At 43.1% G+C, this 57,671-nt stretch carries 54 protein-coding genes (2 of these 54 cut by a window edge); 39 read left to right on the forward strand and 15 right to left on the reverse strand.

Features of this window, described 5'->3' with window-relative positions; translation table 11 throughout:
- From cheY to GSF04_RS11210, 8 genes are all read left to right on the forward strand, one after another.
- On the forward strand, positions 1-336 hold the 3' portion of the coding sequence (cheY, locus tag GSF04_RS11175) for a chemotaxis response regulator CheY (RefSeq protein WP_010369104.1). It extends 48 nt beyond the left edge of the window; 336 of the gene's 384 nt are visible here — the last part of the coding sequence; its start codon lies off the left edge, out of view; the stop codon is at positions 334-336.
- Between the two features lie 19 nt (positions 337-355).
- Positions 356-1,132, forward strand: a complete 777-nt coding sequence (locus tag GSF04_RS11180; RefSeq protein ID WP_039492497.1) for a protein phosphatase CheZ — start codon at positions 356-358, stop codon at positions 1,130-1,132.
- Positions 1,133-1,145: 13 nt separating this feature from the next.
- Positions 1,146-3,377, forward strand: a complete 2,232-nt coding sequence (locus GSF04_RS11185) for a chemotaxis protein CheA (protein WP_211859552.1) — start codon at positions 1,146-1,148, stop codon at positions 3,375-3,377.
- A gap of 74 nt (positions 3,378-3,451) precedes the next feature.
- Entirely contained in the window at positions 3,452-4,597 is a 1,146-nt protein-coding gene (locus GSF04_RS11190) for a chemotaxis response regulator protein-glutamate methylesterase (protein ID WP_010369101.1), read from the forward strand.
- A 127-nt stretch (positions 4,598-4,724) separates the two neighbouring features.
- Positions 4,725-5,495: a ParA family protein gene (locus GSF04_RS11195; protein WP_211859553.1), complete on the forward strand. Its 771-nt coding sequence runs from the start codon at positions 4,725-4,727 to the stop codon at positions 5,493-5,495.
- Positions 5,496-5,503: 8 nt separating this feature from the next.
- A complete protein-coding gene (locus tag GSF04_RS11200) occupies positions 5,504-6,265 on the forward strand; it encodes a chemotaxis protein CheW (RefSeq protein ID WP_211859554.1) in 762 nt (253 codons plus the stop codon).
- Between the two features lie 24 nt (positions 6,266-6,289).
- Positions 6,290-6,787 (forward strand): chemotaxis protein CheW, encoded by a 498-nt coding sequence (locus tag GSF04_RS11205; RefSeq protein ID WP_010369098.1) that lies wholly within the window; start codon positions 6,290-6,292, stop codon positions 6,785-6,787.
- Positions 6,788-7,219 carry a DUF2802 domain-containing protein gene (locus GSF04_RS11210; RefSeq protein ID WP_010369097.1) on the forward strand — a complete coding sequence of 144 codons (432 nt, stop codon included), beginning with the start codon at positions 6,788-6,790 and terminating at the stop codon, positions 7,217-7,219. It abuts the gene before it with no gap.
- A 33-nt stretch (positions 7,220-7,252) separates the two neighbouring features.
- On the opposite strand, the gene GSF04_RS11215 is transcribed toward GSF04_RS11210, so the two are convergent.
- Together GSF04_RS11215 and GSF04_RS11220 are read right to left on the reverse strand one after the other, a co-directional pair.
- Positions 7,253-7,549: an EscU/YscU/HrcU family type III secretion system export apparatus switch protein gene (locus GSF04_RS11215; RefSeq protein WP_010369096.1), complete on the reverse strand. Its 297-nt coding sequence runs from the start codon at positions 7,547-7,549 to the stop codon at positions 7,253-7,255.
- A 5-nt stretch (positions 7,550-7,554) separates the two neighbouring features.
- Positions 7,555-10,005, reverse strand: coding sequence for a flagellar hook-length control protein FliK (locus GSF04_RS11220; RefSeq protein ID WP_211859555.1), 2,451 nt, complete (start codon positions 10,003-10,005; stop codon positions 7,555-7,557).
- Positions 10,006-10,108: 103 nt separating this feature from the next.
- On the opposite strand from GSF04_RS11220, the gene ccmA reads away from it, so the two are divergent.
- The 10 genes from ccmA to GSF04_RS11270 are packed head-to-tail and all read left to right on the forward strand — an operon-like array spanning position 10,109 to position 17,846.
- A complete protein-coding gene (gene ccmA, locus GSF04_RS11225) occupies positions 10,109-10,732 on the forward strand; it encodes a cytochrome c biogenesis heme-transporting ATPase CcmA (protein WP_081489968.1) in 624 nt (207 codons plus the stop codon).
- Positions 10,732-11,418 carry a heme exporter protein CcmB gene (ccmB, locus tag GSF04_RS11230; protein ID WP_010606377.1) on the forward strand — a complete coding sequence of 229 codons (687 nt, stop codon included), beginning with the start codon at positions 10,732-10,734 and terminating at the stop codon, positions 11,416-11,418. Before ccmA ends, ccmB begins: the two co-directional genes overlap by 1 nt.
- A gap of 1 nt (position 11,419) precedes the next feature.
- The gene (locus GSF04_RS11235) at positions 11,420-12,157 is read left to right on the forward strand and encodes a heme ABC transporter permease (protein ID WP_211859556.1); all 738 of its coding nucleotides are present in this window, start codon (positions 11,420-11,422) and stop codon (positions 12,155-12,157) included.
- A gap of 2 nt (positions 12,158-12,159) precedes the next feature.
- Complete coding sequence (gene ccmD / locus GSF04_RS11240; RefSeq protein ID WP_211859557.1) at positions 12,160-12,363, forward strand: heme exporter protein CcmD; 204 nt, start codon at positions 12,160-12,162, stop codon at positions 12,361-12,363.
- A complete protein-coding gene (gene ccmE, locus GSF04_RS11245; protein ID WP_211859558.1) occupies positions 12,360-12,839 on the forward strand; it encodes a cytochrome c maturation protein CcmE in 480 nt (159 codons plus the stop codon). The genes ccmD and ccmE overlap by 4 nt, the downstream gene beginning before the upstream one ends.
- Before the next feature lies 1 nt (position 12,840).
- Complete coding sequence (locus GSF04_RS11250) at positions 12,841-14,799, forward strand: heme lyase CcmF/NrfE family subunit (protein ID WP_130164483.1); 1,959 nt, start codon at positions 12,841-12,843, stop codon at positions 14,797-14,799.
- Between the two features lies 1 nt (position 14,800).
- Positions 14,801-15,373, forward strand: coding sequence for a redoxin family protein (locus tag GSF04_RS11255; protein WP_069018771.1), 573 nt, complete (start codon positions 14,801-14,803; stop codon positions 15,371-15,373).
- Positions 15,370-15,834, forward strand: coding sequence for a cytochrome c-type biogenesis protein (locus GSF04_RS11260; protein WP_211859559.1), 465 nt, complete (start codon positions 15,370-15,372; stop codon positions 15,832-15,834). Before GSF04_RS11255 ends, GSF04_RS11260 begins: the two co-directional genes overlap by 4 nt.
- On the forward strand, positions 15,831-17,114 hold the full coding sequence (gene ccmI / locus GSF04_RS11265) for a c-type cytochrome biogenesis protein CcmI (protein WP_211859560.1): 1,284 nt from the start codon (positions 15,831-15,833) through the stop codon (positions 17,112-17,114). Before GSF04_RS11260 ends, ccmI begins: the two co-directional genes overlap by 4 nt.
- Positions 17,115-17,846, forward strand: a complete 732-nt coding sequence (locus GSF04_RS11270; RefSeq protein WP_039492483.1) for a VacJ family lipoprotein — start codon at positions 17,115-17,117, stop codon at positions 17,844-17,846.
- Between the two features lie 46 nt (positions 17,847-17,892).
- Here GSF04_RS11270 and GSF04_RS11275 read toward each other — a convergent pair whose 3' ends face one another.
- Both GSF04_RS11275 and GSF04_RS11280 read right to left on the reverse strand, forming a co-directional pair.
- Complete coding sequence (locus tag GSF04_RS11275) at positions 17,893-19,911, reverse strand: TonB-dependent copper receptor (protein ID WP_211859561.1); 2,019 nt, start codon at positions 19,909-19,911, stop codon at positions 17,893-17,895.
- An 89-nt stretch (positions 19,912-20,000) separates the two neighbouring features.
- Positions 20,001-21,221 carry an HDOD domain-containing protein gene (locus tag GSF04_RS11280; protein ID WP_211859562.1) on the reverse strand — a complete coding sequence of 407 codons (1,221 nt, stop codon included), beginning with the start codon at positions 21,219-21,221 and terminating at the stop codon, positions 20,001-20,003.
- Positions 21,222-21,539: 318 nt separating this feature from the next.
- Here GSF04_RS11280 and putP point away from each other — a divergent pair, with 318 nt between their 5' ends.
- Entirely contained in the window at positions 21,540-23,021 is a 1,482-nt protein-coding gene (putP, locus tag GSF04_RS11285) for a sodium/proline symporter PutP (RefSeq protein ID WP_211859563.1), read from the forward strand.
- A gap of 85 nt (positions 23,022-23,106) precedes the next feature.
- Here the strand turns inward: putP and bcp are convergent, their stop codons facing one another.
- Entirely contained in the window at positions 23,107-23,580 is a 474-nt protein-coding gene (gene bcp / locus GSF04_RS11290) for a thioredoxin-dependent thiol peroxidase (protein ID WP_130126580.1), read from the reverse strand.
- A gap of 9 nt (positions 23,581-23,589) precedes the next feature.
- Complete coding sequence (locus tag GSF04_RS11295) at positions 23,590-24,123, reverse strand: ACT domain-containing protein (RefSeq protein ID WP_010369065.1); 534 nt, start codon at positions 24,121-24,123, stop codon at positions 23,590-23,592.
- Between the two features lie 332 nt (positions 24,124-24,455).
- Here GSF04_RS11295 and bamC point away from each other — a divergent pair, with 332 nt between their 5' ends.
- Complete coding sequence (gene bamC, locus GSF04_RS11300; protein ID WP_211859564.1) at positions 24,456-25,514, forward strand: outer membrane protein assembly factor BamC; 1,059 nt, start codon at positions 24,456-24,458, stop codon at positions 25,512-25,514.
- A gap of 65 nt (positions 25,515-25,579) precedes the next feature.
- Entirely contained in the window at positions 25,580-26,950 is a 1,371-nt protein-coding gene (locus GSF04_RS11305; protein ID WP_045990485.1) for a YjiH family protein, read from the forward strand.
- 1,055 nt (positions 26,951-28,005) lie between these two features.
- On the opposite strand, the gene GSF04_RS11310 is transcribed toward GSF04_RS11305, so the two are convergent.
- The 6 genes from GSF04_RS11310 to pabB all read right to left on the reverse strand — a co-directional run bounded on the left by GSF04_RS11310 (position 28,006) and on the right by pabB (position 35,223).
- Complete coding sequence (locus tag GSF04_RS11310; RefSeq protein ID WP_039492476.1) at positions 28,006-28,530, reverse strand: hypothetical protein; 525 nt, start codon at positions 28,528-28,530, stop codon at positions 28,006-28,008.
- 14 nt (positions 28,531-28,544) lie between these two features.
- Positions 28,545-30,887, reverse strand: coding sequence for a S8 family serine peptidase (locus tag GSF04_RS11315; protein ID WP_211859565.1), 2,343 nt, complete (start codon positions 30,885-30,887; stop codon positions 28,545-28,547).
- A 230-nt stretch (positions 30,888-31,117) separates the two neighbouring features.
- Positions 31,118-31,348, reverse strand: a complete 231-nt coding sequence (locus tag GSF04_RS11320) for a hypothetical protein (RefSeq protein ID WP_017218017.1) — start codon at positions 31,346-31,348, stop codon at positions 31,118-31,120.
- A 430-nt stretch (positions 31,349-31,778) separates the two neighbouring features.
- Positions 31,779-33,155, reverse strand: coding sequence for an L-serine ammonia-lyase (locus GSF04_RS11325; protein ID WP_010369030.1), 1,377 nt, complete (start codon positions 33,153-33,155; stop codon positions 31,779-31,781).
- A 168-nt stretch (positions 33,156-33,323) separates the two neighbouring features.
- Complete coding sequence (locus GSF04_RS11330) at positions 33,324-33,884, reverse strand: CoA pyrophosphatase (RefSeq protein ID WP_211859566.1); 561 nt, start codon at positions 33,882-33,884, stop codon at positions 33,324-33,326.
- Complete coding sequence (pabB, locus tag GSF04_RS11335; RefSeq protein ID WP_211859567.1) at positions 33,874-35,223, reverse strand: aminodeoxychorismate synthase component I; 1,350 nt, start codon at positions 35,221-35,223, stop codon at positions 33,874-33,876. Before pabB ends, GSF04_RS11330 begins: the two co-directional genes overlap by 11 nt.
- Positions 35,224-35,387: 164 nt before the next feature.
- On the opposite strand from pabB, the gene GSF04_RS11340 reads away from it, so the two are divergent.
- The 10 genes from GSF04_RS11340 (at position 35,388) to GSF04_RS11385 (ending at position 45,507) form a co-directional block, all read left to right on the forward strand.
- The gene (locus GSF04_RS11340; RefSeq protein WP_095727137.1) at positions 35,388-36,914 is read left to right on the forward strand and encodes a fumarate hydratase; all 1,527 of its coding nucleotides are present in this window, start codon (positions 35,388-35,390) and stop codon (positions 36,912-36,914) included.
- Positions 36,915-37,344: 430 nt separating this feature from the next.
- Positions 37,345-38,385, forward strand: a complete 1,041-nt coding sequence (locus GSF04_RS11345; protein ID WP_010369022.1) for a Glu/Leu/Phe/Val dehydrogenase — start codon at positions 37,345-37,347, stop codon at positions 38,383-38,385.
- A 49-nt stretch (positions 38,386-38,434) separates the two neighbouring features.
- A complete protein-coding gene (locus GSF04_RS11350; RefSeq protein WP_211859568.1) occupies positions 38,435-39,079 on the forward strand; it encodes a CatA-like O-acetyltransferase in 645 nt (214 codons plus the stop codon).
- A 403-nt stretch (positions 39,080-39,482) separates the two neighbouring features.
- Positions 39,483-40,253, forward strand: a complete 771-nt coding sequence (locus GSF04_RS11355) for a DUF3450 domain-containing protein (RefSeq protein ID WP_039492469.1) — start codon at positions 39,483-39,485, stop codon at positions 40,251-40,253.
- A gap of 6 nt (positions 40,254-40,259) precedes the next feature.
- Positions 40,260-41,621 (forward strand): MotA/TolQ/ExbB proton channel family protein, encoded by a 1,362-nt coding sequence (locus tag GSF04_RS11360; protein ID WP_039492663.1) that lies wholly within the window; start codon positions 40,260-40,262, stop codon positions 41,619-41,621.
- Positions 41,621-42,145, forward strand: coding sequence for a MotA/TolQ/ExbB proton channel family protein (locus GSF04_RS11365; protein ID WP_039492467.1), 525 nt, complete (start codon positions 41,621-41,623; stop codon positions 42,143-42,145). Before GSF04_RS11360 ends, GSF04_RS11365 begins: the two co-directional genes overlap by 1 nt.
- A 14-nt stretch (positions 42,146-42,159) precedes the next feature.
- Entirely contained in the window at positions 42,160-42,564 is a 405-nt protein-coding gene (locus GSF04_RS11370) for a biopolymer transporter ExbD (protein WP_045961628.1), read from the forward strand.
- Positions 42,564-43,181, forward strand: a complete 618-nt coding sequence (locus GSF04_RS11375; RefSeq protein WP_010369012.1) for an energy transducer TonB — start codon at positions 42,564-42,566, stop codon at positions 43,179-43,181. The genes GSF04_RS11370 and GSF04_RS11375 overlap by 1 nt, the downstream gene beginning before the upstream one ends.
- 10 nt (positions 43,182-43,191) lie before the next feature.
- Positions 43,192-44,451 carry a hypothetical protein gene (locus tag GSF04_RS11380; protein ID WP_017218010.1) on the forward strand — a complete coding sequence of 420 codons (1,260 nt, stop codon included), beginning with the start codon at positions 43,192-43,194 and terminating at the stop codon, positions 44,449-44,451.
- A 51-nt stretch (positions 44,452-44,502) separates the two neighbouring features.
- Complete coding sequence (locus tag GSF04_RS11385) at positions 44,503-45,507, forward strand: hypothetical protein (RefSeq protein WP_249122476.1); 1,005 nt, start codon at positions 44,503-44,505, stop codon at positions 45,505-45,507.
- Here GSF04_RS11385 and GSF04_RS11390 read toward each other — a convergent pair.
- Both GSF04_RS11390 and GSF04_RS11395 read right to left on the reverse strand, forming a co-directional pair.
- Positions 45,470-45,844: a TraR/DksA C4-type zinc finger protein gene (locus GSF04_RS11390; RefSeq protein ID WP_010369006.1), complete on the reverse strand. Its 375-nt coding sequence runs from the start codon at positions 45,842-45,844 to the stop codon at positions 45,470-45,472. The genes GSF04_RS11385 and GSF04_RS11390 overlap by 38 nt on opposite strands.
- Positions 45,845-45,881: 37 nt before the next feature.
- Entirely contained in the window at positions 45,882-46,868 is a 987-nt protein-coding gene (locus GSF04_RS11395) for a tRNA-dihydrouridine synthase (protein WP_211859569.1), read from the reverse strand.
- Between the two features lie 261 nt (positions 46,869-47,129).
- Between GSF04_RS11395 and GSF04_RS11400 the strand changes: the two genes are divergently transcribed.
- The 6 genes from GSF04_RS11400 to GSF04_RS11425 all read left to right on the forward strand — a co-directional run bounded on the left by GSF04_RS11400 (position 47,130) and on the right by GSF04_RS11425 (position 53,321).
- A complete protein-coding gene (locus tag GSF04_RS11400; protein WP_211859570.1) occupies positions 47,130-47,669 on the forward strand; it encodes a hypothetical protein in 540 nt (179 codons plus the stop codon).
- 155 nt (positions 47,670-47,824) lie between these two features.
- Positions 47,825-48,661 (forward strand): DUF692 domain-containing protein, encoded by an 837-nt coding sequence (locus GSF04_RS11405; protein WP_211859571.1) that lies wholly within the window; start codon positions 47,825-47,827, stop codon positions 48,659-48,661.
- Between the two features lie 2 nt (positions 48,662-48,663).
- Positions 48,664-49,413 carry a putative DNA-binding domain-containing protein gene (locus GSF04_RS11410; RefSeq protein WP_211859572.1) on the forward strand — a complete coding sequence of 250 codons (750 nt, stop codon included), beginning with the start codon at positions 48,664-48,666 and terminating at the stop codon, positions 49,411-49,413.
- A gap of 642 nt (positions 49,414-50,055) precedes the next feature.
- On the forward strand, positions 50,056-50,601 hold the full coding sequence (apt, locus tag GSF04_RS11415; protein WP_010368992.1) for an adenine phosphoribosyltransferase: 546 nt from the start codon (positions 50,056-50,058) through the stop codon (positions 50,599-50,601).
- A 2-nt stretch (positions 50,602-50,603) separates the two neighbouring features.
- A complete protein-coding gene (gene dnaX / locus GSF04_RS11420) occupies positions 50,604-52,931 on the forward strand; it encodes a DNA polymerase III subunit gamma/tau (protein WP_211859573.1) in 2,328 nt (775 codons plus the stop codon).
- 63 nt (positions 52,932-52,994) lie between these two features.
- Positions 52,995-53,321, forward strand: a complete 327-nt coding sequence (locus GSF04_RS11425) for a YbaB/EbfC family nucleoid-associated protein (protein ID WP_010368987.1) — start codon at positions 52,995-52,997, stop codon at positions 53,319-53,321.
- A gap of 126 nt (positions 53,322-53,447) precedes the next feature.
- Here the strand turns inward: GSF04_RS11425 and GSF04_RS11430 are convergent, their stop codons facing one another.
- Positions 53,448-55,970 carry an amidohydrolase family protein gene (locus GSF04_RS11430; protein ID WP_211859574.1) on the reverse strand — a complete coding sequence of 841 codons (2,523 nt, stop codon included), beginning with the start codon at positions 55,968-55,970 and terminating at the stop codon, positions 53,448-53,450.
- Between the two features lie 649 nt (positions 55,971-56,619).
- On the opposite strand from GSF04_RS11430, the gene GSF04_RS11435 reads away from it, so the two are divergent.
- Together GSF04_RS11435 and GSF04_RS11440 are read left to right on the forward strand one after the other, a co-directional pair.
- Complete coding sequence (locus GSF04_RS11435) at positions 56,620-57,246, forward strand: DUF3592 domain-containing protein (RefSeq protein WP_236596596.1); 627 nt, start codon at positions 56,620-56,622, stop codon at positions 57,244-57,246.
- A gap of 125 nt (positions 57,247-57,371) precedes the next feature.
- On the forward strand, positions 57,372-57,671 hold the 5' portion of the coding sequence (locus GSF04_RS11440) for a rhomboid family intramembrane serine protease (RefSeq protein WP_211859575.1). 276 nt of this gene lie beyond the right edge of the window; 300 of the gene's 576 nt are visible here — the first part of the coding sequence; its start codon is at positions 57,372-57,374; its stop codon lies beyond the right edge, outside the window.

Raw genomic sequence — 57,671 nt, forward strand, 5'->3', positions numbered from 1 at the left:
AGAAGAATAATCAAAAACCTATTAAGAGATTTAGGCTTTACCAATGTTCAAGAAGCTGATGATGGTAGTACAGCACTTCCGATGCTACAAAATCAGGAGTTTGACTTTGTAGTAACTGATTGGAATATGCCGGGCATGCAAGGTATTGATTTGCTTCGTGCAATACGCGCAGATGAAAAGCTTAAGCACATTCCAGTGTTGATGGTTACCGCAGAAGCGAAAAAAGAACAAATTGTTGCAGCAGCGCAAGCTGGGGTGAACGGATATATTGTTAAACCGTTTACTGCAGGTACGCTCAAAACTAAGCTTGAAAAAGTATTTGAGCGACTAGGCTAACAGCAAGGGGATATGGCCTATGTCTGTAAATGCTGCGCCTCAAATTACACTTGAACAAGCTAAGCAACTTGTTGAGCTTCTAGAACAAGGTGAACAAGAAAAAGCTGACCAGCTGATTTTAGAAGCTGCTAACAAAGAGCAATCGGAGTTATTTGCAGAAGTCGGAAAGCTGACTCGCCAATTACACGAGTCCTTGAAGAACTTTGAGCTGGATACTCGCCTCGCAGATCTCACGACAGAGGCTATTCCTGACGCCAAGCAGCGTCTTAATTATGTTATGGAAATGACAGAAAGCGCTGCGAACAAAACGATGGACGCGGTCGAAGAAAGCTTACCTCTTGCGCAGAACCTAGCGGATGAGTTAGCGCAAATAAAGCCCACTTGGGATCGATTGATGAGCAGAGACATTCAACTCGGTGAGTTTAAATCTCTGTGTCATGATCTCGACAGCTTTATGCAGACTTCAAAGACACGTACAGACGAATTACAAGGTTTAATGACTAATGTGCTGATGGCTCAGGACTATCAGGATTTGACTGGGCAGGTTATTCGGCGCGTCATTGAGCTTGTGAGAGAAGTAGAAGATAGTCTCATTCACCTCCTGACTGTTTTTGGTACTTCAGATGAAGCACCTTCAACTGCTGTGAAAGCGAATGAAAACGAAATAAAAACAACCGAGACTATCAGTGATGAATTGTCTGGACCTGAAGGTCCAATTATTGACGCTGAATCGCGAGATGACGTGGTTTCTGGTCAAGACGAAGTCGATGACTTGCTATCTAGTTTAGGCTTCTAGTTGGAGAGTGTGTATGAGCTTTGAAGTCGATGAAGATATCTTGCAGGACTTTCTTGTTGAAGCAGGCGAAATATTAGAACTGTTATCTGAACAGCTTGTTGAACTAGAAAATAATCCTGAAGATAAAGAACTTCTCAATGCGATTTTCCGTGGCTTCCATACCGTAAAAGGTGGGGCTGGCTTCCTAGGTATGACCGAACTGGTCGATGCCTGTCACGGTGCGGAGAACGTGTTTGATGTACTACGACAAGGGCAACGAAAAGTAACTTCCGAACTGATGGATGTTATTTTGCAATCTTTGGATACGATCAACGAAATGTTCGCTTGTATTCAAAACCGTGAGGAACCAGAAGCGGCCGACCCTGTGTTGCTTGAAACACTCCACAAACTTAGCCAGCCTGCATCTGAAGACGAAGTCAGTGAAGTGATTGACGAACCTATTTCTGAGCCAGAACCTGTGGTGCCAGATTTAAGTGCTGATGATATTTTATTCGACGCCGATGTTGGTTCAGGCGATGATAGCGGCTCCAGCATCGATGAGATAACAGAAGAAGAATTTGAAAATCTTTTAGATGAATTACACGGTTCGGGTAATGCGCCTGCTGTTGCTCCGGCAACTAAACCTGAAGCTGTATCAACCTCAGATGATGGTGATATCACCGATGACGAATTCGATAACCTCTTAGATGAACTTCATGGTGTTGGTAAATTCGGTGGAGCACCAAATGCAGAAGATGCTGTTGCCTCAGAAGCGAGTGAACCTAAGGCTAAATCAACCTCACCAGCAGCCCCAAGTGGGTCTACTGGCGACGAAGAAATTACCGACGATGAGTTTGAAGCTTTGTTGGACGAGCTTCATGGTAAAGGCAGTGCACCTAAAGCGGTCGATGAATCGCCAGTAGAGGTTTCAGAGACTAAACCTGCGCAACCAGAGCCTGTTAAAGCCGCGCCAGCGCCGAAACCTGCACCAAAGCCTGCGCCCAAAGTTGAAGCTAAGCCTGCGACTCCAGCACCAGCACCGCAAAAAGAGCCCGAGGCTGCAAAAGCTTCCACACCAGCCGCTGCGAAGAAACCTGCGGCACAAGCTGAGACCACGGTCCGAGTTGATACTAAACGTCTTGATGAAATCATGAATATGGTTGGCGAATTAGTATTGGTTCGTAACCGTTTGGTTAGCTTAGCGAATAACACCAACAGCGAAAGCATGGGTAAAGCTATTTCGAACCTTGATGTAGTCACTGCTGATTTGCAGGGCGCCGTGATGAAAACGCGGATGCAGCCAATCAAAAAGGTATTTGGTCGCTTTCCTCGAGTAGTGAGAGACCTTGCTCGCAGCTTGAAAAAAGAAATCAACCTAGTTTTACAGGGCGAAGAGACGGATTTAGATAAAAATTTGGTTGAAGCGCTTGCAGATCCATTGGTCCACTTAGTGAGAAACTCAGTAGATCATGGCATTGAAATGCCTGACGTACGCGAAGCGTCGGGCAAACCAAGAATGGGTACAGTCACATTGTCAGCATCTCAAGAGGGAGATCACATTCTTCTCACGATTCGAGATGATGGTGCCGGTATGGACCCTGAAAAGCTCAAAAAGATTGCTATAAATAAAGGCGTTATTGACTCCGATCAAGCAAGCCGACTGTCCGATACTGAAGCCTATAATTTGATCTTCGCACCAGGGTTCTCAACAAAAGAGCAAATTTCGGACATTTCTGGTCGTGGTGTTGGGATGGACGTTGTTAAAACGAAGATCACTCAATTAAATGGCTCGGTAAATATCCAATCAGAATTGGGTGTTGGTACCGTATTAGAGATTAAGGTACCGCTTACACTGGCTATTTTACCTACCTTGATGGTAGTAGTCGGAGAGCAAACGTTTGCGTTACCACTTGCCGGCGTGAACGAGATCTTCCATTTAGATTTGACAAAAACGAATGTGGTTGATGGTCAGTTGACTATCATAGTGAGAGAAAAAGCAATTCCGTTATTTTATCTTGAACATTGGTTGGTAAAAGGTGCGAACAGGGGCATGAGAAAGGCTGAAGGCCATGTTGTCATTGCGCAAATTGGCACTAAACAAGTCGGTTTTGTGGTTGATTCTCTGATAGGCCAAGAGGAAGTCGTAATCAAACCACTAGATGCGTTATTACAAGGTACACCAGGTATGGCCGGTGCTACCATCACATCTGATGGTGGTATAGCGCTAATCCTTGATGTCCCCAACTTATTAAAACACTACGCCTAATTTTATTAGGCGTAGTTCGAATTCTAGAGCGGCATTTGCTGCTCTGCTGTAGAGCAAATTAAAGAGCGTTGCCAATGGCAGTTAAAGTGTTAGTCGTAGACGATTCTAGTTTTTTTCGTCGTCGAGTCAGTGAAATTTTAGAAAAAGACAGTGAAATCAAAGTTATAGATTTCGCAGTTAATGGCAAGGAGGCGGTTGAAAAGGCCGCTTCATTGCGTCCAGACGTAATTACGATGGACGTGGAAATGCCTGTGCTTGATGGGATCAGTGCGGTGAAGCAGATCATGCAGGCCACTCCGACCCCAATCTTAATGTTTTCTTCGTTAACTCGTGAAGGCGCTAGTGCTACGTTAGATGCACTGGATGCAGGCGCTGTAGATTTTTTACCTAAAAAGTTTGAAGACATCGCTCGTAATAGCGAAGAAGCAATTAAGTCGTTACAAAATAAGGTAAAGGAAATTGGCCGCCGTCGCGTTAGCCGTTTTACTCGCCCTACTATTGCGACTCCGCCAAAGCGCGTCGAGTCTAGAGCAACTCGCGCTGATACAGGACGAGCAACAATCCCTCAACCGGATAGAAGTTTTCAGAGGCCTGTATCTGGTGGTACGTCCAGTGCTGCGGGTGCTAGAGCATCGGGTAAGAAATATGGACTGGTTGCAATTGGTACATCAACAGGTGGACCCGTTGCACTGCAAACAATACTAACTCAGTTGCCTGCAAACTTTCCTCATCCAATTTTACTTATCCAGCATATGCCGGCCGCATTTACACCTGCGTTTGCAGCAAGATTGAATAGTTTATGCCAGATTAAGGTTAAGGAAGCCGAGCAAGGTGATAGATTAATGCCTGGGGTGGCCTATTTAGCCCCTGGCGGTAAGCAAATGCTGGTTGAAAATCGCGGTGGTAGTAAGACACTAAAAGTGTTCGAAGATGATAGTCCAAGGATCACCTATAAGCCCAGCGTTGATGTGACATTTGCAAGTGTTGCAAAAGCTTATGGTGGCGACACGTTAGCGATTGTCTTAACGGGAATGGGCGCAGATGGCCGAGATGGTGCTCGTATGCTAAAACAGGTAGGGGCCACTATTTGGGCGCAAGATGAAGCGACTTGTGTTGTTTATGGTATGCCTCAAGCTGTCGCTGGCGCTGGACTTTCGTCGGATAGTATCGCCCTACAAGACTTTGCTGCGAGAATTAATAAAGAAGCGGGTAACCAATAGACTAAGTCATCACTTGGTTGCTTTGCTTGAAGCTTGTAAATATCAAACGTCTAAAAAGAATGAATAACATTGAGTTGGTATAGTATCTATTGAATGAAATCAATAGTGATAAGCGAAGGAATATAGAGTGAAAATTTGGACAGTAGCAAATCAAAAAGGTGGCGTGGGTAAAACCACGACGACGGTGAGCTTAGGAGGCATTCTTGCTGAGCAGGGTCACCGAGTTTTGCTTATTGATACTGATCCACATGCTTCACTGACATATTACTTTGGTATTGATTCTGAAGAGTTAGAAGTCAGTGTGTATGATATTTTTGCACGCGGCAGCAGCATGACGAGTGAAGAAATTTTACAGTCTCTTTGTCCATCAACCATAGAGAATCTTGATATTTTGCCTGCCACTATGGCCATTGCTACGCTTGATCGTAGTATGGGTAATAAAACGGGCATGGGGCTTATCTTAAAGAAATCGCTCGAAAAAATAGCGGATCAATATGACTATGCTATTTTAGACTGTCCACCAGTGCTTGGGGTACTGATGGTTAACGCATTAGCAGCGAGTGAGCGAATTTTAGTGCCTGTCCAAACTGAATTTTTGGCGTTGAAGGGACTAGATAGAATGATGCGCACGATGGAGCTGATGCAGTCTTCACAGCAGAAACAGTATCAATATACTATCATTCCAACTATGTATGATAAACGGACCAAAGCGTCGTTGGAGGCGTATAAAACGTTGCTAGCAACATACAAAGATGCCGTTTGGCCAGGTGTGGTTCCCGTAGATACCAAATTTAGGGATGCGAGTCTTGCACAGCAAGTCCCAGTACAATTTTGTCCTAAATCACGAGGCGTGTTCGCTTATCGTGCACTATTGGACTATTTGAAGCAGTTAAGCTAGAGAGCATAATGAGTAAGCATTTATTTGCAAATGAAAAGGTGATGAAGCAGTATCTTGGCGCCCTATTACAAGAGGAGCCAGAGATTGAGCAATGCGAATTATCACCGGTTGCAAAGCTACTTGAACAAGTAAAAGAGCCGAAGTCCGAACTTGAAGATACAGACCTTCCAGCTGTCCTTGCAACAGAGCCTCAGGAGTCGGTGAGTGAAGTTATTGAAGAACAACCGAGTAAATTAGCTCAAGATCTTGAAGTCACTGAAAATACATCTATTATCAAAGAACAGACAACGATAGAATCCGTTTCTGCAAGGGAAGCCTATCAAGAAGGTGAATTTCAGGCATTGTTTTTTGAAGTTGCAGGCTTAACACTGGCGGTTCCGCTTAAATCACTTGGGGGAATACACCAACTGGGTGAGGTCAATCAACTCTTTGGTAAACCTAAATGGTTTAAAGGCGTGATGCTAAATCGTGAAGAAAAACTTAATGTTGTTGATACTGCGCGATGGGTAATGCCTGAGAAGTTAACACCAAAATTAGAAGATGCTCTGGATTACCAGTATTTGATTACGCTTGGGGATAGTAACTGGGGACTGTTAGCAGAGAAACTAGTCAACAACTTAACACTCAAGCCTGAAGACATAAAGTGGCGCACAGCAGATGGTAAACGGCCTTGGTTGGCTGGGGTGATTAAAGAGAAAATGTGCGCGCTGATTGATGTAGAGAATTTAAACCGTTTGCTAGAACAAGGCCTCGATAGTCGAGAGCAGTAACTAGTATATTGATGGAGTGAAACCATGAGCCAAGATAGACTACTTTCTGCAGACAAAAATGCTGATAGTAATGATGAAGTATTGCAATGGGTTACTTACAAGCTTGAAGAGGAAACTTACGGTATCAATGTAATGCAAGTGCAAGAAGTATTACGTTATACCGAAATTGCACCAGTCCCAGGTGCGCCAAGCTACGTACTCGGGATCATTAATCTACGTGGTAACGTTGTAACGGTTATAGACACACGAGCTAGGTTTGGTCTGCAAAGTGCAGAAGTGACGGATAATTCGAGAATTGTAATAATCGAAGCCGAGAAGCAAGTTATTGGTATCTTAGTCGATAGCGTTGCTGAGGTGGTTTACTTACGTAGCTCGGAAATTGACAGCGCGCCAAACATCGGCACTGAAGAGAGCGCTAAGTTTATCCAAGGCGTATCAAACCGAGAAGGCGAGCTATTGATCTTAGTCGATCTTAATAAGCTATTAAGTGATGACGAATGGGATGAGCTGAGTCATATCTAGATGTCTGAAGTAGTAAACGCACAAACCGTTTTACTCGTCATATCAATAACCTCAAGCATACTTGCGTTAGTGTGCTTGAGGTTTGTTTTTGTGCTGGGTAAAAAATTACAAGATGCGCAGGGTCAAACCGCGCAACTTTCGAGCTCACTGCAAGGCTCTGAGCAACAAATAGCAATATTACGCAGCGAAGTTGCGGAGTTACGCGCCAGTATCATGAGTATTGGTAAGCGGGTGGTCGCTACCGAGCAAGAATTAAATGATGTTGCGAATCAGCAAGCAGCACAGAAATATGATGACCCCGACGCAAAAATGTATTCTCGCGCCGTGAAAATGGTGGAACTTGGCGCTGATATTGAAGAGGTGATGCGCGAGTGTGAGTTGCCAAGAGCTGAGGCAGAGCTGCTCATGTCTTTGCATAACAAATCAAAATAATCGTATAGAAAGTAGCAAGTTAGAAAATTTTGGCTATGCCTTAATATCTAGCTTGCCACGAAAACCTTCCCAGCCAGGTGGAAACTTACCACGCATAATGTAAGAAAAAGCAATGAGTTCAGCAATTACATAGTAGAGTTCCCGTGGGATCTCTTGGTGTAACTCAAGTGCACTGAGTGTTTGTGCTAATGATTCATCTTCATGGATCATGATGTTTTTCTCTTTTGCCAGCGCAATAATTTCCTCTGCCAGCTCACCATATCCTTTAAAGGTGACCTGAGGTGCGCTTCCAGCTTCATATAACAGTCCGATAGCAGATTTTTGTGTCATCTCTTTTACACCTTAATGTTGATAATTGCGTGTTCATTAAAGAATTTATCTTGAAAGCTGGCTTCTTCCCTAAGGCCTATCTCTGCGACTTGTAGCCCATGAGATGCTAACTTATGTCTGAGCGTTGCCAAATGTGGCTCTGCGAGCTGCTTGATCTGATTGGAGGTGGCTACTAATGCACATTCTAGGGCTTTATCCATCAGCTCGGCTTGGGCATGGATCTGACCTTTTTCTGCAAAATCAAAACAAAGACGAATAAACCACACAGACTTCTCTGGCATACCAGGTTTAGGCGACTTTTTATATTCACCTATTTGTAATTGTGTTTGCTGTTGCTCTTGTCCTACTTTAGTGGGGAAGAGCAGGTTTACAATCAACTGTGCTTCGCTGTCTTGTTTCGCAGAGTTGGTCGCTGTAGTTGGTGATTGTTGTGGTTGTAATTGGTTGTGCAATTGCCCCAATTCGTTTAACAGCTCTTTTGCTTGTGGTTGTTGAAGCGCGTCTGCTATTTGCTTGGGGGAGAGCAGCTTCAGCTGTGGTAGTAGCGTATCCAGCAAGGCTTGTATTTTTTGCGTTGTTTGCTCATTGCTCTGAGCTTGGTTTGCCACCTGACTACCTAATAGCGACACGATTAAACGGTCCAACATTTGTGTAAAGCTCGATTGAGCTAAACTTGTTGGTGTGTTAGCAAAGGTTGCCATGCCCAGTTGGCTCTCTAACTGGTTTTTAACGGTGAGCGCGTTGACTGAACGGTCATCAAGCAAGCGCGTAAATGCTTGGTTGACTAGTTTCTGTAATTCAGGCGTTTGTTTGAATGTATCTGCTTTTACGAGCTTTTCGATGGTTGCAGAAGCTTGGTGTAACATGTTTGGTGTGTTTTCTTTTTGTTCGGGTTTAGCCATGGGCAGAGTAAGCAGGGCTTCAATCACCCCTTTAATTTGATTGCTGGTAGGCTGCGGTACTTGAGAAGGTGTAGCGGTTATTTGCGTGCGTTGTGAATGTGTAGATGGCAACTGGAACGTTTTAGCAGAATCTACAGGCGCAGAACTCGTTTTACGATAAAGCGGCCGCGCTAATGCTTGTGTTAGCTGTTCAACTTGCTTGTTGCTAAGCGACAGTTTACCTGTGAGGGTGTCCAATAATAAGGACAGGGCTTTTTGTTTCACCTCAAAATCGACCGGGGGCGCCTGATATTTTGGTGTCTCTGCGAGCTGGTGTTGTAAGTAACGAGCAACGGAGCTGGCTAACTCTTCGTTTTGCAAAGGTGTGTGACTTTTTTGCAATGGTAATGGTTGCTTTGCCATCAGCTCTGTAAGATTAAGTTTTATTTGGTTTGAGAGTTGCTGCAGTGGCGTGCTTGGTTTATTTTCATTGTGAGCACTTACTTTCTCGCTTGGCTCAAGCAGAGTTGCGACCGAGTGACTCAAAACATCATTTTTGCCTTTCTTGACTGGGGAGTTCGCGGGCTGAACAACCTGATTTGTAAGTGGCTTTCCAAAAGGTCTTCCGATCAGTACTTGCAACGCTTTTACTACCGTTGACTTAATTTGTTGCAGATTGACTTCAAGTAGCGGTTTGTCATACGCCAGCGTATGTACTGATGCTAAGCGTGACTCAAGCGGTGAAGGAGCATCTTTATTGACTGCGCTTACGTGTTGTAGCAAAGCGCTAAGCGGCTTTATGGTTTCTACTTTTACTTGTTGTGTCGATTTTGTGATATCAATTCCATTGAAAGCCGTTTTTACTTCGCCCTTTTGCCATGTGTTTGCTGCAGGCCAGTTACTGCTTATTGGCGATAAGGTTACTGAACGATCATGAATGTTAAGTGTTACTCCACTTGGCAGCGGCTTCACCTCAACACTGCTAAGTTGACTAGAGATAAGTTTTGCAATCATTGACTTAGGTAAAGCCGTACTAAACAGCAAGTCTTTAAATTGATTGACGACCTGCAAGGAAACATTACTTTGTTGGGCACTAAGATGCGCAATGAGTTTGTTTTCACTTGCGAGCAATTGTGCCACGGCTTGCGGAAGCGGTATTTTTAAATCAAGTGCCTTGATGTGTAATGTGGCGTCTGGCAACGTGGTTGCTGAAGACTGTATTACTGGGCTTGGCGTATGCGTCTTTAGCGTCGTTAAAATATCAAAAAGCTGTTTTGTTAGTGTTACTTGTGCTTGTAGTTTGGGCGTTTGAAAGGTAACCACCTTGCCAGTTTCATCAATACTAACCAGTGCTTCTGGAAGCTGATTGGGCTGGGTTGGAGGCTTAAGCGCTAGTTGGATAGTTTGCCATCGACCATCAATTGCCACATCCATTTTTAGTTTATCGTTACTAATTTGGATATTCTTTGCTGCAAACGGTTGGTTTTTGGCTAAGTCTAATCTCGATACTTCGCTATTATCTGTGCTTATCACAGATGCTGTCGTCGTATTTGTTGTAATTGGCAGCTTATTCATTATTTTAAATCAAATTTTCGCTAATCGGTCGCATCGGATTATTCGTATTACCATACCATTATGTTAGACTAACGCCCAATTTTAGGTAAAGAGAAGCCCAAGTTTGCTAGAGATAGACGCCGTCACTTGTACCAAACAAGATAGATGCTTGTTTGACTCATTAAGTTTCACTCTCCATGCGGGGCAGATCATGCAAATTGAAGGCCCAAATGGTGCCGGAAAAACCTCTTTGTTGAGGATCATTGCTGGGTTCGCCAGAGCGGACGAAGGGCAGATCCGCTACAACAGCACTGATATCCGCGATGATTATGATTCATTCGCTGCCGATTTATTATTTATTGGTCATAAGACAGGTGTCAATCAACAACTTAGTGCCTACGAAAATGTCCAACATTGGCTTATGGTTCATGGCGCTCAGGCCGATGAAGAAGAAGTCTATACACTACTTGCCAAGCTCGGTTTAATAGGGCTTGAAGATGTACCTGTGCGGACATTGTCGGCAGGCCAACAGCGCCGTGTTGCATTAGTACGTTTGTGGCTGAATCAAGCCAAGCTTTGGGTGCTAGATGAACCATTTACTGCGCTGGATAAAAAAGGGGTCGCCATGTTGCAAACCCAATTTCAGTCTCATCTCGACAAGGGGGGCGCCATTTTATTGACGACCCACCAAGATCTCACCGCACATTTTGCACAGTTACAAACCTTGGCGTTGGAGTACCGTTTGTAATGCAGACTCAACATTCTTATTGGTTAGCTTTTAAATCGGTTTATGCCAAAGATGTGACCTTGGCCTTTAGACAGCGCGCTGAGATAGTCAATCCTTTGTTGTTTTTCCTTATCGTGATCACCTTATTTCCGTTAGCAATTGGGCCCGAACCTGCGCTGCTTACCAGAATGGCTCCGGGTATTATTTGGGTAGCGGCGCTTTTATCGACTATGTTAGGTCTAGATAAATTATTTAGGGACGATTACAACGACGGCTCATTAGAGCAATTGATTGCTTCACCTTATCCTTTATCGCTATCAGTATTAGCAAAAGTAGCAGCGCATTGGACAGTCAGTGGTTTGCCAATGGTGGTGCTTGCGCCCTTGTTCGCGCTGTTAATGAATCTCGAATCGCAGTCTCTCAATGCGACTGTATTGACCTTACTGATAGGTACACCGTTATTAAGTTTTATTGGGGCTATTGGCGCAGGACTCACCGTTGCATTGCAAAAGGGTGGCATTTTAATGAGTTTACTCGTCCTTCCGCTTTATATCCCCGTATTGATTTTTGCAACGTCCGCCATAGATACCAGTAGCATGTCTTTAGCGTATGGTGGTCAGCTTGCAATCCTTGGTGCGATGCTTGCCGTCGCAATTGTTGCCGCACCAATTGCCATATCGTCAGCTTTAAGAGTGAGTGTAAGTTAAAATGTGGAAGTGGTTACATCCTTATGCCAAAGCGGAGCGTGCTTACCAATTGTGTAACACCTTGCTTCCTTACTTTGCCGTGATTGCGGTAGTGGGCTTAATTGTTGGATGGGTTTGGGGGTTAGCCTATGCGCCAGCCGACTACCAACAAAAAGACAGCTATCGTATTATCTTTATTCATGTGCCGTCGGCTATCTGGTCGATGGGTGCATACTCTTCTATGGCTATTGCGGCTATTGTTGCCTTAGTATGGCAAATTCGTAATGCTGAACTGGCGGTTATCGCCATTGCACCTATTGGTGCGGCAATGACCGCGATTGCGTTAATCACTGGTGCTGCTTGGGGTAAACCTATGTGGGGCGCTTGGTGGGTCTGGGATGCAAGATTGACGTCAGAGCTTATCCTATTGTTTTTGTATTTTGGTGTTTTGTCTCTATATCACGCCTTTGAAGATAAAAAATCAGGTGGTAGAGCTGCCTGTATTCTTGCCATTGTCGGGGTCGTTAATCTGCCTATTATTCATTTCTCGGTAGAGTGGTGGAATACGCTGCATCAGGGGTCAACTATCACCAAATTTGATACGTCAGCGATTGATCCTTCCATGTTGTGGCCTTTGTTGATCAACATAATGGCGTTTGCGGGTGTGCTTGGCGTGGTTACGCTAATTCGTTTGAAAAATGAAATTTTACGAAGCGAGCAACACCGTCCTTGGGTCCGCGAATTAGTGAATAGGGGTTAATCATGCAGTTTGAATCCTTCAATGAATTTTTAGCTATGGGTGGCTATGGCTTTTATGTTTGGCTCTCATTTGGCTCATGTGCATTAATACTGGCTGGTATTTTAGTCGGCTCTATCTTGGATGGTAAGGCGCTAAAGCAAGCAGTTAAAGCGCAAATGGCAAGAGAAGCACGCATTAAAAAAGCAAAAGAGGAGTCGCAAGCATGAATCCTAGACGCAAAAAAAGATTATTCACCGTTGTTGCCGTTATCTTTAGTATTGGCGCAGCGGTCGGGCTTACGCTTTACGCACTACAAGAAAATATTAATTTGTTTTACACGCCGAGCGAGCTTGTTGAAGGTAAAGGTGAGTTAAAAGAAATACCGCAAATTGGCCAGAAACTGCGCATTGGCGGTATGGTTGTGCCTGGTTCAGTGGTGCGTGATGAAACGTCCTTAGATGTGTCATTTAAACTTATCGACACCGGTCCTATGGTTACTATTCGTTATAAAGGCATTCTTCCTGATCTATTCCGTGAAGGCCAAGGTATCGTAGCACAAGGGACATTAGTTGAGTCTAATGTAGTTGAAGCGTTTGAAGTACTTGCCAAGCATGATGAAGAGTATATGCCATCAGAAGTAGCGGAAGCCGTGAAAGGCATTAAGCACGAAAAGCCAAAATATAATTTAAACAGCGAGAACTAAGATGGTCCCAGAAATAGGTTACTTCGCCTTAGTTCTGGCGATGGCATTGAGCTTATTACTGTGTATTTTCCCATTGTGGGGGGCTTATACGGGTAATTTGAGGCTGATGAAAGCCGCTCCTTCACTGGCCGTTGGTCAGTGTATTCTTGTGGTGTTCTCATTTATGGTACTGATCTACATCACGTTAATGGATGACTTTACGGTTGCGTATGTGGCACATCATTCGAGCAGTACTTTGCCTTGGTATTATAAAATCACCTCAACGTGGGGTGGACATGAAGGCGCAATTTTACTGTGGTTGGTAATGCAATCCATGTGGACCATGCTGGTTGCAGTGATGTCAAAGTCGCTACCGTGGGTTTTGCGAGCGCGTGTGTTAGGCGTACTTGGCTTTTTAGGTGTGGGCTTTATGCTCTATACCCTGTGGATGTCGAGCCCGTTTGAGCGTTTGCTTCCTTACTTCCCTGTTGAAGGGCGTGATTTAAATCCATTATTGCAAGACCCTGGAATGATCATTCACCCGCCACTCCTTTATATGGGTTATGTTGGCTTATCAGTGTCATTCTCTTTTGCAATTGCTGCGCTTTTAACCGGTAAACTTGATAACACTTGGGCTAAATGGTCACGTCCTTGGACAATGGCCGCATGGGGCTTTCTTACTCTTGGCATTACAATTGGTAGTTGGTGGGCGTACTCAGAGCTTGGCTGGGGCGGTTGGTGGTTCTGGGATCCAGTAGAAAACGCTTCACTGATGCCTTGGCTTGTTGCAACCGCTTTATTGCATTCACTCGCAGTAACAGAAAAGCGAGGTGTGTTTAAGTCTTGGACCGTACTACTTGCTATCACCGCGTTTAGTTTATGTTTACTTGGTACCTTTATCGTTCGTTCTGGGATCATCGTTTCGGTGCATGCGTTTGCAACCGATCCTGACCGTGGTTTATATATCCTGTCATTCTTGGCTGTGGTTGTGGGTGGCAGCTTAGCGCTTTACGCAATGCGCGTTGCTCAAGTATATAGCGAAGGGCGTTATCAATTTATTTCGCGTGAAGTGGCGCTGTGGATCAACAATATCTTCTTAGTGGTTGCGACCTTGATTGTATTATTGGGCACGCTATTGCCTATGATCCATAAAGAGTTGGGCTTAGGCTCTATTTCTATTGGCGTACCTTTCTTTAACCAAATGTTTGCGATATTAATCGTGCCGTTCGCGATTTTACTGGGTTTAGCACCTATGCTGCGCTGGAAACAAAATAAGATGCCGCCACTAGTTAAAAAGTGGGCTGTATTGATTGCGGTGAGTTTGGTACTTACAGCGACGTGGCTGTATTCGAGCTATGAAGTTGTGGCACCTCTGACATTTGTTGCGACAGCTTTAGCTGTGTGGATAAGTGTGGCTACTGCTGCTGACTTATTTAATAAAGTGACTGTTCACCCAAGTGTTGCGATCGGCTTTAAAAAGCTAGGGTTGAGCTATTGGGCGATGGTACTCGGGCACGTTGGTATTGCCTTTGTTATCGCGTCGGTGACGTTAACTTCAGCATACTCAGTTGAGCGCTCTGTGAGCATGAAACCGGGTGAAACGGCGATGCTAAACGAGTACGAATATCGCTTTGATGGCGTAAAAGAAATTCGAGGCCCGAACTATGGTGGTCATGCAGGCGTAGTGACAGTATTCAAAAATGGTAAAAAAGTTGTAGAACTACACGCGGAAAAACGCCGTTATGATGTAGGGATGCAGTTTATGACCGAAGCCGCTATTGATGATGGTTTCTTCCGTGATTTATATCTAGCACTCGGCGAGCCGCTTTCTGCAGGCGCGTGGTCGCTTAGGATCTATCACAAACCATACGTACGCTGGATGTGGCTAGGTGGGCTACTTATCTCTTTTGCCGGCTTCATTGTGCTTGCGGATAAACGCTACCGCAGCCGCGTGAAAAAATCATCCCAAGTGGAGGCTTAACATGAACCGCAAGTTATTAGGTTTAGTGCCTTTTTTGATATTTATTTTCCTGTGTGTGTTTTTGTACCAAGGACTATTTGGTAATCCTAGAGAGATCCAGACCGGCCGTTTAGGACACACTATGCCTGAGTTTTCATTACCCGATCTAATGGATAGTGATAAAACCTGGACAGCCGACTCGCTTAAGGGTGAAGTCTACTTGATGAACGTATGGGGCACTTGGTGCCCAACGTGTATCGCTGAGCTGGGTTATTTAACTGAGCTTAGAGAGCGTGGCGTGAAAATAATAGGTCTGTATTACGAGCAGGCTTATGACCCTGATTTTGGCGACCAGTTTGATATCAATGCTCTAAGACAAGATGTCAATAACATGTTGAGTCGTGCTGGTAACCCATACCAATTTAACATTCTTGATTTGGAGCGTACATTAGCACTGGATCTAGGTGTTTCAGGCGCGCCAGAGACTTTTTTGGTAGATAAGCAAGGTAAGATTTTGTTGCATCATACTGGTGACATCAATGAACGCGTTTGGCGCACTAAGTTTGCGGCAATCTATCAGGAGTTGGCGCAATGAAATATTTAATTGTTTTGCTTTTAATGATGACTACCGCAGCGGCACAAGCAACGGAAGACAAATATAACTTTGCTACAGCTGAACGTGAGCAAACTTTCCGAGAGCTGACTCATGAGCTACGCTGCCCGAAATGCCAGAACCAAAACATTGCAGATTCAGATGCCGTCGTAGCCAAAGATCTGCGTGACAAAGTCATCGCTTTGGTTAATGAAGGTCAGTCTAAGCAAGAGGTCATTGATTATATGATCGACCGCTATGGCTATTTCGTTCATTATCAACCACCTGTTACGCCTGCAACGATCGTACTTTGGGTACTGCCAGTGGCAATCATTATTTTAGGCTTCGGCTTTATTGTATTTCGTCAAAAACGCGCTGCGAAAAAGCAAGACTGGAATGCAGCGGACGAACAAAAGCTGACTGAGCTCATTAATCAATATCAACGTCAGGAGCGTGAGCAGTGAGCGAATTCTCGACAGATTTAACCCAAATGTGGTTTTTGTTTCTTCTGCTGGGCGTATTTGCCGGTCTCTTTGTGGTTTTTCCGTTTATTAAAAAGGAAAAGCGCGTCACGGTTGATCATGATGCGAATGCCGAGCGTATCGATATTTTCTATCAGCGTTTGGAAGAGTTAAAAGAAGAGCTTGCTAATCAGCGTATCGAAAAAGACAGTTATAATGAATCTGTGGTTGAACTCAAGCGTCGCTTATTGAATGAGTTATCGCCTGAACAATCATTGACGAGTCGTGGTGACAACCGTGTGTTGGCGCTGACGGGTATTGCTTTTATGGTGTTGGTGACAGGTGTCTTTTATTACTACACGGGTAGCCACAGGCAAATAGCGAGCTGGCATGAAGCCGTTGAAAAGTTACCTGAGTATGGTGAGCGTGCAGTAATGCAATCTGGAGAGCCGCTAAATGCCAACGAGCTACAAGCATTTGCGCTGGGGCTAAGAACTAAACTAGCAACCGCTGGCGACGATGCAGTTGCATGGATGTTACTTGGTCGTGTTGCAATGTCACTTAGTGACTTTGAGATGGCGATGCAGGCATTTGATAAAGCACTCGTGATGCAACCTAATAACAATAATGTTCTGGTGAATTATAGCCAAGCATTATTGATAGAGGGCTCAGAGCCAAGTATGAATCGCGCGGCCAGAATGTTGTCAAAAGTGCTCAAGAATGATCCAACGAATATTGATGCGATTAGCTTGCTGGCGTTAATTGCCTATGAACGTCAAGATTGGAAAGAGTCAAAAGCCGCTTTTGAAGTCTTGTTGTCACAATTAACCAAAGATGATCCGCGTTATGAGATGATCGCAGGGCGGATTGCTGAAATCGAGCAAAAGTTGGGTCAACAAACAGATGATCCAGTAGCTGTAAAAGCTGGTATTGTCGCTACTGTAACCATTTCAGCTGAGTTACAGAACAAGATTCCAAAGGACAGTACTTTGTTCGTTTTTGCAAAAGCGGCTGAAGGCCCAGCCATGCCATTGGCGGTCGCCAAAATTACAAACTTTAACTTGCCAATGACGGTAAACCTAGATGATAGTATGGCAATGATGCCTGAATTAACCTTGTCGAAATTTTCTCAAGTTACGGTCACCGCACGTATTTCTAATGATGGTTCAGTAATGCCTTCAGATGGAGAACTAGAGGGTGCTTCAAGCGTAATTGAACTTCAACAAGGCGAAAATCAGCTCACTGTCGAGATTAGTCGTGTCTTAACAAATACAGGGAAATAAATGCTTAAAGCTGTGCTCACAGGTTTACTTGCGCTGACCGTTGTCGGTTGTGCGCAAGTACCCGAAGAGAAAAAGGATCCACGAGATCCATTTCAATCACTTAACCGTCCACTTTATGACTTCAATATGGATGTGTTGGACGCCTATATCTTACGGCCTGTTGCTAAAGGATATGTTGCGGTGACTCCCGCTCCTGTGCGCAGTAGTGTGGTTAATTTCACCACCAACATCGCCGCGCCGACCGATGCAGTAAACGCGGCATTGCAGGGCAAGCCTGATCATATGGCAATCAATGTTGCTCGCTTTTTAGTTAATTCTACGGTCGGTATTTTTGGCTTGTTTGATGTTGCGAAAACACTTGGCCTTGAGCTTAAAGACGAAGATTTTGGCCAAACCCTTGGTGTGTGGGGCGTTGGCGATGGTGCGTATATTATGATCCCAGGTATGGGACCGACGACCGCGAGGAACTTAACGGGTGATGTCGTAGATAACTTTGTCTTGCCAGAAATCGCACTCACAACGCCTCAGACGGTATTAGTGTTTGCGCTGCGTGCGGTTGAAGCAAGAGCGGCATTGATGTCACAAGAAAAGCTGCTAAATGAGTCGCTTGATCCATACACTTTCTTAAAGGATGTCTATTATCAACGCCAGTTGTACGAGCTATTTGATGGCAACCCACCAATGGAAGAAGAGCCGGATGATTTTGACGAGAACTTTTTAGAGAACTTGTAAAAATAAGGTCGGCAATCGCCGACCTTTTCGTTATCTTTGCGAAAACTTAAAAGCGCCAGTTAAGATTTGCCCAGAGCGTCCGTCCCGGCTCATTGACTCGATCAATTTGGTCAAAGCCACTTACTGCGGCGCCGGAACGACTTAAATGCTCAGCATAGGTTTTATCGAGCACATTATCTACTCCTGCACTGAGTTGTAATGCATCGCTATATTGATAATTGGTATTGAGTGAAAGCGTGCCAAACCCTGCCGTCGCAGTGACGTCCTGCCCTGCAATATTCCCTTGTCCAATCGCCACTCTGTGCTGATGTTGTACTAATCTTACCAATCCGCCTAGTTGCCACTTATCGCTTAATTGGTAATTGCTTGCAATACGCAGTTGTAGAGGCGGTTGCTGAGCCAATGCGAGATTGTCAGTAAGGTTATTACCCTTTACGTAGTTGATACTACCGGTGAGTTGCAGCGCTTTGCTCGCTTGCCACATTACTTCACCCTCAAAACCGAAGGTTTCCGCGTCAATATTTCTGGTCACTTTTGACGTCATATTCATCTTTTCAAACATATTGTCGATTAATAAATAGTCGTCAATTTGGTTATAGAACACTGAGAAGTTGACGTTAATGTTTTTGAACTGCTTTACCAATCCAGCATCTAATTGCACGGTTTTTTCAGTATCGACATTAAAGGCAGAAATAGACGTTTCACTTCCTCGGCTACCACCTACTACTTCCCAGTAATCGGGAAAGCGCTCTGTAACGCCGAAGCCGACAAAATAGCTACTGTTTTTAGATTGTGCTTGATAGCGGCTAAATCCGCTGAATAACGTATCGTCTCTTGTTTGTAGGGCGGTTGGGTTTGGTTTCATCGACATCATTGCGCTTATCATGATGCGATGATCTTCACTTTGCCAATCATCAATGCGCAATCCGCTAACCCATTGGCTAGTTTGACTCAATTGATATTCGAACTCGGCAAATACACCGAGCTGTCTAAATTCAGCATCTATTTGGCGTGGCATCGTTTCTACCGGATTGTTGAATTGATCTCGGCTGACTCGATTGCGGTGCTCATTTGCTTGATAATCGACACCGTAAATAAAAGGATGTTGGGCATTGATTTCTGAAGTCAACGTAAGCTTTGCGCCATAAGTTTTACGGTCAGGGTTGGAGGAGGTTGGGGTTTTCATCATCATGTTAGCAACAAAAGGACGTAAGCTATGATTGTCCATGATGTGGTCAACGTAGTTATAGTATGCGTTGAATGTTAACTCTTCAATCAGAGATGAAAGGGAAGATAATTTGATATTCAGGCCAATATTTTCTCGGTCGAAGAGGCTGCCATCCATCATGCGGTCGGGATAGGCAACTTCACCATCGCTTACCCCGTAAGTGATAGAGTAAAAAGCGTCATCGCTTGGGGTATAGGCAAACTCTGTGTCTATATTCCAGCGCTCATACGCTGAGTGAACTTTGGTGCCATTACCATCTTCATAATCATCTGCATCACTGTAATTTGCTGCTACCCGAGCGTATCCGCGTTCATTACCAGCCTTGATATCGCTGTTAACACTGTGGCGGCCTTGGCTCGAAAGCACCGCATTGGTAAAGCCAATCACTTCAGATTTAGCTAGGCGTTCATTTTCACGTTCAAACACCACAGTCGCAGCACTGTTGCCTGGACCATACAACACAGTTTGTGGGCCTTTGATGACTTTTAAGGTGTCGTAGGATTGTGGCGTAATATATGCCGTAGGCGGGTCCATGCGGCTACCGCAACCACCAAGCGTTTGACCATTATTGGCGATAATGGCAATTCTAGAGCCTGCCATGCCACGAAACACAGGGTCAGCACTTGCGCCGCCTTTTTTAATGAGTGAGAATCCCGCAATTGAAGAGAGTAAATCCGCGCCATCTTGTGCTGGTAGTGGTTGGCGTACTGCTTTGGTATCCGTTGTTAGCGTAATTGGTGTTTGCATCGGTGCAATAACAACAATTTTTTCAATTTCATCAGCCTGGGTGATGGGAGATAAGGAAACAATAGCAAGAGAGAGTAGGGTGCGTTTCATAAGTTCACTTTGAAGTTGTTTTAGTGCACTTATTTTATCGTTATCAGGTGCTTAGCGGGATGCGACAGATTGTCGCATCCTTTGACAGGTTACTCTATCGCTTTTATTTGAGTGTCACTCCAAACTTGCGACTTTTGATATAGCTCGGCGATATTTTGGCTGGTTACGCCAAGAGATTTTGATATGGTTTCAACACTCTCCCAGTCACCCTTTTCCATAGATTCAGCAAGGTCCAGATAAATACCAAAAGCACTCGGTTTTTTCAGTAGGGTTGATTTAATTTCTTGAGATAAGGGTAATTTCGTCAATAAACTGGCCATATCGTCATCGAGAATGGCGTCCATCAGTGACATCATGCCAACCAAAAATGTACTTCCAGTATCAGAGATCTTATTGGCCTTGGTTGCTATTGCTTCCATAAAGTGTGCGCGCAATAAAGAGAGTGAAAGTAGTTCTTTGGGCTTTTCAGTATTAAGCTGTGAAGCAAATAATAATGAGATCAGACGCTTAAGCTCTTCACTACCGAGTACAACCAAGGCTTGTTTAATCGTTGATATTTCTGCTCGGCGTTTAAATACAGCACTATTTGCATAACGAAGAAGTTTGTAGCTTAGGTTTACATCACGTTCAAAGACCTGTGTGATCCTAGCAAGGTCGGGCTCAACGCTTGAAGTCTCATAAAGCAATTCAGCCATGGCTAATTCCGAAGGAGCCAACGCTTTGGTTTTGACCATTTCGGGTTTGGCAAAAAAGAAGCCTTGAAAATATTTGAATCCAAGCGACTTGGCGAGTTCAAACTGCTCGTAGGTTTCTACTTTTTCTGCCACTAAATCAATGTTAGGGAAATCCTGTATTGCGGTTTTAATGGCATGGACTTGCTCGAGGTTAGTTGCCAACAAATCGACTTTTATCTGGTCAATATAGGGAAAAAAATGGCGCCATACATTTTGGTGATGGTAATCGTCAAGTGCAAGCGTATAGCCTTGCTCTTTAAGCTCTTTTACACACGCTAAGAGTCTTTTCCCCGGTTGTACCGTTTCTAATATTTCGACGACGACTTGTTCTGGCGCCAACATTTGCACATAGCCTTTTGCCAGTGTCTCTAGGGTGAAGTTAATGTAAGCAGGGCGTTGATTTGTGAGGTCATCAAGACCAAAGGTAAACTGGCTGCCTTCAACCAAGCGACTTGTTGCTTCATCACCATCAATTTCGGGAAATACATTATTTAGGCCATCACGAAATAAAAGTTCGTATCCAATCAATTCCCTTTGGACATCAAAAATTGGCTGACGAGCCGCGTAAAAGTACATAGATACTACCGTCCAAACAAAATGCTATTGGCTTTAATATAAGGTAAAAGTGCAATCAGGTCACGTTGGGAAATTGAGTTTACAGAATATGGGTAAATACGGAACATAGGCTGAATGATAATTAACCAGTTGAATTAGGTACGAATAAAATACAGTTTTGATCAATGGTCGCAGGTGGTTGGGTGTATGGTTTGTGCGTGTTATAGTGGGTTCTTTATGTTTTTGGCTTTTATTCAAAGTGAGTTAGAAATCGAATAATTAAGTGATAGAAAAAGCTCACATTTGGAGAAGAGCCCAACTAACAATTAGGAGGCTAATTTGGAGATAGGTACGATAATCTCTCTCGCACTGTATTTTATTGCGATGTTGGGAATTGGGTTATACGCATATAAAAAGTCGACCAGTGATGTGTCAGGCTACATGTTGGGCGGTCGTAGCTTACCACCAAGTGTAGCGGCGCTTTCAGCGGGCGCATCCGACATGAGTGGTTGGATCTTAATGGGTCTGCCGGGTGCCATGTTCCTGTATGGTTTTAGCAGTACATGGATTGCAATAGGCCTTGTGATTGGTGCTTGGCTTAACTATTTATTGGTTGCACCACGCCTGCGTGTTTACACAGAGTATGCAAATGATGCGATAACCATTCCTGACTATTTTGCAAATCGTTTTGAAGATAAAGGAAACGCGTTAAGAATAGTCTCAGCGTTAGTGATCATTGTTTTCTTCACCCTATATACCTCTTCTGGTGTGGTTGCTGGTGGTAAGCTGTTTGAAAGTTCGTTTGGCATGAGCTATGAGAGTGGTTTATACATCACCACCGGCGTTGTTGTGCTTTATACTTTGTTTGGCGGCTTTTTAGCGGTAAGTCTGACCGACTTTGTACAAGGTTGTATTATGTTTATCGCTTTGATTTTAGTGCCTTTAGTTACCTTCTCACTGCTCGATAATCCGCTATCTCAAACACTAAATGAGTTAAACCCAACGATGTTAACTTGGGTTGGTTCGGCTGGTGCAATAGGTATTATTTCAGCAATGTCTTGGGGTCTTGGCTACTTTGGTCAACCTCATATTATCGTGCGTTTTATGTCTGTTCGATGTGTGAAAGACATGCCGACAGCGCGTCGCATAGGGATGAGCTGGATGATAGTTGCAGCGCTCGGTGCTGTGGGCACTGGTTTGTTTGGTGCAGCTTACGCACATGAACATGGGATTGTTGTGGATGATGCCGAGACCATTTTCTTGATTTTATCTCAGTTATTGTTCCACCCATTGATTGCTGGTTTCTTACTCGCAGCAATTCTTGCAGCAATTATGAGTACCATTTCTTCGCAGTTGTTAGTGAGTTCGAGCTCGTTAACTGAAGACTTTTATAAGATATTCTTGAACAAAAATGCTTCGGATAAAGAACTTGTGCTTGTTGGTCGTATCAGTGTACTAGTTGTAGCGCTTGCTGCCATTTACCTTGCGTACGACAGAGATAGCTCGATTCTAGATCTTGTAAGTAATGCTTGGGCTGGTTTTGGTGCGGCATTTGGCCCACTGGTGCTGATAAGCTTATTCTGGTCTCGCATGAACTTTGCTGGCGCGCTTGCTGGTATGGTATCTGGTGCGGTGACTGTGTTGGTATGGATCTATGGTCCGTTTACTTATAATGGTGAGCCGCTTAGCGCGACATTATATGAAATTGTTCCAGGGTTTATTGTCGCGACAATCGCTATCTTTGCTGTCAGCCTACTGACCAAGGAGCCAAGTAAAGAGATCACGACGCTATTTGATAAAGTAGAAAAAGCGCTTGATTAAAGTCGGTTGAAGTGAATAAAAAACGGAGCATTCAGCTCCGTTTTTTATTTCTTAAAGATACGTAAATACGGTTTAAGGGGTCACTTTAAGCTTGTTCTTTTAAGTGGTTAATCACGACTTCATGGTGATCTTTGGTTTTAAACTTATTGAACACGTGCTTGATGGTGCCGTCTTGACCGACTAAGAAAGATAGGCGATGAATGCCGTCATATTCTTTACCCATAAATTTCTTTAATCCCCACACACCAAACTCATCGGCTACCGCGTGGTCTTCATCCGAGAGTAAGTCAAAGTTGAGTTCTTTTTTGTTTTCAAAGTTCTTTAACTTTTTCACAGGATCTGGACTAATGCCAACGGCTACGGTGTTTAATTCAGCCAGTTCAGCTTTGTGGTCACGCAGATTTTCAGCTTGAACGGTACAGCCTGGGGTCAATGCTTTAGGATAAAAATAGACTAAAACTTGATGTGACTTTAATAAAGTAGCAAGCTCAACGGTCTCGTCGTTTTGGTTTTGCAGTGAGAATAATGGTGCTTTATCACCAACTTTCAAAGTATTCATAGTAAATCCTTAGCGAATGCGTCTGAATATATAGTCTACGTTTAAGGAGTGTGAAAGATCTTCGAACTGAACTTTAAAGTTATCAATATCCACATCCACTGGAATATTAAACTCAAGCTCGCAGCGCATATGTAGCTCGTCTTCTTGCTCAAAAGTATCTGACTTTAGTGAACAAATATTCACTCCTTGTGCTGCAAAATAGCGCGTTACTTTGCTGAGTGTACCGGGAGTATCTAGTCCTTCATATTCCAAAGTATAACCTGCACTGTATTCGCCTTGCTGATGGCTCGACGTGCGTTTCATCATGGTTAAGAGACCGAGTTCCATCCCTTTTGCTGGTAAGGTATGTTCTACACGACTAATAGACGCCATGTCACCGGCTAGCAACATAATAAAGGTAAATTCATTTCCCAATATTGCGATACGACTGTCGATAATATTACAGTTGCAGTCACTCACAAGCTGTGTCAATTCGCCAACAATACCAGATCTGTCTTCTCCTATTGCGGTTAAGACAAGTTGATGGTTTGCATGCATGGTCATTTTGGAACCTCTGATTTCACGTAATGCGCTCAAGGTTAATAGTTAACGCGAAATACTACCATATCTGAGTTTTAGCGCTAGCGCGTTGTAATAAAAAATAGAATTGTGCTTGCGCGGCATGGTTGCTTGTTTTTCTAATGTATGACAAGTAACATAAGGCAAAATTTTGGCTATGAGATACGTGTTCCCGATATAGTACGTGGAATATTTGATAGCATAGCGTTATTAATTCAGAGATTGTCAATTTTTGGCAACTTTGTGTGAACCAATTCGGCAATCCTAAATCATAACTTTGATTCGAATAATAATAGGGTTTGCTAAGGAGTAAATGAGTGCAGTATTGGATCCCAAAATCACTGGTTCTTGGAATTGTCGTTAGTCTAAGCGGCTGTAGTATTTTTACAAATGATGCACATCATGAAAGAAATTATCGTGCAAATGCACCGGTGAAAGCCCCTGAGGGCTTAGCTCAGCCTTATCGAGACCCAGAATTTGCAATGCCAGTCGGCCAATATGAAAATACAGCTGAACCGGTAAGTTACCGTGCACCGCAACAGGTATTAACAGTTGCGCAAGGTAGTTGGGTAGAGCAGGGCGAAGAAGCTGCAAGGATCTTTTTTGATAAGAATGACGGTATAGAAGATTTACCGGCATTTATTTGGCGTGCTGTGGATGGCGTTGTGGCGATGCATAATGCCGGACTTGAAAGCGATAACAAGGCGCAAGGCTCGGTGACCACATCTTGGTATTCACTGATCAAGCCAAAAGACGGCTGGTTTTGGGAAGAAGCGGCAGAACCATCTAAGCAAAAGTTTAAGTTTACTGTCGAGCAAAAAGAACATCAGCGTACGGCGTCAATTCGAGCGGAATTAGTAGATTATCAAGGCGATGGTGAGTTAACTGCGCTTCAGAAAAATCACCTCGAAGTTCGGGCACTGAACGAAGTCGTTTCAGAATTTGACTATCAATATCGTCTACTGCAAGTTGAAATGCGTAAGCGCCAAGGTGTACTGGCACTTGAACTTGGGTTTGACAAGAATGGTGATTCGGCGCTACTGACAGAAAAAGGTCAAGAAGCGGTGCTTGATCGCTTCTCAAACTTCCTAGAAAGAAGTAACTTTACGGTTGTTCGTGTTGATAGAGAAAAGCAGGAAGTTTTGGTCCGTTATGAAGCGCCTGAAAGCAGCGTTTGGGACTCTATTTGGGGTGAAGAAGCGGTTGTGTTGCCAATTGACAATGGTGATTACACGATAAAGATCGCTCAAGCGCAGGATACGCGTACTTCAATTACCTGGAAGGATAGCGAAGGTAACGTACTTGATGCAAACACCATGAATAATCTGCATCAAGCCTTGATCACTTTGCTTAGGCAAAAAGGTCTAACAATCTAATAAATATAATAATTTAAAAACGAAAAGAGCTTCGGCTCTTTTCTTTGTTTTTGTGGAAGTAAAAAATGACAGAGAGCACTATGACACCACGCTCCACCTTACAAACGTGGTTTGCGTTTATCGTACCGTCATTGATTGGTATCTTTTTATTTATGACGCCAGTGGCGGTGGGGGAAGCAATGACTATCCCAATCGCTGTTATGGCGAAATGGTTACAAGCGCAAGTCGCTCCTTTTATTAAAGACATGATTGTCGCAATAGTATGTATTACCGGGATCATGAGTTTGGTGATGAAGCTCCTAAGACCCCAAGCGCTATTAAAAATAACCATAATAAAGCACTTATTTGACGTTAGCTGGGTTTGGTTGATAACCCGACTAGTCGGCATGGTGTTTATTGTGCTTACCTTCAATGGTGTTGGTCCAGAAGCGATCCATTCAGAAAACACAGGAGCATTAGTGCTAAATGACTTGTTACCTGTACTCTTTTCTGTCTTTATTCTTGCCGGCTTGTTACTGCCATTACTACTTAACTTTGGTCTACTTGAGATGGTTGGCACACTCTTAACCAAAGTGATGCGCCCGCTATTCGGTGTACCTGGTCGTAGCGCGGTAAACTGTGTTGCTTCTTGGCTTGGCGACGGTAGCGTAGGTATCTTGATGACTGCTCGCCAATATGAGGATAAGCACTATACACAACGAGAAGCGGCTATCATCGGCACCACATTCTCTGCGGTTTCCATTACTTTCTGTTTAGTTGTTATTGGTCAAGTTAAACTCGAACACCTGTTTGCTCCTTTTTACCTCACCGTATGTGCAGCTGGCTTTGTTGCAGCGATCATAGTGCCGCGCTTACCACCGCTAAGGTTCAAAAAGGATATCTATGTAGATGGTAGTGATCACAATCAGGATTCAGAAGCGGTACCAGAAGGAAAAGGCCTATTAGGTCATTCTTTGGATATTGCACTTGCTAAGGCAAAAACGGCACCCGGGCTTAAAGGTACATTAGAAGAAGGGCTGCATAATGCGTTAGATATGGTATTTGCTGTACTTCCCGTGGTTATGGCTGTTGGTACTTTTGCCCTGATCATCGCAGAATACACCCCTGTATTTCAATATTTAGGTACACCTTTCGTTCCTTACCTCGAGCTACTCAATGTGGCAGAAGCCGAAAAAGCAGCACAGACAATCGTTGTCGGCTTTGCTGATATGTTTATTCCGTCAATCCTTGCTGCAGGCTCTATTGAAAGCGATACCACCAGGTTTATCGTTGCCGCAATGAGTGTTACCCAATTAATTTACATGTCTGAGGTTGGGGCATTATTGCTTGGTAGCAAAATCCCAGTGAACTTGTGGGAGCTATTCCTAATATTTATTTTAAGAACGCTTGTTACCTTACCTGTTATCGTCTTTATGGCGAAATGGTTAGTCGGTTAAAAGAACATTCGATAACAGAGTTCACTAATAACCCACAATATTTACTCGCTTAAATATTGTGGGTCAGTTGGCTAACTTCATGCTGAATATTGACGTTTGATGCTCGGACTGGCCGAACCAAATCAGTCTAGACTGAGCATTATCCTTTATCGATAGTCTAACTTTACAAAGCCGCTTCGTGCTGCCAATAACTGATATAAAGTCCAAGTATAAAAAGCTGCAGTCGGGCTAGGGGTTTTCGGCAGTTTTGGCCTACACCTGCAAGCACTGCGTTAAGTCCATAATCTTGCTTTCTTTTTAAGCGGCTAAGACCCAAGTGTCTATCCTGTTTCATGTGCCTGATGATTAGCTCTATTGTATTGCTCTACTTGCACTTTCTCTTAATATTCGGTGTCACTCCATGCTTTTGCCCAGCAATATATACATCATAATACGCAGCTAAGCACCCTCGATGAGCCCTATCTACAAAACAGCTGTAGGGTCGCTTATCAGTGATATTTTCCATTATTGGATAAAGAATTACACACCACAAAGGTATTACCAGACGGATTTTCGCATCATATGGCTACTGTGTTTTCGTCAGACAGTTTTTAGATTTGTTTAAGATATTCGAGACCTGCGAGCAGGTTGATAGGCTTTGTGTCAGCACCTTTATCAACATAGTATTGTGTAAATTCAACCTATATTCGCTATCAATCAATGAGTTTGGGCGGCTTCACGAGTTCATGACGTAGTGACAAGATATCAATGAGCTCACTTTGAAACGGGTGCTTTTATGATGTTTGCGTGTATGGTTTTGGTTATCAGGTTCAAAAAACTGCAATTTTAGGATAGTAGGGTCGTTTAGATCTTTATGTAATTCAATAAATTAAATTGATTTCAGGATGAGCCAACTAGAAGAGGAGGCAAGAGATATGCAAAATATGGTGGTCACGTTTATCTAGCCAAATTTGAGGTCAATCAGTAAATAATGTCGTCAGTGTTTTAGGCTTTCGGAGTGCAAAAAAAGCCCCATTCGACATGAGGCTTTAGAAAGTCTGTATTTAACAGTGAAGTTATCTAGATGTGTATAAAGTACCTAACACTTCAATTTTAGCCTCAACTACCTTTCCAGATTGTTTCAGCTCGGCAAGTTTACCAAGTAAATCTTGATTGCTATTTACACTAACAACGGCAATTCTGCCACCGTCATATGTATTTTCAACAGCAACGTCGAATTCACTTGCTAAATCGCTTGCAGACGCACCGTCTTTCAATAAAAGGTTGATATTGCCAGATACCGGAGCAATTTCACCATTAAAAATATTTTTTACTAAAGAACCTTTAGTGAACAACTTGCTGACAGAAGTTGACTTAACCAAAGCTTTATTACCTTTTTTGCTAATAACAGCATTGGGATCAGCAATTGCTGCAGGAACTAATGCATGATCAGACATGATTTTATAAGCGCCAAAGTCAGGCTGTTCAAAACTTGCCACTTTGTTGACCTTCTCCATTTTTGGAGTCAAGTTGTCATTAGCTTCTGCTTGAGTCAAGAATAGTGAACCCGTAATTAGTGCTGCGATTTTTAACTTGTTCATAATATACACTCCTATTACTCAGCAGACTGGTGACCAAAGATACGTACAGCTGCACCCATCAATTTTGATGGTGTAGAGTTGTTTACGTAACCATTATAGACAATATCGCCTGTGCTAGCTGTTGCAAACGATTTGTCAGAAACGTCTAGCACGCGAATTGTCCATTCCCCTTTGGCTGATTCGCCATAGAAGCTATTTGATAAAAATACCCCATTTTTCAGGATATAGCCGTTCTGGAAGCCGGCTCCACTAAGGTCATATGCTGGGCGTATCAACGCTTGTCGAGATGACAGTAAAACACTTCTAGTACCACTTGGAGAGATAACTTCAATCGCTAAATCGGAGCCCGCAGTAGACTGAAGGACATCTTCACCGCTTTCTATTCCCATACCGAACTCATCGTTGAATACGTCTAGTTTGAACTGAGCTGCTTCAACTTTGATATCATCTTCAATTGTGACTTTGTATGTCGCACCAACCAAGCTATTATCAGGAATTGGTATTTCAAGTGATTCTTCTGCTACTACTGAGCCTGCGCCGGTCCAATCAGTAATTACTTCTTCACCTAAATTGTTCGAGTAAGACTTAGCCATTTTCACAGCCTCGCCAGCATCGACACGTCCAAATCCGTAAAGATTATTATGGCTATAACCAGCCGCATTCTCAACCCAACCATCATGTGCAACGAATTCGTTATCACCTACAGGTACAGTTACAGATGCATTTTCAGCATCATTCTTGGTACTAGTCGATGCAATGATGTGTCTCACATCCCTCCAAGTTAGTTCGTTGTTGGCTGAAAGGATTAAAGATATCACACCAGATGCATTTGGAGCCGCCGAAGAAGTTCCGTTCATAGAAGAACGATAATTACAATTAGGGTTTTCAGGATGACCAGGGTAATCGAATGGATACTGGCTTGCGGCAAACTCTTCACCATAAGCGGCAGTCCAACCAGCTATCGTGCGGCCGGTGTAGCCTGAGCTACCGCTCAAACATGTCATCGGGTCGGTTGTAACCATTGCTGGAGCCCAACGGCCATATTCACCAGCTGGGGCTGCAGCTAATAGGTTAGAACCAGCGCTTGAATAGCTTGTGTGTTTACCATTTGAGTTAACAGCGCCAATAGAAAAGTAGTATGGATGGCCTTGACTACTTTCACTGTTGCTGTTGTAACAAGTTAACCCAAGGTCATTTGCACCATTATCTTCACAAAATGACCCTTCTAAGTCTTCACTCACGAAGCTATTACCGCTTGATTTTACGTTGGTCGCTCCTTTACCTGAGCGAAGCTTTCTGTTTGGATAAGACTCAATGGCTTCGTCGAGTTCTGAATAGCTAAATTGAACTGGGTAAGTAAGACCATAGCTGCGGTTAAACACAGAAATAGACTCGCTTACAGTGATACCTGAACCAGGAAAGCCATGAACTAATAGCTCTTGCTTCGGCGTTTTTTCGCCGCTTGCCAATAAGTTCATTCCAATGAGGCCTGTATCAGGTGAAACACCTCGGCCGCCTAAGCCATTCCAACCTTTTGAGGCGATAAGGCCAGCTACGCTAGTACCATGGTCGCCATTGGTTGCCTTGCTTGTTGGGTCTGTTTTATCCAAAGCGTCGTTTAAAAGGTTTAATGATCGATTCGGAAGCACATTAGGTGCTAAATCTTCGTGTCGAATTTCAAGTCCTGAGTCTACTACTACCGCAGTAACGCCTTGACCAGTAACACCTTGAGCGAATGCATTTTTTACATTCATATCTTCGCCAGCGACTAAGATGTTTGTTTCTGCTTCTTCGAATTCTTTATCCCAATATTGTTGGGCTTCCTCTTCTGTCATTATTCCACGGCCTACATATAAGTCGACGAGACCTTGTTTCATTTCGTCACTCAGTGCATATGCTTTCTGACCGGTGTTGTTTAAGTGCCATTGTTGGCTGGCTAGGGGATCTGTAATGGCTGCTGGGATCTCAATGCTACCACTAGCTGATTTACTGTTTGCTGTTACTGTGAAGTTAATTGTTGCCGCTTCGCCTGTCACTGACAGGTAGTCAAACGCGTTGATACCTTTTAGTGTCAAAATACCATGTGAAAGAGTATAAACATTGTCTTCTGGGATGATCTCAGTTTCACCATCAAATATTGCAATTGATAGGTTATCACCATCAGCATCTGAGGCTTGAATTGGACCTGAAGTTGTTTGCCAATGCTTAACATTCTCTAATTGAGTAACGCCGGCTTGAGGGGCTTGATCTACTTCTTGAGCTGAGCTGTTCTTATTGTTATCACTACCACCACAAGCAGATAGCGCTAATACTATCGCTGCAGATAAAGCAGTATATTTGAATTTATTGTTATTCATGTTATTTACCTTCGTGATCTTTACGGCAACAAATGTACTCAAGTAAATTTATGTTAGCAATTTTATAATTTATTTTATTGTAACTATTTTGTAAGCAAAAAATATTTTTTATTTATATTTTCATGTAGTTAGGTTGTTTGAAAACAAATGTAAACAGGGGTAGGGGCTGTTGAAAAAACAAACAGGTTAGAGGGTGATTTAACCTGTTTGTAATCTTTGGTGGGTGGCTATTATAAACTGTTAATATCCTTTTTAACTTGATAACCTTCGTCAGTAACAATCTGCTCAAGAATGGCAACTCTTGATTTCAAAGCATTAAGCTCTGCGTGCAATTGGTCTCGTTCTTTTTGGCTTTGCGAATCTAACTTTTTGTATTCTAAACGGCGTTTATACATTTCGCTAAGTATGCCTCCACCAACGCTAATAAGTACAATTAAAAAAACCATCGTAGTGCCGGACATAATCAATTTACTCCTTTTTGTTGATAATTGATGTTGATATTTAGCTTAGTCGTATTTTATCCATCTATTACCGTATGGATGTAAATAGCCTGAATTTCTGATAATGCTTATTTATCATGGGTCTTGTGGAAATTATTCCATGGTTACTACATATTGCCTTTACTAAATGACAATAGATACTTTTGCGTTAGCAAGGTGATTAAGTGCTGTCACCGTAAAAACTCTATTGTTGTAAACGGCAGTAGCTATATAAAGGTTTTAACCACTATGCGCTATTTTACCGCTTACTCTAGTCTAAAGTTAATTATTCATGCTTATAAAGAGTAAACTAAAATCAGTAATTTAATCTGTATACACCATAAAAAATGGCACCATGATTTGCCATCATGATGCCATTAAGTCATCTATAAAGTGAACTGACAATTGTCAGTTAGCACTCAATAATATTTACTGCCAATCCACCGCGAGCGGTTTCTTTATACTTGGTTTTCATATCATTACCGGTATCAAGCATCGTTTTAATCACTTTATCTAGTGACACTTTTTGATCGCCCGTACCGCGTAAAGCAAGACGAGATGCGTTGATGGCTTTAATAGAACCCATTGCATTACGCTCAATACACGGAACTTGCACAAGCCCACCGACAGGGTCGCAGGTTAGACCCAGGTTATGCTCCATACCAATCTCGGCTGCGTTTTCAACGTGTATAACGTTACCGCCCATTATTTCAGTTAAAGCGCCAGCAGCCATTGAGCACGCAACACCTACTTCACCTTGGCATCCAACTTCGGCGCCAGAAATTGAGGCATTCTTTTTATATAAGATCCCAATCGCCGCTGCGGTAAGTAGGTAACGTGTGGCAATCTCTATATCCACTTCTTTGATAAAAGTGTGATAGTACATTAACACCGCTGGAAGAATACCGGCTGCACCATTGGTTGGTGCGGTCACTACGCGGCCGCCCGCTGCATTTTCTTCGTTGACTGCAAGGGCAAACAAATCCACCCAATCCATTGCGCGCAGTGGATCTTGGTGTGTTTCTACACTGAGTTTTAAATACAGGCTAGGTGCGCGACGACGAACCTTTAAACCGCCCGGTAAAATACCTTCGGTTTTCATACCACGTTCAATACACGCTTTCATTACCTGCCAAATGTGGAATAGCGTTTCTTTGATTTCAGATTCTTTACGTAGCGTTTTCTCGTTGGCCATCATTAACGAAGACACACTGAGCCCAGACTCTTTACACATTTCCAGTAGCTCGGCGGCTGAATTGAATGGGTAAGGTGCTGGGTTTTCTGTTCTGATATCTAGCGCTGCTTGCTTTTCAGCTTCAAAATTCTGATCGGTAACGATAAAGCCACCGCCAATCGAGTAGTAAATTTGGCTATGAGCAAGCTCTTCGCCTTTATATGCTTTAATTTCCATTGCATTGGAGTGCTTAGGCAGCGTTTTGCGACGGTGAAAAACAATCGCACCTTGCTTAGGAAATTTTACTTTATGTTGCTTGTCGAGATAGATAACCTGTTCATTTTCTATGGTTTCTAAGATCTCTGGTACTAGATCTGCATCAATGGTCTCAGGGTCGTAACCCGCAAGTCCTAAAATAACAGCCTTGCCGGAGCCGTGGCCAATACCGGTTTGGCCTAAAGAACCGAACAGTTCCACTTTCACCGAAGTGATATCATCAACGATGCCTTGTGCCTGAAGGTCTTGTACGAATAACCTAGAAGCACGCATTGGTCCCACCGTATGAGAGGAAGAAGGGCCAATACCGATACTAAACATATCGAATGCACTGATCATAAATTTTACTCACATTGCCTTTAAAACGGACGCCATCATAACGTGTCTACTTTGGGAAGTAACCCATAATCGGCAAAAGTATATGCCAGTTTTGCAGTAAGCATGATAGAAAGGTCTCTAATCAGCAAGGTGGAAGGGGATTTTAAAAAAGGTCTTACCAGTTAAGGGCTAAAATAGGGCGGTGAACTGTTTGACGATTTTTGCCGTTGCGCCCCACAGTAAACCGTGCGGTGTCATAAACCCGTCGAGCGAAACTGGTTTGCCTTTATTGGTAAAATGGAAAGTTCGCCAATTCTTGGCCATGCTTAATTGGTTTAATGGCACCGTAAAAGTATGTTGCACTTCGTCGCTTTGATTCACCCAAGTCGCATCTTGTTGTACAGAAGCAACAACGGGGGTGATTTGGTAGCCGGTGAGCGTTTGCATAATCGGCAATATGCCCAATACTTGAGACTCAGAGATTGTCAGACCTATCTCTTCTTCGGTTTCGCGCAGTGCTGTGTTGATGATATTGCTATCTTGTTGTTCGACTTTGCCGCCCGGAAAGCAAATTTGACTCGGGTGGCTCGGCAATTCGCTGCTGCGTTTGCAAAACAACAGGTGGGCTCGAGCGTTTACATCAACAATAGGAATAAGCACCGCACTTTGCTTTAGAGTATGCAGTGTGGTTGGTGTTTGCGCCATGATGGGCGCCAACATAAATTGCGATATAACCTGATCAATCTTCATTTAATACCGGGAGGATTTTATTCACTTTGTGGTAAGTCTCTTCAAATTCCAACTGTACTTGAGAGTCTCTGACTATACCACCACCTGCCCAGCAATGTATCTTATTTTGATGACAAACTAGGGTTCTGATAGTGATAGAGGTATCCATATTACCACAGGCGCTAAGGTAGCCGATTGAGCCGCAATAAACGCTGCGTCTGTGCGGCTCTAGCTCTTCGATGATCTCCATGGCGCGGATCTTAGGTGCACCTGTTATGGAGCCACCGGGGAAGGCGGCTTCGAGTTGATCAACTGCACATTTACCTTCGGCTAGTTTAGACGTTACCGTACTGACTAGATGGTGAACCGCAGGAAAACTTTCAATTGCAAAGAGTGATGGAACCGCAACGGAACCCGGCTTGGCCACTTTACCCAAGTCGTTACGCAGTAGGTCAACTATCATGACATTCTCAGCTCGATCTTTGCTGCTGTTCCTCAGTTTTTCAGCTTGCGCTTTATCGGCGTCAGTATTTGGTAATCTTGGCAAGGTGCCTTTAATCGGCTTAGTTTCTACAATATTGTTTTTAACTTGGATGAAGCGCTCTGGTGACACAGAAACAATAGCACTATTGCCTAAGTTAAAAAATGCTGAGAAAGGCGCTTGGTTGTGGTTTCGAAGCTTTTTATACGCGAGCCACGGAGTTCCTTCAAAGTTAGCACTGAATCGCTGTGCTAGGTTTATTTGATAACAGTCGCCACTTAGCAAATAAGATTGAATGCGCTCAAAATTTTGCTCGTATTGTGCTCTACTCATGTTTGACTGCCATTGTGACGTCAGTCTAAATGGCTCGAACGCTGAGGCGTCTTTGAGCCGCTGCAAATACATTTCTAGCCTTTGTGTATCAGGTTGCGACACATAAAACCAAGCTTTGAGTACTTTGTCATAAATTAACGCGTCTGGATACAAGCCAACACAGGCATCGGGGAGCCGAATATCATGTTCTGCACAATGTGGAATGTGTTCAATATAACGGCCGAGATCATAGCCAAAATAACCAAGCCAACCGCCATTAAAAGGTAAATCATGGGGAGCACTGCAATTACTATACTGGGCAAGCTTATCTTTCATCACAGTGAATATAGATTCACTTTGTAGTTCGCCGTCTAAAAATACATTTCCGTCTTTAGCTTCAAGTAAATTAATTGGTGCAATCGCAATGATATCGTAGCGACTATTGATGTGATCGGAATCGCTTGAATCTAACAGGATAGCCTGAGATCCGTTTGCAAAGTGTTCAAATAATTCTAGTGCATTATGCCTAATGTCTAATTTCGTACAGTTTATTCGCTCGTTTATCATTTACTTGACCTGCAAAGCTAGCCCCAAACGGGCGGGGAGGTTATCATAGTTACCTGCTATTCCATAGTTTAAGGTATTGAAATTGACTTTCTGACGCTGAATAACAACAATTGCCAGCGAAAGTTTCAATACCAAAAAATACCGTCGAAAATTGAGGAACCGTCATGAGTACAATCCGTCAGCAAGACTTTATTGATAGCATTGAAGATGCGCTTCAATATATCTCATTTTACCACCCACTTGATTTTGTCCAAGCATTAGAAAAAGCCTACGAAAAAGAAGAAAGTAAGGCCGCGAAAGATGCAATTGCACAGATCTTAATTAACTCACGCATGTCAGCAGAAGGTAAGCGCCCGCTGTGTCAAGACACTGGGATAGTAACCTGCTTTGTTAAAGTCGGTATGGACGTTAAGTGGGATAAAACTGACTTGACGGTACAACAAATGGTAGATGAGGGAACTCGTCGTGCCTATATGAACCCAGATAATCCGCTACGTGCATCAATCGTTGCCGATCCTGCTGGTAGCCGTAAAAACACCAAAGACAATACGCCTTCGGTAGTACACATTGATTTAGTACCTGGTGCTGAAGTTGAAGTGATGATTGCAGCGAAGGGGGGCGGCTCTGAAAACAAAACTAAAATGGTGATGCTAAATCCATCAGATGATGTTGCAGAATGGGTAGAAAAAACATTACCTGCAATGGGCGCTGGTTGGTGTCCTCCGGGCATGCTCGGGATAGGTATTGGTGGTACAGCAGAAAAAGCGGCTGTATTGGCAAAAGAGTCTTTAATGGATCCAGTTGATATCCATGAGCTGATGGAACGCGGTGCCGAAACCGCAGAAGAAAAACTGCGTCTAGAAATTTTTGAACGTGCAAACAAACTTGGTATTGGGGCACAAGGTCTTGGTGGTTTAACAACCGTTGTTGACGTTAAAATCAAAACGGCACCAACACACGCAGCATCTAAGCCAGTGGTAATGATCCCTAACTGTGCCGCTACACGCCACGTACATTTCACACTAGATGGTTCAGGTCCTGCAGATCTAAAAGCACCAAAGCTCGAAGATTGGCCAGAAGTGACTTGGGAAGTAGGTGAAGATACGCGTCGTGTCAATCTAGATACTTTGACCAAAGCAGATATCCAAGAATGGAAAATGGGTGAAACTGTCCTGCTTTCAGGCAAGATCTTAACGGGTCGAGATGCGGCGCATAAACGTCTGCAAGAAATGATGAATTCTGGTCAAGGCTTGCCAGAAGGTGTCGATTTCACTAATAAGTTTATCTATTACGTGGGTCCAGTGGATGCTGTTGGCGATGAAGTCGTGGGTCCTGCAGGTCCTACCACATCTACACGTATGGATAAATTTACTGATCTGATGTTAGAGAAAACCGGTCTTATCGGCATGATCGGTAAAGCCGAGCGCGGTCCAGCAACTGTCGAGTCAATCAAACAAAATAAAGCCGTGTACCTTATGGCTGTTGGTGGCGCTGCGTACTTAGTGGCAAAGGCAATAAAGAAATCACGTGTTGTGGCGTTTGAAGACTTAGGTATGGAAGCTATTTATGAATTTGAAGTAGAAGACATGCCGGTGACGGTTGCCGTTGATAGCAATGGTGAAAATGCGCATACTCAAGGCCCTGCAATTTGGAAAGCTCGAATTGAAGAGTTAGATAGCAAACTTAGTTAATCAGCTATACATTGATGGAGAGTACAATAGGTACTTTCCACTTCAAACATTCTGCTTCAGTGTTAAACTGAGCAGCCGAAGTATTATTTAGGAGGCTATTCGCCTCCTTTCTTGTATGGATATGTTTACAATGACTATTTACCTTCCGTTTACGTAAACAGTAACTTCAGAAAAATTCAATAAGTTAAATTAAAATTCCTTTAAATTTTTTATTTTTGGTTTGTTTTTCCTGCATCTGTTTTTGTTTTGAATTAAATATTTGTATTTGCTTTGAATTGGGTTTATATCATCTCAATTTGTGGAATGGTGCTAGAGTTAGTGATAGAGTCTTGCCAATTTCAGCGCTATTTGCCCTTAGTGTGGTATTGAACGCAAAGTCACACCTAAGAGCTTACCCGTATGGGATAGATAATTTTTGGAGAAGAAGAAAGTGGCTGTATTTAACCAAGTTGAATTTGATAACCATGAGCAAGTCGTATTCTGTTCAGACGAAGCATCAGGCCTTAAAGCGATTATCGCGGTACATAACACTAAACTAGGTCCTGCGGTAGGTGGCTGTCGCCTATGGAATTATGCCTCTGACGAAGACGCAGTATATGATGTACTGCGTCTGTCTAAAGGGATGACATATAAGAATGCGGTTGCACGTTTACCGTTTGGTGGTGGCAAATCTGTCATTATTGGCGATGCTAAGACTATCAAGTCAGAAGCGCTATTCAGAGCGTTTGGTAAGCACCTAGACCGTTTAGGTGGCAGTTACTACTCAGCTGAAGACGTAAACATCACCACCGGTGATGTAATGGTAATGCATAAAGAAACGAACTACGTAATGGGTCTTGAAGGTAAAAGCGGTAACCCTTCTCCATTTACTGCGTTAGGCACATTCCTTGGAATTAAAGCAGCTTACCAACACAAGTATGGTCACCAAGATTTGGCTGGTATCAAAGTTGCCGTGCAGGGCTTGGGTGCAGTTGCTTACACTCTATGTAAGCACCTCCATGAAGCGGGTGCAGAGCTATTTGTTACAGATATTAACGAAGAGTCAGTGCAACGAGTGGTTAATGATTTCAATGCGACTGCTGTTGGTATCGACGAAATCTATGATTTAGATGTTGATGTGTATGCGCCGTGTGCACTAGGTGCTACGGTAAATGACGACACTATTCCACGTATCAAAGCCACGATCATTGCAGGGTGTGCAAACAACCAGCTTGCAGAGTCTCGTCATGGTGAGATCATTCGTGAAAAAGGCATTTTATATGCACCAGACTATGTGATTAATGCTGGTGGGATCATCAATGTTTACTATGAAACAAAACCTGAGGGTTATGATGAGGCTGCAGCGACTAAACACGTAGAAGGTATCTACGACACGCTAACCGAAATCTTTAAGCGTTCTGAAGATGAGAAAGTTTCAACACATATAATTGCTGATAAATTAGCTCAAGAGATTATTGAAAACGGTCTATAATAACAGCGCCGTTTAATTACCAGAGAGGGGCACACGCCCCTTTTTTTGTATGAAAAAGAAAATACGTCTTGATACTTGGCCTCGCCAAGAACACTTTTCGTTCTTCAATGATTTTGCCCAACCTTATTTCACCGTTACTGTCAGCTTACAAATGGAAAGAGTTTACGAAATGAGTAAACGTAGTGCCGTTCCGTTTTCTCTTAGTTGCCTATACGCACTACAACTGGCATTACAAAGCTATACCCCCATTCGTTATCGTATAGAGGCTGGAGAGGTGATTGAATATGATGCTGTAGAAATTAGCAGTGTGTTTCTGCGAGGGGATGAAACCTTCAGATTTGTAAGGCTTGCACCTGAAAGTGATTTCAACCGCTTTATTAGCGCCAATATTCATAGCAAAACTGAACAACTAAATGGGCCGCTTGTCAGTGAGCAATTTTTAATGGAAAGTCAGGTGCCAAATTGCGTTCATGTATCTATACTTCCATGGTTATCTTTTTCCAGTTTTGGTCATGCGAGACACAGTAGAGATGACTTTGGCATCCCAAAATTTGTGTTCGGAAAATACAATAAAGCAGATGGTACGATGCCATTTTGTATTGAAGTCCACCATGCCTTAATGGATGGTCTACACGTCGCTGAATTCGTTCAAATTCTACAGGAAAAAATAGATCAAGCGATTTGGGATAGATAAACAAATTTTGCGTTAGTTCGCAGAAGATGAAATAATTTGCGTTCTTTGCAATGAAAAATCTAGCTTATATTGCTGTTTTTATAGGTTATTCATAATTTCTATTTGGAATATCTATTCAATTTATTGGAATAAATCTGATGTAAAATATTGTAAACAGCGTATGCAAAAGGTTGGTTTTACAAAGGATGTGTATCTTTTGCTGTGTTTTTGATGTTAATTTTTTGTTTTGTATATAATTATTACTTATTTATTGACAAAAAATGTTTTCACAGTGAAGTTGACACATCGTGTTGCATTTAGCATTATTGGACAGTTGATATCTGTCAAATGATATCAGGGTTGCTCTCACGTTGGTGAGAGCGCGAAAATTATAAAAGTAACATTACTTAATTGGTTGGGAACTATGTCTGTTAAAATCAGAAAGAGTCTTGTAGCTACGGCGCTTTTAGGCGCGACAGCTTTTGCAAGCAGCAATGTGATTGCAGATCCTTTGAATGACATACAAAAAGTAGGTCAACAAACTCAAACGGCTGCTAAAAAGTCTCAAGAAAAGATTGATAACCTTTACGGTCAGTCTCAAGAAATGATCGCGGAATACCGTGGTCTGGTTGAAGAAGCAGAACTGCTTAAAGTGTATAACGATCACGTTGCACGTCTTGTAGCAGATCAAAATGCAGGTATTGAGTCTCTTGAGCGTCAGATTGGTACTATTGACAAGACAAAACAGGACGTTGTGCCTTTGATGTATCGCATGATCGATACGCTTGAGCAATTCATCAAAGCGGACGTTCCGTTTAATCAAGAAACACGTCTAGAGCGCGTTGAGAAACTTCGCGGCATCATGACTAACTCGTCTGTAACGACTTCTGAGAAGTTCCGTCAAGTTCTTGAAGCTTACACTATTGAAACTGACTACAGCACAACAATGGTTGCGAGCCAAGGTTCTCTTGAGCAAAATGGCAAAAACATCAATGTTGACTTCGCACGTCTTGGCCGTATCGCATACGTAGCCCAGTCGTTCGACCAAAAACACGCTTGGGTTTGGAACAACGACTCTAAGCAATGGGAGCTACTTGGCGAAGAATATCTTAAGCCAGTTAAGAGCATGATCCGTATTGCACGTAAGCAAGCGGCTCCTGAACTTGTAAACCTACCTATCTTTGGCGCGGAGTAATTAATGATGAAGAAACTATTTAAAGGTTTTGCAATTGCTGCAGCGTTAACAGTTTCTGCTGGTGCCGCGCTAAATGCACACGCAAACACTGAAGCCTTAGACAAAATCCTAGAGCAGGTTAAACAAAACCGTATCTCTGAAGGCAAGATCAACAAACAGCGCGAGCAAGAGTTTTTAAGTGACCGTGCTGACAAACAAGCATTGTTGAACAAAGCGAAGCGTGAACTTGCTGCAGAAAAAGCACGTGGTGAGCGTTTAAATGAACAATTCAAACAGAACGAAGTGACGCTTGCTGAGAAAGAAGTTGAGCTAGAAAATGCCAAAGGTACACTTGGTGAAATGTTCGGTGTTGTACGTCGTTCAGCTGCAGACGCTATTGGTTCGATCGAAGCTTCACTAGTAAGTGCTGAAAAACCAGGACGCGCTGAAGTACTTCGTTCACTAGCTGAAGCGAAAGAGCTTCCGACTACTCGTGAACTTGAAGATCTTTGGATTGCTTTCCAAACTGAAATGACTGAGTCTGCGAAAGTAACTAAGTTTGAAGCTGAAGTTGCTGAGTTAAATGGTGACATTAACGTTAAAGAAGTAACTCGTGTTGGTAACTTCAACCTTGTAACTAAAGATGGCTATGTTATTTACGATGCTGAAAACAAACAAATCGTTCCACTTGGTAAGCAACCAAGCGGCGAGCTAGGTGGGGTTGAGCGTCTAGTCAGTGCATCTGCTAATCAGTACGTTAAGTTTGCAGTTGACCCAACTCGTGGTTCATTACTACGACTTAACACTCAACGCGCAACTCCGGAAGAGCGTTGGCATCAAGGTCAAGAAGTTGGTTACATCATCACTCTCTTACTTGCTGTTGGTGCGTTAATTGCGCTAGTTCGATTCATCGATCTAACGATTGTTAGCTCTAAGATGAAAGCACAAATCAAAAACGCTAATAACCCTAACACAAATAACCCACTTGGTCGTATCTTGAAAGTTTACCATGATAACAAAGACCAAGACGTTGAAAACCTAGAGCTTAAGCTTGATGAAGCTATTCTACGTGAAACTCCACGCATCGAGATGGGTGTAAATATCATCAAGATTCTTGCGGCTATCGCGCCACTACTAGGTCTACTAGGTACAGTTGTTGGTATGATCATGACATTCGAATCAATCACACTACATGGTACTGGTGATCCGAAAATCATGGCAGGTAACATCTCTCTAGCGCTAGTAACAACGGCACTTGGTCTTATTGCAGCTCTACCTTTAATTCTACTTCACGCTGTTGTACATGGTCGTAGCAAAGCAGTTCTACACATCCTAGATGAGCAAAGCGCAGGTATTGTTGCTACTCACGCGGAGAAGGAGAAAGCCTAATGTTAGTCCTGATGGAGATATGGGAATCTATCAGGGATTTTGTTGCTACAGGCGGCGATGTATTATACGTGGTCGCAATAGCACTCTTTCTAATGTGGGTTTTAATGATTGAGCGCTATTGGTTCCTACTCGGTGAATTTCCTAAAATGCAAAAGGAAATCGTCGCTAAGTGGGACGCCCGCCAAGATACTACGTCTTGGTACGCACACAGAATCCGCGATGCTTGGATTTCTGAAGCGTCTGAAAAATTAGATGAGCGCATGTTGATTATCAAAACATTGGTTGCAATGTGTCCATTAATCGGTCTTTTAGGTACAGTGACAGGTATGATCACAGTATTCGAAACGATGGCTACTCAAGGTACGGGTAACGCACGATTAATGGCTTCAGGCATTTCAATGGCTACGATACCAACAATGGCTGGAATGGTTGCGGCACTATCAGGTGTTTTCTTTAGTACGCGTTTAGAAGCACGTGCAAAAATGGCTAAAGAAAAGCTAGTTGATAGCTTGCCTCATCACTAGAGAGAGATTGAACTATGGCACGTAAACAACGTTTTCGTGAAGAGGAAGATGCAGCAGTAGATATGACGCCGATGCTAGACATCGTATTCATCATGCTTATCTTCTTCATTGTAACCACTTCTTTTGTAAAAGAAGCTGGTATTGAAGTTAACAAGCCAAAAGCGGCACAGGCACAAAAGACTAAGAATGCGAACATCTTTATCGCAATCCGTGAAAACGGTGAGATTTGGATGGACAAGCGTCAAGTTGATGTTGAACGTGTAAGTGCAAACCTTGAAAGTCTGATGGCTGAACAACCTACTGACGTGGTGATTATTCAAGCTGACAAAGGCGCGAAGCACGGTGTAGTTGTTCAGGTTATGGACCAAATTAAAGCGACTGGCGACAATCTGAAGATTTCAATAGCTGGAGATCAGTAATGATTCGACTTCTGTTTTCACTTCTAGCAGGTGGGGCAGTAACTCTCGGCTTGTTCTTTTTCATGTCATATCTTATCTCCGGAGGAGCAGATAGGGCAGATGTACAAAAGGAACAAATCGTAGTCGAGATTATGTCGAATCCGCCTGAATCAAAGGTGCAGCAGCGGAAGCGTGTCCCGCCTCCGCCGCCGCCACCACCTAAGCAGCCGCCAAAACCGCAGCCGCCTCAGCCAGACACGGCTGATCCTTCTGCGGGTAACATCGGTTTTAACATGCCTAGTATTGACCTAGGTGGTACTGCAGGTGGTTTATCTGGACCTGGCGAGTTTGGCCGAGATGGTGATGCAACACCTATCGTTCGAATTGAGCCAAAATATCCACCTCAAGCCGCTCGTGATGGCAAAGAAGGTTGGGTACGTTTATCTTTCACAATCAATGAGCTAGGTGGAGTCGAAGATGTTGAAATTATCGATGCTGAACCAAAGCGTATCTTTGACCGTGAAGCGAAGCGTGCACTTCGTAAGTGGAAATATCGTCCTAAAGTTGTTGATGGTAAGCCACAGAAGCAACCTGGCATTACAGTCCAGCTTGATTTCACACTAAACCAAGGTAATTAAGGAGGCAGGCATGAAAAGTTTACCCAAATTTACAGCTCTTGCTCTTCTAATTGCATTGACTGGTGGCATTTACTCGGAGTCAGTTTCTGCTGCGCCTAACTATGAAGAAATAGAGAAGCGTAAAGCGGCAAAAACTAAGATTATGGGTGAGCGAGTAGGTAAAAAAGTTGCCAAAGCGTTCGAATTATATAACGAAGAAAAAGTCGATGAAGCGATTGCAATGCTTCGCGAGCTTGACCCTTCAGATGATTTCGATAAAGCAACGGTTAACCGTTACCTAGGTCAGCTTTATGCTCAAAAGGAAAACTACGGCGAAGCGATTAAGTATACGCGTTTAGCTATTGCTCCTGATGCGCTTAACTTTAAAGATCAGGGCGATCTAATGAAGTTGCTTGGTGATCTTCTGCTAGGTACTGAAAAGTACTCAGAAGGTATCAAAGCCTATGAAGCGTGGATGGACTTTACGGGTGAAAATGACCCTAAAGTGCACGGTCGTATCGCGCAGGCTTATTATGAGTTAAAGCAATATACTAATGTTATTGCTCCAGCTGATAAAGCTATCGCAGGTGTAGAAGAGCCAAATAAACAATATTATCTGATGAAAGTCGCAGCTTACTTTGAATTGAAGCAATTCAAAAAGGCTGTAGAGGTTGGTGAAGAGTTAGTACGTGTTTTCCCTGAAGACCCTAAAGCTTGGACACAACTAGGTGGCTTTTATTTGCAAACCGAAGATTACAGTAAAGGTATGACTGTAATGAAGGTGGCGTATAGCAAAGGTTACTTTGAAAAAGAGAATGACTATAAGATTCTTGGAAGCTTATACTCTTTGACAGAAGATCCTTGGCGTGCAGCTCAAACGTTCGAAAAGGCTATGAAAGATGGCAAAATCGAACGTACAAAGCAAAACGTGACAGCGCTTGCAAGTTATTACCACCAAGCTAAACACATCAGTGATGCTGCTAAATACTATGAAGAAGCTGCTAAATTTGACGATGACGCAGAACTTTATGGAAGAGCAGGTGGCCTTTTACTGCAAAATCTGCAGTACAGTGCAGCAGTAGTTAGACTAAATAAAGCTTTAGAGCTTGGTACCAAAAAGAAAGGCAGTACATATGCTGATCTTGCGGAAGCTTACTACTATCAAGATAAGTTCAAACAAGCTTATGCAGCAATTTTGAAGGCGAAGGAAGATCCTAGCACTAGAAGATTTGCGATTAGCTGGTCGAGCTTTATCAAAGAAAAAGCACAACGTAGGGGTGTTAGCCTCTAATTAAAAAGCCCCGAAAGGGGCTTTTTTGATTTCAAGTTTTAATGTGAAATTATGAAAAAGCATTTATTGTTCAGCCTTACTTTGGTCGCATTTATATTCCTATCCGCTTGTAGTGAGCACAAGCCAGTCGTAAATTATCAGGAACTCAGAACTTCTTTAATTTCTCTTAACAGTAGTTTAAGTCATTCATCTACGGATGATATTACTGTTTTACCGTTCACAGAGGGCTATTTACAGTTACGGCACGCCTTATTATCAAGTAGTTTGAATGAACCAGATGTTATGGCGCATAAGGAGCTTGATTACTTAAGAATTCAAGAGCGATATCCAGAGCGTTACTTACCTTGGCCTAGTCATATCCCTGTACTCAAAAACGTAGAAGGTAGAGTGAGTGCTGAGGAACTTGATCTGTGGCTTAATTTTGTAATAACAAAACTAAAAGAGGCCGATGAAAGTAATATTCGCCTAAATCGGTTTGAGCGGGACGCCATAATAAAGCAACTTGAAGATTCAAATATTGACGCACCATCACGTTCAACGCTACTGACTTATTTAAATGATTATAAATCTAGGGCGATGCTTGGGCTGCATCAGTTACCTAATGGGAAAGAGTGGTACCAATCAAAACTAAATTTTTACGGAGCTATTCAAGAGTCGCCTAATAAAGTTTTGGCAATGTTATCAAAAATTGATGAGAAAAATAGTAAATCAATTGTGCTCAATACAAAGCCTAATACTCAACAGCCTTATATGCTAGAGTTATTGCCAGCTAATTGCCAAAGAATTAGTGGGCTTAATTGGCGTGATGGATTTATTAATGTGCCTTCTACAGTAGCAAAGTGTACAAAGGCAATAGAGCAGCATAAAGCGCTAATCGTGACTTTAATGGCAGTAGATTTAGGAATTCATTATCAAGGGTGGTCACAAAAGCAAGCATTTGTTGCGCTCAACTCAAAACTAGCGCTGAATGAACAACAAGCACAACAATTGATTGCTAATATAGTCTATTTTCCGGCGACTATTTTTGCTGCATATCCCCATTTTTTAAAGCCTTAGTCTTACAACTGCGACAGCGTTGAGTTGCTGGATCTTGTTCTAGCAACTCAAGCTCTATTGTCTGTTCGCAATCACAGCAATAACCAAACTGACCGATCTCCATTTGGCATAATGCCGCTTCGACTTTCATCAACCTATCATAGAGCGGAAACTGCTCGGGATTTATTTTTTCCATTACAATATCAAGCCATTTATTGGGTGGGTTGAGCTCTAAGGTATTGGCAAGGTTATGAGTAAACTCATTGGGTGAAGCTTTTAGCTCTCCTAAAAAGTCGCTTCTAAGTGTAGCGAGTTCAGCTTGTAAGCTTTGCTCGTAGTTATGTGTGTTTTCATTCATGGGCGCTCTCCTATCCGACGCCCCATTATCATTTCAGTCAAACTTCACTGTTATGATTTGAATCAAGGTCTGGAGACATTGCGTATTTCTGCAACACCTTCATGACGTCATCTTTGCTTTTAAGCGTTTTGATTTCATCAAAAAGAACATGTGCGCCGCTATACTGACGTTTCAAATAACTTAACCACTGTTTTGTTCTAGCTGAAAAGTACTTTTCACTCATATTCTCATCTTGATGCATGGAAGAGTGGAGGATATGGTAGAGCACGTTTTCCCATGTGAGCGGAGTATAATGAGTTCCGTTAACATGCGCTTTGATTTTTGCTGCCAGATCGGGGGTGGCTAGTGCACCGCGACCAAGCATCAAATCTTGGCATTGGCTACGTGTTTGGCAGAGTATCGCATCTTCAACTTGCCAAATTTCACCGTTAGCAACGACAGGAATGGTTAACCTTGATAATAAAGGGGGGATCTTTTCCCAGTACGCTGGCGGTTTGTAGCCATCTCGTTTGGTACGCGCATGTATCGCCAAACTTGACGCACCACCTTGCTGGACCGCATCGACAATTTCAGTGCTATTGGCATCATCGTCAAAGCCAAGGCGTATTTTGGCGCTTACTTGATGTTCTTCTGGTACCGCATCTCTAACCGCTTTGATGATTTGATAGATTTGCTCAGGCTCCTTCAGTAAAACCGCGCCGCCGCGGCTTTTATTCACGGTTTTTGCAGGACAACCAAAGTTCAAATCGACACCATGAGAGCCAAGCTTTATGGCCTTTCGTGCATTCGCTGCAAGCGCATGGGGAACCTGACCTAGAAGCTGTACTCGTACCGGTGTTCCGGCTCTGGTATAGCCACCATTTAATAGTTCAGGGCAGTATCTAGTGAATACTCTGCGTGGAAAGGTGAGATCAACAACGCGAATAAACTCAGTCACACAAAGATCAAAGCCGCCGAGATCTGTGAGCAATTCGCGCATTTTAAAATCAACTACACCTTCCATCGGCGCCAGAACAAGCTTCATGTGTTAACCTTCAGATACAACAAAAATAAAATGAGTCACTAATGGCTCATCGAAAAGCGCGACATTTTAGCTAATTGTTTGCTGCAAGTCATCAACAGCCCCTAGTTATCCACAAATAGCAAAAAGACAACAGATGAACTATAACTGGATGTAAACCACAACTTAGCGAATGCAACTAAAATTTTTAAACTTTTAGCGAAATAAATATTTAGACGTTTGGGTCTACTAATTGAATCTACTATTTCTGAGAGAGCAAACATTATGAATACCGTTAAAAAGAACTCTATTGCCCTTACTTTAAGCGCTGTTGTTGCGGGTACCGCGGGGTTAACCGCGACAGACGCAAATGCGAATCCATTTAGTTTTGAAACAATGACCGCTGGTTATCAACTAGACGCTGGTGAAGGAAAATGCGGCGAAGGTAAATGTGGTGGCGACGCCAAAGGCAAAAAAGAAGGCAAATGCGGCGAAGGTAAATGTGGTGGCGACGCCAAAGGCAAAAAAGAAGGCAAATGCGGCGAAGGTAAATGTGGTGGCGACGCCAAAGGCAAAAAAGAAGGTAAGTGCGGCGAAGGCAAATGTGGTGGCGACGCCAAAGGCAAAAAAGAAGGTAAGTGCGGCGAAGGCAAATGTGGTGGCGACGCCAAAGGCAAAAAAGAAGGCAAATGCGGCGAAGGTAAATGTGGTGGCGACGCCAAAGGCAAAAAAGAAGGCAAATGCGGCGAAGGTAAATGTGGTGGCGACGCCAAAGGCAAAAAAGAAGGTAAGTGCGGCGAAGGTAAATGCGGTGGTAACCACTAAATAGGAATACCATTGTATTCGACCCAATAGCGCAGCTAGTTATGTTAGGGTAAGCGGCGCTATTGGGTAATCCCAAAGTGAAGCCATACATACAGTAAAGCCTCTGTGATGCGAGCTTCTGATTAGTTCAAAATAATGTCTAAAGTGAGAGGAATATGGCAGTGCAGTTAGGCAACTTAGGACTTGGTTTACGCCGTGAAATGGTCGATGACGTGCTCAATGCGCCGCCAAAGCAAGTAGATTTTTATGAGGTTGCACCAGAAAACTGGCTAAAATTTGGCGGTAAGCTTGCAAAGCAATTTCAAGCATTGACGCAACAACATACCTTTATCTGTCATGGCTTGTCGTTATCGCTGGGTTCACCTGCACCGCTTGATCGCGAATTTTTATCCCAACTCAAAACATTTTTTAACCAGCATAATATCGCTACCTATAGTGAGCATCTGAGTTATTGTTCGGGAGAGGGTCATATGTACGATCTGATGCCAATCCCTTTTACTGAAGAAGCAATCCATCATACCGCTAAGCGGATCCGAGCAGTCCAAGAGCACCTAGAACGCCGGATTGCAGTAGAAAATGTCTCTTACTATGCCGCTCCTGGACAAGAAATGTCGGAGTTGGAGTTTACCCTTGGGATATTAGCCGAGGCCGATTGCGATTTGCTACTCGATGTTAACAACATCTATGTCAACGCTATTAACCATGGCTACGATGCCGAACAATTCTTAGCGGCTATGCCAAGCGAGCGTATTGCATACGGCCATATCGCAGGCCATTATGTGGAAGCCGAAGACTTACTCGTTGATACACACGGCGCTGAGGTATCTTCACCAGTATGGGACTTGTTAGAGAAAGCCTATGAGCTGCATGGGGTATTTCCGACGTTACTAGAGCGTGATTTTAATATTCCTCCCATGGCAGAGTTACTGGCAGAAACGGGGCAAATTTCAGCAATACAGGCCAGATGCGCCAAGCGCTTAGAGAAGGTATAGCTATGTCTTTTGTAGAAACTCAGCAGCAGTTTATGGCGCATATCAGAGATCCAGACAACCAACCGGCACCTGACGGCATAGAAGCGCGACGCTTAAAAATCTATCAAGAGCTGTTTTTTAATAATGTCGAAGGCTTCGTGAGCAGTGCGTTTCCTGTACTTAAAAGCTTGTATACCAACACAGACTGGCTGATGTTAATTAGGCTATTTTTTGTTAAGCACGATTGTCATTCGCCATACTTTTTAGAGATTAGCAAAGAGTTCTTGCAGTTTTTACAAACAGAATACGAGCCCACTGAAGCTGATCCTGAGTTCTTGTTAGAGCTTGCTCACTATGAATGGTTAGAGCTAGATGTGGCAACGACCGTTGAGGCAGAGCATGAGCTTTCAATTGAAGTACAAGCGCTTAAAGATGCTGAAATAAGCTTGGCAAGTACAGCCAGAGTTGCACATTATCAATATCCGGTTCATCAGATCAGTGAAACCTTTAGGCCAACTAAAACAGCAGGGCAAACGTTTAGCTTTGCATTGTATAGAGACGAAGAGGACGATGTTCAGTTTGTCGCACTAAATCCGATGACGGCCTTAATGTTGTCGGTGATTGAAGCCAATGATGGTATGCAACTCACTGACATTGTGAATGTTATCGCGCAGCAAGTGCCTCAGTTTACCGTTGAGCAGTTGCAGCAAGGAGCTCAGCATACACTAGCTGAATTCGCGGATCTTGGCATTATCAAAACAAAAAACCTTTAAGCTATTGGCAACATCGACTATTATACGGCCTGTTTTTGTCGTGCTTAAACTCGGACTAGGGCGCTAGTCAATGCTTTCTGCTGCTAGGCAGTTGGCGCGAGTTGTAAAATTAAAGGTAGTATCTATGTCTAAAGGTGACTTTAAAGATCCGTTCAATGCAAAGTATTTCCTTGCATTTGTTGCTGTATTCGCTGGAATTGGCTGTTTAAACGCGATTCTAGGCTGGGCAACAGCGCTTGCATAAGTCAAGCTGAATGTATTTACCTAGAGGCTGCTATATGCAGCCTTTTTCGATTGTATACAGATATATACCAATTAGTCTTAATACTTGCTCAATTTGAAGGAGCAAATCTGACGCTAACTGCGTTAAAAATTTCTCATTTAGAACAACTAAATCGCAAAACTTTCGCCTTGCCTATATGGATGTAGGTACCTTGGCGTGAGCAGGATGCGGAAGCGGTGTTATCGACAAGATTTTCTCGCCTCAAAATAGATCACTTAATTAAGCTAATTGGTATAAAATACTCGCTAAATTGTTCGCTTTTCCTCCATCCTGACACACAAAGTCATTCAGTCGGTTTCAACCGGATAGAAAATTGTTATAATCTCACTCTTTTGTAATAAACTTAAAGCAAAGCAATTATGACGACAGAGAATATGTCATTGATCAAAAATAGTATCGCGACGGTTCCTAATTACCCAAAACCTGGGATCATGTTCCGTGACGTGACTTCACTTCTAGCAAATCCTGCTGCGTTTAAGGCAACAATTGATGCGTTCGTTGCGGCTTATAAAGATGGCGGCTTCACTAAAATCATCGGTACTGAATCGCGTGGCTTTATCTTCGGTGCACCATTGGCGTATGAGTTAGGTATTCCTTTTATTCCAGTAAGAAAGCCGGGTAAATTACCGCGTGAGGTGATCAGCCAGTCTTACCAGCTTGAATATGGTGAAGATACGCTTGAATTACACTCAGATGCGATTGAAGCAGGTGATAAAGTGCTACTTGTTGATGATTTACTTGCAACAGGTGGTACTATTGAAGCAACAGCCAAACTGGTTAAGCGCTTAGGCGGTGAAGCTACTGATGCTGCGTTTGTTATTTCATTGCCTGAGCTTGGTGGTGAAAAGAAAATCAATGATCTTGGGATCAAAATCCTTTCACTTGTAGAGTTCGAAGGCGAATAAGCATGAGCTATCAGGTTCTGGCGCGAAAATGGCGTCCGCAAAACTTCCATGAATTAATGGGGCAGGAGCATGTTAAACAAGCTCTGGTCAACGCACTTAATGAAAAGCGTTTACACCATGCCTATTTATTCACCGGAACACGTGGTGTGGGCAAAACAACCATTGCTAGGATCTTTGCTAAAAGCCTTAACTGCGAACAAGGCGTTACTTCAACGCCTTGTGGTCAGTGTAGTGCCTGCACTGAGATTGAAACTGGTAAGTTTATCGATTTAATCGAAATTGATGCGGCTTCTCGTACAAAAGTTGAAGACACGCGAGAAATCTTAGACAACGTACAATATGCACCAACTCGTGGTCGCTACAAGGTTTATCTCATCGATGAAGTGCATATGCTGTCGAAGCACAGTTTTAATGCGCTCTTGAAAACCTTGGAAGAGCCGCCAGAGCATGTAAAATTTTTGCTCGCCACAACTGATCCACAGAAGTTGCCTGTGACTATTCTGTCCCGTTGTTTACAGTTCAATCTGAACGCAATGACACAAGGGCAAATAGTTGAACAGTTAGAGAAAATCCTGCCGCTAGAGCAAGTTGCCTTTGATCCGGTAGCGCTACAAACGTTAGCGAAGGCCGCTGATGGCAGTATGCGTGACGCACTCAGTTTGACAGATCAGGCTATTGCACAAACAAATGGCAATTTAACGGTGCCTGCAGTGCAATCTATGCTGGGACTGATGGATAGTGCTCATGCGGTCATTTTGCTGTCTGCAATTTTATGCCACGACGGTGAAGCCTTACTCAATGCGATTGAAAAAATAGCACTACAAAACGGTAATTTTGTCAGTGTGCTGGACGATTTAATTGCGCTATTGCATGTTATTCAGCTCACTCAACTTGTGCCTAGTGCTGCGCGGTTATCAAATTTTGATAACAACGACATCAAGCTATTTGCAGAGCAATTAGTACCGCAACAGGGCCAGTTGTTGTATCAACTGCTGTTGAATGGCAAAAAAGACCTAAAGTGGGCACCCGAGCCTAAACTTGGGTTTGAGATGGTCATGCTGCGCTTAATGGCGTTTGAAAAAGAAAGTCATAGTGTAGTGCCTAGCGCTCCTGTGAGCCAGGAGACTTCTGAAAAGCAAAGCAAAGTAGGGGATTTACGAGCGCTGTTAAAAAAGCCAACGGAAGATAACGCTACGGTAGCGGCATCACCTCAGGTACAGCCGACAGCAACACCTACATATGCACCAGAAGCAACGACATCAACCACGCAACAAACAACACAGTATGAGCCGGTGTCGCCAACGCCTGCTGCGCAAAGCCAAGCACCAGTCGCCTCTGTGTCATCTGAGGCGGAGATGGCCAATCAATACGACAGCATCATGTCACAGGCGGTAGAGCAGGGGTTCCAAGAACAAGTTCCTGCACATCATCATGAAAGTGCGCCAGTTGATGATGCTGCATACGCGCAAATGGCATCACAAAACCAAGAGGATTGGTCTCGACCTGAGGTGCAAAATCAAAGCGCTTCAGAACCTGCTGCTACAGCAAGTGTTACCGAGCAGCAAAATCAAGCCCAGTCAGCAATAGCACGAATTTTAAAAAATCGTAATATCTCTGGAGCGGGTCGATTGGTGGGAGCCAATGGTGAGGTAAAAAAGTCTGAGGCGCCTAGTGCGCCAATGCCAATAGAGCAAGCGCCAGCTACGACAGTAACCACACCTGAGTATCAGCCTGAACCGCAACACGCACAGCCAGCAACACCTCGCTTGGCACCAAAAAAGCAAAAGAAAGAAGCGTTTCAAGAGCGCCATAAACCTATTACGGAAAATTTAGCGCCAGAATTGCTAGAGCAGTTATCGCCGGTAAAACAAGATGATAACGAACAAAGTATTCAAGTGGAGATCCCTGCACCGGAAAACTTTGTTAGTCCAATAAGTGACATTAAGTTTGCTCACCAAAGCGACGATTGGGCAAACATGATTGAAAAGATGCAATTAGGTGGTCGAATTCGCCAGTATGCTTTACACAGCGTGATAACGCAGCAAGGCGCGCAGGTACAATTGCAAGTAGACGCAAGTCAACAGCACTTAGACTCCGCAGTGCTGAGAGAGAAACTAACAGAAAGCCTAAGCGCTTTATTCGAACAGCCAATAACGCTTGAGATTAACTATATCGACACGGTAAATAACACGCCGTTTTTGGTACAGCAACAATTGGATGAGCATAGGCTTGTCCAAGCTAAAGCGGCGATGCGAGACGATCCACTCGTCAGCGCATTTGTCCAAGAATTTGACGCAATGCTTGACGAAAATAGCGTTCAGGCATTGTAATTAAGGGCGTTAGCCCTTATCTTTTATCACAGTAAACCAAATTGAAGTATAAGAGAGCAGAATATGTTTAAAGGCGGAATGGGCAACATCATGAAGCAGGCGCAGCAAATGCAAGAGCGCATGGAAAAAGCCCAAGAAGAGATCAAGAGCCTAGAAGTAACAGGTGAAGCAGGCGCAGGTTTAGTTAAAGTAACTATGCTTGGTAGCCACAACGTACGTCGCGTAGAAATCGACGAAAGCCTAATGGAAGACGATAAAGACATGATCGAAGACCTACTAGCCGCTGCGGTAAACGATGCAGTTCGTCGCGTAGGTGAAGAAACGCAAAAGCGCATGTCAGAAGTCACCGGCGGCATGCAAATGCCCCCAGGCTTCAAAATGCCGTTCTAATTTAGAATTCCATAAAAATAGCGCCTGAAGGCGCTATTTTTATGTTTGAAATTTACAGATATCAATCTTTGAATAGGGTCAGTGAGGCCGACCCTATTGATTACTGAATCGCAGTGTGAAGCCCTTTTAATTCAATGTGCTGCTATTGCGACATTTAGAAGCTAAGGTTTTAGGCGTGTAGTCTGTAAGGTTTTTAGCTTTGCCTAAATCTTCGAGATCGACCCATGTCACCTCGTCACCATTTATAAATGCACATTCCACATTGATGGAGTGGATGCTCTCAGGCGTGGTTTGAAAATCCATTAAGTTTTTATCTAAAACTATCAAGTCAGCTATTTTGCCAACTTCAATTGAACCTAGCTTATGGGAGAGGTTATGTTGCATTGCAGGAACAATAGTGACGGCCTTTATGGCGTCTTGTATTGATAAGTTACTTTTTCCATCTGTATTTGTACCTAAATACTTTCCTCTGGATGCTAAGAATGGATATTCCCAAGTGTGGCGAGTCATGGCTTGTTCAATAAACCATAGTGGGAATAACGGGCTGATACTCAAATCGCTATGTAACGAGAAGGGGATCCCTGCGGCGAGCTCTTCTTCCATAGGGTCGATCCTATTGCCTCGTAGATCTCCTAATTCATTTCTCATTGATGCTCCCCAGTAGGCCACATGGGCGATTAAATGACTGGGTGTCAAATTCGGAAACGTTTCGCGAGCTTTGAGGTATTTATCAATTGTTTTATTTTCTTTTGTACTTTCATTTATATCATTCACTGTGGAATGAATAATTGTATGAGCTAGATCAGTAAACGTCTGAGCGACCTGTTTCTCTTTACATGTTGAAGTGTGACGTTTTGCATCACCTGCCATTTGAGTTAGCGCATTAAGTGAATCTGATATAGCTTGATCACCATTTGCGTGAAGATTAAAGTACCAAGGCTGATGTACGCTGTTGTCACAGGTGGGTAAAAATCTAGAGAGATTTTGGACAATTTCGTTTTTGGTATAATCAACATGACCCTTACCAAACGTGTCACAAAGTCCTGCTTCAGAGTAATCAGTACTTAAATTTGCGCTACAGCCTTGGGTAGAGCCATCTGAGAGTAGCTTAATGCCTTGCGCTGAGTACATACCGTTAAAAGCTTTACTTTCAAAAGGAATATAATCACATTCACTGGGGTTTTTAGGATCATACACACATTGAGCGCGAGCGGCTGTTGCCTCGTCTTGATAGTTGCGCCAATCGTACACAGAGCGAACTCTTGCGGCCGGTTGCAGTTGCTCCATGAGAACTAGATTGATGAAATCGTCTTTCATTTCTGTTGTTGAACCACCGTCTACTAACATGGTTACCCCCTGTTGCGATGAAGTATTGAGCAAGTACTTCATTTTCATCAAAACCTCTTCATTTTCATCTTTATCATATTTAGCTAGCTCCGGTTGCGCTGTATCTAGCGGGCAGCTGGTTGCAGGGGGCGTATTTGGTGTATGGTGTACGAGTGCCGAAATGTCTTTGCTACTTGTGCCTTGTGCTCTCATAATGGAATTAATAAACAGCATATACGCACTTGGTTCTTTGATGAGGCCAGAGTACTGCCACTTTTGCGAGTCAATCTCTTTGTAGTCAGCATTATTTACTATACCTAAGTCGCCATCGCTGAAGCATAAGGTTTTCACGATAAACTGACTGGTTTTTACGTCTTGTTCTGTACCTTCACAAGTCAATGTGTAATCCTCGACGGGGAGTTTAAAGTCAGGGTTCTCTTTTTCAAACTCATCGACTTTTGCTTGAGAAATCATGCCTATCTGTGCTTTTTTGACCACTGTATTGCACAAGCCCACTTGCTCAAATGCAGACATATTGGCGTACGCTAAATGCCCTGATTGGTCAGTCATAAATATAGCTTTGTTACTTTGTGCCGTTTTTAATTTTTGGTTGTCAATTTCGTCAATAGCTTTCATTGGGTATGCAAAAAATTCTCGATTTTCGTTTATACGCTGATCGAAAGGCCTCTTGGCATACTCTTCTTGGACCATTCGTGACGGATCAAGCCCATTTCCAATGTACCATCCAACTTTATTAACATGGTCAATTACAAATGGCGGACTTGTTGTTACTTTTGCTATTGCTTCATCTAGGTATATAAAGCAGTGCCCCTGTCCATCTTTCGCACTTGAAGCCTTCTTATTCGGATAGTAAATCCAGCCGTAATCTTTAGAGAGCTTTTCTTGATATTTGTCTGGCAGACAAGGCATTAAATTTTTTACTCCACTCATTTGCGCCGTTGATTGTAAATGGGCATGAGGTTCTATGAATCCTGGCATTAAGGTTCTGCCATTTAAATTGAAGTAAGATATCTTGGTTTTTGGAGCATGGTTTCTAATTGTTGCTAGCTTCTCCTTTGCGTCGTCGACTGAACCGACGAATGTAATCACACCATTTTCGACCAACACCGCAGGATTTTCATCTGCTCCTAAAGAGAAGGGTTTTTTGCTAGCAACAGTGATAATATTGCCACCGAAAAAAAGACTGACCTTAGCGCTAACATCTTCGTCTTTTGGTTTATCATCGCTGTTATTTGTTGAACTCGAGCACGCCGAAATCAATAAGGCAGCTGCGAAACATGGGATTATATTACGCTTTTTCATAAAGTTTCCTTTGAAAATTGTCTAGATAACGCTATTAAGTAGCTACAAGTTCTGGCTAGCACTCTCATACAGTCAGAAATTAAATGTAATTTTATAGTTAATTTTTCAAGGTGGTAATTACACTAAGTTACGCGCTATTACAGCAATGTTGAGTAGCTACATTTAGACCGCAAAAGTAAGCCCTGAACTATGTGACAGGTGTTAAGCAGGCTCCCTTTAACCTAAATGTTTTGGGTTATCTTGAGACCGCATAATTTTACTAGCGAGCTGCATAACATGGCGGGATCAGTTACAGATATCGAAGTGAAGTTCACGAGTATGATCGAACTGAGCATCAAGAAAGTTGAAATAGATGATGAAAAACGGTCTAATAGGCCATAAAGGATACGATGTTAGGTCAGGGAATGAGCGCCGCTGTGACGATATAGCTTGTAAATCAACGCAAGTGAAGTCGCTCGCCTTAACTTTCTCTCGCCGCTTAAATAACATCTACATTCTAGGTCGAACTAGTTTAGTCTGATCCAACAACGCGTTATGCATACTACGCATATATAATTTATAAAATCATTCCAGCAAAAAGGAGTTGCTCGTGATAGTTAAATACATTTTCACTCTGATTGGGTCCGCACTGTTAATCGGATCGCTTTTTATGTACAACAGTACCCAAGACTTCCTAGACCGTGCAATCATTACCGAAGGCACAGTGGTAGACCTTATTCGTTCCCAGTCTGAAGACTCGGATACCTATGCTCCTTTCGTTAAATTCCGCACCAAAAATGGCGAAATAGCGGAGTTTGTGTCCTCTACTGGGGGCGGTCCTAACAGATATTCAATAGGAGAGGTTGTAAGCGTCGTTTATCTAGAAGATTCAATCGAAAAAGCTGAAATTAACGATACTTTCTCGCTTTGGGGCGGGGTTATGATCTTAGCAGGAATAGGCTCTGTATTTTTCCTTATTGGACTTTCAATTATCTTATTTGGCGCGTCAAAAAATAAGAAGGTGAAGTATCTAAAGGAAAAAGGGACACCAGTGGTGGCTAAGTTTCAGAGTGTTGAAGTTAACCGTAGAATAGAGTTTAACGGCAAAAACCCTTACCAAATTTGTGCACAATGGAGAAACCCATCAACATCGCAATTGCATATTTTTAATAGTGATAATATATGGTTTGATCCAACCAATCACATAGACCGAGAAGAGATAACGGTGTTAATTGAAGAAGGAAACCCGAGCAAATACCATGTGGATATTTCATTTCTCCCAAAGGTCGCGTCTTAATCTTATGAAAGCGGACGGATCGTAACTACAACAGTAAGTATGTAAAGTTCACGTGGGCTGAGTTTGCAAATCTATTCGAAATAGCGCTTAATAAGGCGCTATTTTTGTCTGTATATGGAAGTAAGATGAGTAAACGTGCACTGGTTTTTCCGCCCAATTTTAAGTTGGTTTTGTACGCGATGGCGGTGATGTGCCTTGTACAGGTGATGGGGGGGATTTTTGGCTTACCCGTCTATCGTTTTGGGATTGTACCGCATAATGTACATCATTTGAGTGGTGTGTTAACCGCGCCTTTTATACATGGTAGCTGGGGACATTTGCTGAGTAATTTGCTCGGCTTAAGTATTAGCGGCTATTTGGCAGCCCGATTACCGAGGTTTAAGCGAGCAACTTTTTTTATTATGGTTGCTACAGGACTAATGGTG

The sequence above is a fragment of the Pseudoalteromonas sp. A22 genome, from assembly GCF_018141345.1.
GTDB lineage: Bacteria > Pseudomonadota > Gammaproteobacteria > Enterobacterales > Alteromonadaceae > Pseudoalteromonas > Pseudoalteromonas maricaloris.

Bases quoted from the DNA above. Each gene is read 5' to 3' on its own strand.
- GSF04_RS11325 (WP_010369030.1), bottom strand. From the start codon at position 33,155: ATGATCAGTGCATTCGATATGTTTAGTATCGGTATTGGCCCTTCTTCC.
- GSF04_RS11430 (WP_211859574.1), bottom strand. From the start codon at position 55,970: ATGAAAAAGCGTAATATAATCCCATGTTTCGCAGCTGCCTTATTGATT.
- GSF04_RS11355 (WP_039492469.1), top strand. From the start codon at position 39,483: ATGTCTGTTAAAATCAGAAAGAGTCTTGTAGCTACGGCGCTTTTAGGC.
- GSF04_RS11200 (WP_211859554.1), top strand. From the start codon at position 5,504: ATGAGTAAGCATTTATTTGCAAATGAAAAGGTGATGAAGCAGTATCTT.
- GSF04_RS11425 (WP_010368987.1), top strand. From the start codon at position 52,995: ATGTTTAAAGGCGGAATGGGCAACATCATGAAGCAGGCGCAGCAAATG.
- GSF04_RS11405 (WP_211859571.1), top strand. From the start codon at position 47,825: ATGGCAGTGCAGTTAGGCAACTTAGGACTTGGTTTACGCCGTGAAATG.
- GSF04_RS11330 (WP_211859566.1), bottom strand. From the start codon at position 33,884: ATGAAGATTGATCAGGTTATATCGCAATTTATGTTGGCGCCCATCATG.
- GSF04_RS11280 (WP_211859562.1), bottom strand. From the start codon at position 21,221: ATGTACTTTTACGCGGCTCGTCAGCCAATTTTTGATGTCCAAAGGGAA.
- GSF04_RS11360 (WP_039492663.1), top strand. From the start codon at position 40,260: ATGAAGAAACTATTTAAAGGTTTTGCAATTGCTGCAGCGTTAACAGTT.
- GSF04_RS11410 (WP_211859572.1), top strand. From the start codon at position 48,664: ATGTCTTTTGTAGAAACTCAGCAGCAGTTTATGGCGCATATCAGAGAT.
- GSF04_RS11435 (WP_236596596.1), top strand. From the start codon at position 56,620: ATGTACAACAGTACCCAAGACTTCCTAGACCGTGCAATCATTACCGAA.
- GSF04_RS11180 (WP_039492497.1), top strand. From the start codon at position 356: ATGTCTGTAAATGCTGCGCCTCAAATTACACTTGAACAAGCTAAGCAA.
- bcp (WP_130126580.1), bottom strand. From the start codon at position 23,580: ATGAATACTTTGAAAGTTGGTGATAAAGCACCATTATTCTCACTGCAA.
- GSF04_RS11270 (WP_039492483.1), top strand. From the start codon at position 17,115: ATGCTTAAAGCTGTGCTCACAGGTTTACTTGCGCTGACCGTTGTCGGT.
- ccmD (WP_211859557.1), top strand. From the start codon at position 12,160: ATGCAGTTTGAATCCTTCAATGAATTTTTAGCTATGGGTGGCTATGGC.
- dnaX (WP_211859573.1), top strand. From the start codon at position 50,604: ATGAGCTATCAGGTTCTGGCGCGAAAATGGCGTCCGCAAAACTTCCAT.
- GSF04_RS11380 (WP_017218010.1), top strand. From the start codon at position 43,192: ATGAAAAGTTTACCCAAATTTACAGCTCTTGCTCTTCTAATTGCATTG.
- GSF04_RS11205 (WP_010369098.1), top strand. From the start codon at position 6,290: ATGAGCCAAGATAGACTACTTTCTGCAGACAAAAATGCTGATAGTAAT.
- GSF04_RS11250 (WP_130164483.1), top strand. From the start codon at position 12,841: ATGGTCCCAGAAATAGGTTACTTCGCCTTAGTTCTGGCGATGGCATTG.
- GSF04_RS11315 (WP_211859565.1), bottom strand. From the start codon at position 30,887: ATGAATAACAATAAATTCAAATATACTGCTTTATCTGCAGCGATAGTA.
- GSF04_RS11400 (WP_211859570.1), top strand. From the start codon at position 47,130: ATGAATACCGTTAAAAAGAACTCTATTGCCCTTACTTTAAGCGCTGTT.
- GSF04_RS11275 (WP_211859561.1), bottom strand. From the start codon at position 19,911: ATGAAACGCACCCTACTCTCTCTTGCTATTGTTTCCTTATCTCCCATC.
- GSF04_RS11350 (WP_211859568.1), top strand. From the start codon at position 38,435: ATGAAAAAGAAAATACGTCTTGATACTTGGCCTCGCCAAGAACACTTT.
- GSF04_RS11235 (WP_211859556.1), top strand. From the start codon at position 11,420: ATGTGGAAGTGGTTACATCCTTATGCCAAAGCGGAGCGTGCTTACCAA.
- ccmE (WP_211859558.1), top strand. From the start codon at position 12,360: ATGAATCCTAGACGCAAAAAAAGATTATTCACCGTTGTTGCCGTTATC.
- GSF04_RS11395 (WP_211859569.1), bottom strand. From the start codon at position 46,868: ATGAAGCTTGTTCTGGCGCCGATGGAAGGTGTAGTTGATTTTAAAATG.
- GSF04_RS11220 (WP_211859555.1), bottom strand. From the start codon at position 10,005: ATGAATAAGCTGCCAATTACAACAAATACGACGACAGCATCTGTGATA.
- GSF04_RS11370 (WP_045961628.1), top strand. From the start codon at position 42,160: ATGGCACGTAAACAACGTTTTCGTGAAGAGGAAGATGCAGCAGTAGAT.
- GSF04_RS11190 (WP_010369101.1), top strand. From the start codon at position 3,452: ATGGCAGTTAAAGTGTTAGTCGTAGACGATTCTAGTTTTTTTCGTCGT.
- GSF04_RS11340 (WP_095727137.1), top strand. From the start codon at position 35,388: ATGAGTACAATCCGTCAGCAAGACTTTATTGATAGCATTGAAGATGCG.
- GSF04_RS11295 (WP_010369065.1), bottom strand. From the start codon at position 24,123: ATGACCATGCATGCAAACCATCAACTTGTCTTAACCGCAATAGGAGAA.
- pabB (WP_211859567.1), bottom strand. From the start codon at position 35,223: ATGATAAACGAGCGAATAAACTGTACGAAATTAGACATTAGGCATAAT.
- ccmB (WP_010606377.1), top strand. From the start codon at position 10,732: ATGCAGACTCAACATTCTTATTGGTTAGCTTTTAAATCGGTTTATGCC.
- GSF04_RS11375 (WP_010369012.1), top strand. From the start codon at position 42,564: ATGATTCGACTTCTGTTTTCACTTCTAGCAGGTGGGGCAGTAACTCTC.
- apt (WP_010368992.1), top strand. From the start codon at position 50,056: ATGACGACAGAGAATATGTCATTGATCAAAAATAGTATCGCGACGGTT.
- GSF04_RS11305 (WP_045990485.1), top strand. From the start codon at position 25,580: ATGACAGAGAGCACTATGACACCACGCTCCACCTTACAAACGTGGTTT.
- GSF04_RS11215 (WP_010369096.1), bottom strand. From the start codon at position 7,549: ATGACACAAAAATCTGCTATCGGACTGTTATATGAAGCTGGAAGCGCA.
- GSF04_RS11255 (WP_069018771.1), top strand. From the start codon at position 14,801: ATGAACCGCAAGTTATTAGGTTTAGTGCCTTTTTTGATATTTATTTTC.
- GSF04_RS11185 (WP_211859552.1), top strand. From the start codon at position 1,146: ATGAGCTTTGAAGTCGATGAAGATATCTTGCAGGACTTTCTTGTTGAA.
- GSF04_RS11310 (WP_039492476.1), bottom strand. From the start codon at position 28,530: ATGAACAAGTTAAAAATCGCAGCACTAATTACGGGTTCACTATTCTTG.
- GSF04_RS11320 (WP_017218017.1), bottom strand. From the start codon at position 31,348: ATGTCCGGCACTACGATGGTTTTTTTAATTGTACTTATTAGCGTTGGT.
- GSF04_RS11385 (WP_249122476.1), top strand. From the start codon at position 44,503: ATGAAAAAGCATTTATTGTTCAGCCTTACTTTGGTCGCATTTATATTC.
- GSF04_RS11365 (WP_039492467.1), top strand. From the start codon at position 41,621: ATGTTAGTCCTGATGGAGATATGGGAATCTATCAGGGATTTTGTTGCT.
- GSF04_RS11260 (WP_211859559.1), top strand. From the start codon at position 15,370: ATGAAATATTTAATTGTTTTGCTTTTAATGATGACTACCGCAGCGGCA.
- GSF04_RS11210 (WP_010369097.1), top strand. From the start codon at position 6,788: ATGTCTGAAGTAGTAAACGCACAAACCGTTTTACTCGTCATATCAATA.
- GSF04_RS11390 (WP_010369006.1), bottom strand. From the start codon at position 45,844: ATGAATGAAAACACACATAACTACGAGCAAAGCTTACAAGCTGAACTC.